Below are 57,671 nucleotides of genomic sequence, written 5' to 3' on the forward strand. Positions count from 1 at the left end.
CGGCGTAGTCGAAGTGCCCCTGTGCGATGGTCCACGGGTCCCGGTAGGTGCTGTAGATCGGTGTGATGCCCGCCGATGCGAGCGCCTCGCAGACCGCGGTGAGCTCGGACCAGGTCGTCGGCGGCGTGAGCCCCTGCTGCGCGAAGATCTCGCGGTTGTAGAGCACCGCCGCGGCCATCAGCGAGTAGGGGATGACGCTCGTGCGGCCGGGGTAGCTTGCGGTGACGTCGATGAGGGGGAGCAGGTCCTTCGTGACCCGTGCCGCCTCGGGCAGGTCGCCGAGGTCGCTGAGGACGCCGCGCTCGACGTACCGGGAGATCTCGAAGTTGTAGTTGAGCAGCCCGATGTCCGGCGGCTGCTCGCGCACGAACGAGCCGGCGAGGTTCGACGTCGCGTCATGGCGGACCCGCACGCGGGACTGGGCCTCGTGGAACTGCTCGATGAGCTCGTCGAAGTAGCCGATGACCTCGGGCTTCGACTGGAAGAACGTGATCTCGGTGACGCCGGAGCCGGCGCCCGAGCCGCGCGCGCAGCCGGTCAGCGCGAGGCCGGTGGCCGCCGCGCCGAGCCCGCGCAGGAAGTTCCGCCGGGACAGGTCCCGGGGGCGACCGCCAGTGTCTCCGGGCGGCGGTGCAGGCAGGGAAGGCACGTCGTCGTCTCCTCGTCGGTAGCCCGGCGGTGCCGGGTGCGCGCGTGGCCCTTGGTTGATCCAGACACTAAATCTAAGTACTGGATATAACGAGGATGGGGCCACTCCGCCCGTAAGGTCAAGGCGTGTCCGTGATCTCGGGGTCGCCCCAGCAGCTGCGCCGCGCCAACCTCGGCGCCGTGCTCGACGTCGCCTGGGGAGCAGGACCGTTCACCGCGACCGACGCGATCGGCGCCACCGGTCTCACGCGCACCACCGTCCTGGGGCTGTGCGACGACCTCGTCGGCCTCGGCTGGCTGCGCGAGCTGGGCCCCGAGCGCCTGCCGGGCGACCGCGCCAAGGGCCGGCCCGCGCGCCGCTACGCGTTCGACCCGCGCGCCGGGCACGTCGTCGGCGTCGACGCCGGGCAGCACCGCGTGACGGCGTCCGTCGCCGACCTCGCCGGCGCGGTCCTCGCGCGGGAGACCCGGGTGCTCGGGGCCGGCGGCGAGGACCGCGCCGCGCGGGTGGGCGGCGTCCGAGGCGCCGTCGACGACGCGCTCCACGGGGCCGGCACGCACGCGGGCTCCGTGCTCGTGACCGTCGTCGGCGTGCCCGCCCCGACCGACGTCCTCGGCCGCCCGCCGGCGTCCGAGGACGGGTTCTGGGCGCGGATGAACCCCGACCTCGTCGCCGCGCTCGCCCGGCCCGGGCAGCACGTCGTCGTCGACAACGACGCCAACCTCGCCGCGATCGCCGAGGGCGCCGTCGGCGCCGGGGTCGGCGCCCGCTCGTTCGTGACCCTGCTCTCCGGCGAGCGCTTCGGGGCCGGGCTCATGGTCGACGGGGTGCTGCTGCGCGGTCGGCACGGCGGCGCGGGCGAGATGCACGTCCTCGACCTCGTCGACGGCGTCGGCTCCGCGTCCGGGCTCGCAGCGACCGTGCGGCAGTGGCTCGCCGAGGACGCCGGGCTCGCGCGGCTGCGGCGCCGGCTGCCCGCCGAGCCGGAGTTCGCCGACGTGGCCGCCGCCGCGCTCGCGGGCGACCGCGACGCCCAGGGGGTCGTCGACCGGCTCGGCGACCGGCTCGCGCGGGTCTGCGCGGTGCTCGGCGGGCTGCTCGACGTCGAGCGCGTGATCGTCGGCGGCGCGGTCGCCACCAGCGTCGGGCCGGTGCTCGAGCGTACGACGGCGAGCCTCGCGGCCTACATGCATCTGCCCGTGCCCGAGGTCGTGGCCTCCGCGCTCGGGGCGGACGGCGTGCACCTCGGCGCCGTGCGCCGGGCGCTCGCTCTCGTCCGCGAGGACCCGCTCGCCCTCACGCTCCCTGCGGTGCCCGCGTCGGACGGGGCCGAGCCGGAGCCGTCCCGCGCGGACGCCGTCGCGCGGGCCGACCGGAGGGCGGCGGGCGCCGCGGCGACGGCGCCGGCCTGAGGCTCAGCCCAGCAGCCCCGCCATCCACGCCTCGACGTCCTCGGGGCGCCGGGGGAGGGCGGCCGAGAGGTTCTCGTTCCCGTCGGCCGTGACGAGCACGTCGTCCTCGATGCGGACGCCGATGCCGCGGTACTCCTCGGGCACGAGCAGGTCGTCCGTCTTGAAGTACAGGCCGGGCTCGATCGTGAACACCATGCCGGGCTCGATCACCGCGTCCAGGTACAGCTCCCGCCGCGCGAGCGCGCAGTCGTGCACGTCGAGGCCCAGGTGGTGACTCGTCCCGTGCACCATCCAGCGGCGGTGCTGCTGGCCCTCGGGGCTGAGCGCCTCCTCGACGGAGACGGGCAGCAGCCCCCACTCGCCGAGCCGCGCCGCGACGACCTCCATCGCGGCCGCGTGCACGTCGCGGAACCGGTTCCCGGGCACCGCGACGGCGAACGCGGCGTCGGCCGCGTCGAGCACCGCCTGGTAGACGCGCCGCTGCACCTCGGTGAACGTCCCGTCGACCGGGAGGGTGCGCGTCACGTCGGCGGTGTAGAGCGAGTCGACCTCGACGCCCGCGTCGACGAGCACGAGCTCGCCCGCGCGGACCCGGCCGTCGTTGTCCGTCCAGTGCAGCGTGGTCGCGTGCTCGCCCGAGGCCGCGATCGTCTCGTAGCCGACGGCGTTGCCCTCCTCGCGGGCGTGCGCGCCGAACGTGCTCTCGATGACCCGCTCGCCGCGCCGGTGCGCCGTCGCGCGGGGGAGCGCGCGGACCACCTCGGCGAACCCGGCGATCGTCGCGTCGACGGCCTCGCGCATCTGGGCGACCTCGTGCTCGTCCTTGAGCAGGCGCAGCTCGGAGAGCGCCTCCGCGAGCCGGGCGTCGGTCAGACCCGCGTCCTCCGTCGCGCGGATCTCCTCGACGACGGCCTCGACCGCCTCGTCGGCGTCGGGCACCACGACCAGCTGCACGCCGCCCTCGCCGACGTCCTTCGCGAGCGCGTCGCGCAGGTCGTCGAGGTGCGCGGTCTCGATGCCGGTGACCGTCGCGAGGTCGTCGAGCGTCGGGCGGGCGCCGACCCAGAACTCGCCGTAGCGCGAGTCGGAGAAGAACTCCTCCGTGTCCCGGCCCGCGAGGGGGCGCACGTAGAGGACCGCGCGGTGCGTCGCGGACGTGACCGCCGCGCCCTCCGTGCCGTCGGGCCCCGTGCCGTCGGGGGCCGTGCCGTGCGCGTCGTCCACGGGGTGCAGGACGAGGACGGCGTCGGGCTCCTGCTCCGTGCCGAGACCCGTGAGGTGAGCGAACGCGGAGTGCGGCCGGAAGCGGTAGTCGGTGTCGTTCGAGCGGACCTTGAACGAGCCCGCGGGCACGACGAGGCGCGCACCGGGGAACTGCGCGCCGAGCCGGGCGCGGCGCACCGCGGTGTACGGCGCGGCCGGCGACGGGGTCGCGGTCGTGGTCGGGCGGGGGCCCCAGCCGGAGGTGATGAACTCCGTGAAGGCGCGCGAGTCCGGGCGCTGCGAGCGGTTCGAGCCGCGCGCCTCGAGGGGCTGGTCGCCGGGCTGCGGGGTGGGCTGCGCGGGCGCGGACGTCTCGGGGGTCTGGCCGTCGGTCATGACGCCCATCCTCCCACCGCGCGCCCGGCGGGTGCCCGCGGGGGCAGGAGGTGAACCCGCCGCCGCACCGCCCCCGCGGTCTCAGCACGTGGACGAGCGCCCCTAGGGTTGAGCCCGTGCGCATCGACCTCCACACCCACTCGACCGCCTCGGACGGCACCGAGCCGCCCGCCGAGGTCGTCGCGTCCGCCGCACGCGCGGGCCTCGACGTCGTCGCGCTCACGGACCACGACACGACCGCGGGCTGGGCCGAGGCCGAGCGGGCGGCACACGAGCACGGGGTCGCGCTCGTCCGCGGGACCGAGGTCTCGGCCCGGGCCCGCGGCGTCAGCGTCCACCTGCTCGCCTACCTGCAGGACCCGGCGCACCCCGCGCTGGTCGACGAGCTCGAGCGCACGCGCGTCGCGCGCGACGGCCGGGCCCGCGCGATGGTCGACCTCATCGCCGCCGACCACCCGCTCACGTGGGAGGACGTCCTCGCGCACACGAGCCCCGGCACGGTCGTCGGGCGCCCGCACATCGCCGACGCGCTCGTGCGCCTCGGCGTCGTCACGAGCCGGGACGCCGCGTTCGCCGAGCTCCTGCGCAGCGACGGGCCGTACCACGTGCCGCACTACGCGCCCTCGGCGGTCGACGCGGTGCGGGCCGTGCGGGCCGCCGGGGGAGTGCCGGTGTTCGCCCACCCCGGGGCGGACGGCCGCGGCCGCATCGTGCCGGACGCGGTGTTCGACGAGCTCGCCGCGGTCGGGCTCGCGGGCCTCGAGGTCCACCACCGCGACCACGGACCGGCCCAGCGCGAGCGGCTCACGCGGATCGCCGAGCGCCTGGGGCTGCTCGTGACCGGGTCGAGCGACTACCACGGCGCCGGCAAGGCCAACCGCCTCGGCGAGAACCTCACCCAGCCGTCCGTCCTGGCGGACATCGAGAAGGAAGGGGCCGTGCCGGTGGTGCGCCCGTGAACGACGTCGTCGACCTGCGCCTCCTCAGCGAGGTCTTCATCACCCTGTTCGTCATCATGGACCCGCCCGGGACCGTGCCGATCTTCCTCGGCCTGACCAGCACGATGACCCGGCAGCAGCGCAACCGCGCGGCCCGCCAGGCGATCCTCGTCGCGTTCGGCGTCATCGTGTCGTTCGCGGTGTTCGGCCAGCAGCTGCTCGCGTACATGCACATCTCCCTGCCGGCGCTCCAGGCGTCGGGCGGGCTCCTGCTGCTGCTCGTGGCCATGGAGCTGCTGACCGGGAAGATGGAGGAGCCCGAGCCGTCGGGCAACGGGAACGTCAACGTGGCGCTCGTGCCGCTCGGCACGCCGCTGCTCGCCGGGCCGGGCGCGATCGTCGCGACCATGGTCTTCGTGCAGGCGACCGACGGCTCGACGGCCGACTGGGTCGCGATCGGCCTCGGCGTGCTGGCCGTGCACCTGTGCCTCTACCTCGCGATGCGGTTCGCCAACGTGATCCACCGCGTGCTCGGGGACTCGGGCGTCATCCTCGTCACGCGCATCGCGGGGCTCCTGCTCGCGGCGATCGCCGTGCAGCTCGTCGCGGACGCGGTCCGGGCGTTCGTGCAGCAGGGCTGACCGGCTCGCCGTCCGAGGGCTCGGACGTCCGCGCCGCCTGACGGCTCGACCGGCGCTGCGGACCGGCTCGATGCTCCGCGGGTCCGCCCGCTCAGCGGCGCGGCGCCGATGCCGGTGCCCGCAGGCCGAGCGACCGCAGCTCGAGCGCGGCGAGCGCGTGCAGCACGTCGGGGTCGCGCCGGCGCCACGCGTCGGCCGGGTCGTCGCTCACCGCGGCGAGCGCGCGGACGGGCTGGGTCGCGAGCGCACGCAGCGCGAACAGGTCGAGGTCGGCGGCGGAGTCGAGGATGCGCGACGCAGCCCGGGACCGGCTGACGAACCGCACGCGGGCGCGCAGCCACGCACCCAGGACGAGCAGCACCGGGACCGCCACGACGACGATCCCGAGCAGCAGCGCGAGCTGCGCCGCACCGTCCTGGACCTGGACCCCCGCCTGGGCGATCGAGTCGGCAGCGCCGCCCGCCGCGTCGAACGGGGCGCGGGCGTCGTCACCCACGAGCGGGACTTGGGCGACGGTGTCGCCCGCCGAGCCGAGGCTGTCGGAGAGCGAGGACCCCGCGTCCTCGAGCGTGCGCCCCGGTGCGGCGAGCCGGCTGACCGACTCGTGCACCCACAGCCCGGCGCGCACCCACGCTACGACCCACACGACCACGAGCAGGTCACCGACGAGCTGGCGCGTGAGACGCCACGGGGTCTGCGCGTAGAGGGCCACGCGGGACATCCTGGCGTGCGCGCCCCCGCGTCGCTCGCCGGCGGTGCAGCACGACGGGCCGGCCGCTCGTGAGCGGACGGCCCGTCGACGTGCGGGTGGGTCAGCCCTGGGCGGGCGACTCCTGCGCGGGGGCCGACGTCGCGTCGCCGGGCGCGCCGGGAGCGCCCGCGCCGCCGCCGCGCGTGCGGCGACGGTTGCGGTTGCGACGCGGGCGGTCGCCCGCCGGGGCGTCGCCGGCCTCCGGCGCCGTCACCGGCTCCTGCGGGTTCGACGGCGCGGTCGTCGCACCCTCGACCGCCTCGACGGCGTCCCGACCGCCACGGCCCCGGCTGCGCGAGCGGCCGCCCTCGCGGGGAGCACCCTCGCGCGCGTCGGCGTCACGTGCGCCGCCCTCGCGCGGAGCGCCGTCGCGCGCACCGCGTCCGCGGCCGGCGTCGCGGCTGCCGCCGTCTCGCCCGCCACCGTCACGCCCGCCACCGTCACGGCCGCCGTCCCGTCCGCCCGAGCGCCCGCCCGCGGGCGTGTGGCGCTTGCCGGTCTCACCCAGGTCCTCGAGCTTCTCGGCGTCGAGCCCCGCGCGGGTCTGCGCCGACTTCGGCAGCCGGCCCTTGGTCCCGGCCGGGATGTTCAGGTCCGTGAACAGGTGCGGCGAGCTCGAGTACGTCTCGACGGGCTCCGGGATACCGAGCTCGAGCGCCTTGTTGATCAGGCCCCAGCGCGGGACGTCGTCCCAGTCGACGAACGTGACCGCGGTGCCCTTGTTGCCCGCGCGCCCGGTGCGGCCCGTGCGGTGCAGGTAGGTCTTCTCGTCCTCGGGGCACTGGTAGTTCACGACGTGCGTCACGTCGTCCACGTCGATCCCGCGCGCGGCGACGTCCGTGGCGACCAGCACGTCGACCTTGCCGTTGCGGAACGCGCGCAGCGCCTGCTCGCGCGCCCCCTGGCCGAGGTCGCCGTGGATCGCGCCCGCGGCGAACCCGCGCTCGATGAGGTCGTCGGCGACCTTGGCGGCGGTGCGCTTGGTGCGCGCGAAGACGATCGTCAGGCCGCGGCCCTCCGACTGCAGCAGGCGGGCCAGCACCTCGACCTTGTCGAGCGCGTGCGCGCGGTAGACGACCTGCTTGATGTTCTTGACGGTCTGGCCGCCGTCGTCGGGGTCGTTCGCGCGGATGTGCGTCGGCTGCGTCATGTACCGGCGCGCCATCGCGACGACCGCGCCCGGCATCGTCGCGGAGAACAGCATCGTGTGGCGCGACGCCGGGGTGCGCGAGAGGAGCTTCTCGACGTCGGGCAGGAAGCCCAGGTCGAGCATCTCGTCGGCCTCGTCGAGCACGACGCAGCGCACGCGGGACAGGTCCAGGTAGCCCTGGTTGAGCAGGTCGATCATGCGGCCGGGGGTCCCGACGACGACCTCGACGCCGGTCTTGAGCGCGTCGACCTGCGGCTCGTAGGCGCGGCCGCCGTAGAGCTGCACGATGCGGACCGAGCGCTTGGCCGACGCGGTCATCAGGTCGCCCGCGACCTGCACCGCGAGCTCGCGGGTCGGGACGACGACGAGCGCCTGCGGCTTGCCGGGCGCCGGCAGCTCGTCGAACCCGGGCTCGCCCGGCGCGACGACGCGGTGCAGCAGCGGGACGCCGAAGCCGAGGGTCTTGCCGGTCCCGGTCTTGGCCTGGCCGATGATGTCGTGGCCCGAGAGCGCGACCGGCAGGGTCATCGCCTGGATCGGGAAGGGGTGCGTGATGCCGGCCGCGGCGAGGGCCGCGACGATCTCCGGGCGGACGTCGAAGTCCGCGAACGACGGGTTGCTCGCCTGCACGCTGCTGGAGGTGGCGGTGGCCTCGTCCAGCAGGGGCAGGCCCTCGACGGTGGTGGCGTCGGCGGGGAGAGCGGGATCGATGGTGGTCACAGGCGACTCTTCACTCGTGTGGTGGCGAGCCGCACGAGTCCCTCCGGCGCTCGGGCCGGGTCAGGAGACGGGCATCGCCACGTGGTTGGCCGGCAGCCGATCGTGAATGTCAGTTCGTGACGACGCGGCGCTCGCGAGCGGCGAGGGCGGTGGAGGCACGAGGCGGTCGAGACGACCGGGCAACCGATGTACGCGCTCGATGCTACCGGACGCCCGTCCGGGCGGCTGTGAGGCCGGTCACCCGGGAGCGTCGCGGCGCTAAGATCTCCGGATGACCGAGACGCTTCCGACCGGCACGCACGCCGCCCAGAGCGCCGACACCCTCGAGCTCCTGGGCCTCGTCGCGCAGCTCGAGCTGGTCGCGTTCGCGCGCCTCGCGGCCGACGCCGCGCTCGCCCCGACGCTCGCGCAGCGCCTCCAGCTCACGCGCTTCGCGGCCACGAGCGTCGAGCGCCGGGACCGGGTCCTCGCGCGCGTCGCGGAGCTCGGCGGCGACCCGGAGGCGGTCCTCGGCTCGTTCGCGCACGTGCTCGACGACTTCGACGCCCGCACCGCCCCGAGCACGTGGTGGGAGCGGCTGCTCACCGCGTACGTCGGCTACGGCGTCGCGGACGACTTCTGCCGGCACGCCGCGGCGTCGCTCGACGAGGAGTCGCGCGCGCTCGTGCTCGACGTGCTGGGCGACGTCGGGCACACCGACCTCGCGGTCGCCGAGCTCGACGTGGCCCGCGCCGACGACGAGGTGCTGGTCTCGCGGCTCGCGCTGTGGGGCCGCCGGCTCGTGGGGGAGGCCCTCGGGGTCGTGCAGAACCTCCTCGCCACGCGTCCCGGGCTCGCCCGGCTCGCCTCCGCCGCCGACGGCGCGCAGGGCGGCGACGGCTCGGCCCGCCTCTTCGGCGAGCTCACCGCCCAGCACACGCGCCGGATGGGGCGCCTGGGCCTCACCGCCTGACGCTGCCTCGCCGCCTGACGCGCCGCACGGCCCCCGGACAGCACGGGACCCGGCGCGGTCCGCTGCCGCGCCGGGTCGTCGTCCGTGCCGGGTCAGAGGTTGCCGAAGCCCACGCGACCCTTCGTCTCCGCGCCGATCTCGACGTAGCCGAGCGTCGCGACCGGGACGATGACGCGCCGGCCGCGGGTGTCGACGAGCTCGAGCACCGTCTTGCTCTCGAGCGCGGCAGCGACGGCTGCGGCGACCTGCTCCGCCGTCTGGTCGGACTCGACCACCAGCTCGCGCGGGAGGTTCTGCACGCCGATCGTGATGTCCACTGAAACCGTCTCCTCGCAGCTCTCCTCGTCCCGCACCGACGAGCGCGGGACGTACGGCGCGCGCTCGTCGCGCGGACCGCTCCGTCATCCTAGGCAGATCAGTCGTACTCGAAGTCCGGCCGGATGAGCCCGGCGACGCCGCCCCAGGCGAGCCGTCCGACCAGCTCCGCAGTCTCGTCGGCGGACGGCGCCCCCGCGACCCGGAGCCGGTGCGTCGCGGCGACCTGCGCCATCGCGGTGAGGGAGGTCGCGAGCATCGCGGTGCTCCCCGACGGCAGGCCGGTCACGTCCTCCAGGACGACGGCGATGCGCCGCGCGGCCTCCGTGGTGGCGTGCTCGACGCGCGTGCGGACGTCGGCGTCGTGCGTCACGTCGGACTCGAACAGCAGCGTCGAGGACTCCCCGGCGCCGTCGACGAACTCGACGTAGGCGCGCACGATCGCCATGACGACGTCGCGCCCGTCGCCGGGCTGCACCGGACCGCGCTCGATCGGCTCGACGGCCGTCTCGATCGCGTCCACGAGGGCCTGGCCGCGCTGGTCGATCACGGCGAGGTAGAGGTCGAGCTTCGAGGGGAAGTGGCGGTACAGGACGGGCTTGCTGACCTCGGCGCGGTCCGCGATGTCGTCCATCGAGACGTGGTGGAAGCCGTCGCCCGCGAACAGCTCCTGGGCGACGCGGAGCACCTGCGCGCGCCGCGCCTGCTTCGCCATGCGCGGGCTCCTCGCGCGTCCCGCCCCCACCTCGCTCACCCGGCGATGGTAGCCACGGCACGTGTCCGGGATGCGACGATATTCGGATGTCGGCCCCCCTCCCGTCCCCCGGACGGTCCAGCGCGGGGCCCGACGCGTCCTCGATCGGGCGGCCGGGGAGGCGCAGACGGGCACGCCTCGTGGCGCTCGCCGTCGTGGTCGCGTCGTTCTGCGCAGGCGGTGCGACGGCGGTCGGGGCGCTGCCCGGCTCGGCCGCGCGGGGCGCCGTCGTGCAGGCGTGGGGCTCCGTCACCGGGACGCGCGGCGACGACCGGGCGACGCGCGACGAGGTCCGGCCGACCGCGACGCCGACCCCGGAGCTCGTCGGCGAGCTCGACTCGCTCCCCGAGGAGCCCGTCGGCACCGACGCGACCGAGGTGTCCGACCAGGTGCTCGTCCCGCAGCTCGGCGGCGGGTCCACGAGCCTCGAGCGCGGGGGCGGGCCGACCGCGTCCGACCTCGCCGCCGGGCTGCTCTCGCTCGACGTCCCGCGCTCGGCGTCGGGCGACCTCGCGGTGGTCCCGGGGTCCCAGGCGGCCCCGTCGCCCGCGGCCGGCACGGCACCTGCGGTGCGGACCGTGCGCGTCGAGGTCGAGGAGGGTCTCGACGTCGACGCCGGGCTCTTCGCGTACACGGTCATGGCGACGCTCAACGACCCGCGCGGCTGGGGCGCCGACGGGTCGATGGTGTTCGCGCGCACCGACGGCGACGCCGAGCTCCGCGTCGTCCTCGCGTCCCCGGCGCTCGTCGACCGGATGTGCGCGCCGCTCGAGACCGTCGGCAAGGTGTCCTGCGGGATCAAGGGCAGCGCGGTGCTCAACTACCTCCGCTGGGTGGACGGCTCGAGCTCGTGGGACGGGGACAAGGTCGCGTACCGGCACTACCTCGTGAACCACGAGGTGGGGCACATCCTCGGCCACCGGCACGAGTACTGCGGCGGTCCCGGGCAGGTCGCCCCGCTCATGCAGCAGCAGACCGGCCCCATGGCGCCGTGCACCCCCAACCCCTGGCCGTTCCCGGGTTCCTGAGGGTGCGCGGACGCCTCGCGTGGGCGCCGCGGGACTGTCGGTGGCGTGTGGTGTGATCTGCCCGTGAACCCCCGACCGTCGCGCGCCACGCCCCTGCGGCTCGTGCGTCCGGCGATCGTCGAGCAGCACGGCGCGGTGCTCACGCGCGGCGCTGCCGGCGGCCCCGGTGCGGCCGGGGTGCTCGCGCCCGGCGGCGGGCTCGCGCTCGACCCGCAGCAGCGCGAGGTCGTCGAGCGCGTCGCCGCCGGCACCGACCGGGCGCTGCTGGTGCTCGGCGCGCCCGGGAGCGGCAAGACGAGCGTCGTGGTCGAGGCGGTGGTCGCCGCGCTCGCGGACGGCGAGCTCGCACCCGAGGACGTGCTGGTCGTGGCGGCGAGCAGGCGCGCCGCCGCCGAGCTCCGCGACCGCCTCTCCGCCCGGCTGCAGCGGACGTCCGGGCAGGCCATGGTCCGCACGGCCGCCTCGGCGGCGTTCGCGGTGCTCCGGGCGCGCGCCTCGCTGCTCGGCGCGCCGCCGCCGACCCTGATCTCCGGCCCCGAGCAGGACATGCTGCTCAGCGAGCTGCTCGCCGGGCACGCGGAGGGTGACGGCGTCCCGCTCGACTGGCCGGCGTCGGTCCCGCCCGAGGCGCTCGGCCTGCGCGCGTTCCGCGACGAGCTGCGCGACCTCCTGATGCGGGCCGCGGAGCGCGGGCTCGCGCCGGTCGACCTCGCCGAGCTCGGGGAGCGCCACGCACGCCCCGCGTGGGTCGCAGCCGCCGCCGTCTACCAGGAGTACCTCGACGTCACGCTGCTGCGGACTGCGACGCCGGACCTCGGCTCGCGCTACGACCCCGCGGTCGTCGTCGAGGAGGCCGCCGAGGCGCTGCTCGCGTGGGACGACGAGGTCGCCGCGGCACCGCGTCCGGGCTGGCGCCTCGTCGTCGTCGACGACCACCACGAGAGCACGGCCGCGACGGCCCGGCTGCTGCGCGTGCTCGCGGACGGCGGCGCGCGGCTCGCGCTGTTCGCCGACCCCGACAGCGCGGTGCAGACGTTCCGCGGCGCGAGCCCCGCGCTCGTCGCGCGCGCGACGGTCGAGGGCGACGGCCCCGGGGAGCTCGGCGCGCAGCGGCTCGTGCTCCGGACGGTGTGGCGGCACGGCGCGCGCCTGCGCGAGGTGGCGTCCGGTGTCGCGGCCCGGGTCGGGGCGCAGGGGGCCGTCGTGCACCGCAGGGCCGCGGCGCGCGACGGCACACCGGGGAACGTGCGCGTCGCGATCCTGCCCAGCACCGCGCAGGAGGCCGCGTACGTCGCGCACGCGCTGCGGTTCGCGCACCTCGAGCACGGCACGCCGTGGGAGCGCATGGCGGTCGTGGCCCGTTCGGGTGCGCAGGTCACGGCGCTGCGCCGGGCCCTCGCGAGCGCGAGCGTGCCGGTCGCGGTGCTGGGCAGCGACGTCCCCCTGCGCGAGGAGCCCGCGGTCCGCCCGCTGCTCGACGCCGTGCGCTGCGTGCTCCCCGACGGGACGGTCGGGGCCGCGGAGCTCGACGCGGAGACCGCCGCGCGGCTGCTGTGCTCCCCGCTCGGCGGGCTCGACACCGTGGGGCTGCGCCGCGTGCGCCGCGCGCTGCGCGCCGAGGAGCTCGCGGGCGGGGGAGGCCGGGGCAGCGACGCCCTGCTCGTCGAGGCGCTCACCGAGCCGGGCCGCACCGCGGGGCTGCCGCCCGGCGTGCGCCGGCACGTCGAGCGGCTCGCGCGGGTCCTCGCGACGGGCCGCACGGCCGCGCTCGCCCCGACCGCCGACCCGCAGACCGTGCTGTGGGCGCTGTGGGACGCCGCCGGGCTCGCCGAGCCGTGGCGGCGCGCGTCGCTCGCGGGCGGGGCCGCCGGTGCGCGCGCCGACCGGGACCTCGACGCGGTGCTCGCGCTCTTCCGCGCTGCGGAGACGTTCGTCGACCGGATGCCGCAGGCGCCCGCGGGCGCGTTCGTGGACTGGGTGCTCGGCCAGGACCTGCCCGCCGACACGATCGCGGCCCGTGCCGACCGGGACGCCGTCGCCGTGCTCACGCCCGCCGGTGCGGCCGGGCGCGAGTGGGACGTCGTCGTGGTCGCGGGCGTCCAGGAGGGCGTGTGGCCCGACCTGCGGCTGCGGGACTCGCTGCTCGGCGCCCAGACGCTCGTCGAGCTGCTCGCGGGGCGCGAGCCCGACGCCGGGCAGCTCGGCGCCGGAGCCCGGGCAGCCGTGCTCTCCGACGAGCTCCGGTCCTTCCAGGTGGCTGTGTCCCGGGCGCGCGAGCGGCTGCTGGTGACCGCGGTCGCGGACACCGACGCCCAGCCCTCGCCGTTCCTCGAGCTCGTCGACCCGTGCGACGACGACGTCGACCCCCGCAAGGTCACCACGCCGTCGCCGCTCGACCTGCGCGGCCTCGTCGCCCAGGTGCGCTCGCGGCTCGAGTCCAGCGTGCTGCGCGGGCGGCCCGACCCGGCGGCCGCCGCGATGCTCGCCCGGCTCGCCCGGGCGGGCGTCGAGGGGGCGGACCCCGACGAGTGGCACGGCCTCGCGGAGCCGTCGAGCGACGGGCCGCTCTGGCCCGAGGGCGAGAAGGTCACGGTCTCGCCCTCCAAGATCGAGACCGCCGCGACGTGCGCGCTGCGGTGGGCGCTCGAGGCGGCGGGCGGCACGGCGGCCGAGAGCTCGGGGCAGTCGCTCGGCACGCTCGTGCACGCGATCGCCCAGACGTACCCGACCGGCACGCACGACGAGCTGCTCGCCGAGCTCGACCGGCGCTGGCCCGAGCTCGGCCTGCCCGACGGGTGGCCGACGACGGTGCAGCGCCGCCGCGCCGAGTCGATGGTGCGCCGCCTCGCGCAGTACGTGCGCAGCGCCGGGGAGCCGCTGCTCGTCGAGGCGCCGTTCACGCTCGAGCTCGACCGTGCCGTGGTGCGCGGGTCGATCGACCGGATCGAGCGCGCGCGGCCGACGGGCGAGCCGGACGAGGGTGCCGAGCGCGTGACCGTGAGCGACCTCAAGACCGGGCGCACCGCCCCGACCGCCGCGCAGGCGCTCGAGAACCCGCAGCTCGGCGCCTACCAGCTCGCGGTCGACGCGGGTGCCGTCGAGGGGCTCCCGCCCGGGACCCGCAGCGCCGGCGCGCAGCTCGTCTTCGTCTCGGACGTCAACAGGAGCGCCGCCGCGCTGCGGAGCCAGGCGCCGCTCGAGGACGACGGGGACGGCACGAGCTGGGCGCGGCGCCGGATCGAGGAGGTCGCGGGCCACATGTCGGCGGCGACGTTCGCGGCGACCGAGAACGACCTGTGCTCGCGCTGCCCGGTGCGGCGCAGCTGCCCGGCCCGCGACGAGGGCGCGCAGGTGGTCGAGTGAACCCGTACGACGACGCGGCGCCCGCCGCCCGGCGGCCCGTGCTCTCGGCCCCCCGGATCGCGGAGCTGCTCGAGCGTCCCTCGCCGACGCCCGAGCAGGTCGAGGTCATCGAGTCGCCGCTGCGACCGTCCCTCGTCGTCGCCGGCGCCGGGTCCGGCAAGACCGAGACGATGGCGGCGCGGGTCGTGTGGCTGCTCGCGAACGGGCTCGCCGCGCCCGAGCAGGTGCTCGGGCTGACGTTCACGCGCAAGGCCGCGGGCGAGCTCGGCGACCGCGTGCGCCAGCGGCTGCGGCACCTCGCCCGCGCGGCGACCGCCCAGGGGCTCGTGCTGCCCGGCCTCCCGCTCGCCGCGGCGGGCCTCGACCCGGGGCTGCTCGACCTCGCACGCCCGACGATCGCGACCTACAACGCCTACGCGGCGTCGCTCGTGACCGACCACGCGATGCGCCTCGGGGTCGAGCCGACCTCCCGGCTGCTCGGCGAGGCCGCGCAGTGGCAGCTCGCGAGCCAGGTCGTCGAGTCCTGGACCGGGGACCTCGACACCGAGGCCGCCGTCTCGACGGTCGTCGAGGCTCTGCTCGAGCTCTCGGGCGCGCTCGACGAGCACCTCCTGACGCCCGACGAGGCACGCGCCGGCATCGAGGGGATTATCGAGGCGATCGAGGCGACGCCTCCGGGCACCCCGCCGCGCGCGCCGTACGCGCCGATCACGAAGCTGCTCGGGCTGCTCGGCGAGCGCACGCGCCTGCTCGAGCTCGTCGCCGACTACCGCGCCCGCAAGCGCGCCGCCGACGCGCTCGACTTCGGCGACCAGGTCGCGCTCGCGGCGCGGCTCGCACGCGAGGTTCCCGAGGTGGGGTCGGGGGAGCGCGCCCGGTACCGCGTCGTGCTGCTCGACGAGTACCAGGACACGTCCTACGCGCAGCTCGCGCTGCTCGGGGCGCTGTTCGGCGACGGGCACCCGGTCACCGCCGTCGGCGACCCGCACCAGTCGATCTACGGCTGGCGCGGGGCCAGCGCGGGCGGCCTCGAGCGCTTCCCGTCGACGTTCCCCGTCGTCGAGCTCGACGAGGACGGCGCGACGCGACGCCCGGCGGACGTGCACCTGCTCTCGACGTCGTGGCGCAACGACGAGGCGATCCTCGAGGCCGCGAACCACGTGGCGCTGCCGCTGCGGCGGGCGAGCACCCGCGTCGAGGTCCCCGAGCTCGCCGCCCGGCCCGGCGCAGGGCCGGGGCTCGTCCAGGCCCACGTCGCCGCGACCCTCGAGGAGGAGGCCGCGGCCGTCGCCCGGTTCGTCGCCGAGCGCTGGCGCCCCGCCGGGCCGGGGATCGCGCGGGTCACCGCCGCGGTGCTGTGCCGCAAGCGCGCGCAGTTCACGGTGCTGCGGCGGGCGCTGCGCGACGCGGGGCTGCCCGTCGAGGTCGTGGGGCTCGGGGGCCTGCTCGCGACCCCCGAGGTCGTCGACCTCGTGGCGATGCTCCAGGCGGCGCACGACCCGTCCCGCGGCGACGCGCTGATGCGCCTCCTCACGGGCGCACGGACGCGGCTCGGGGCGGCCGACCTGCACGCCCTCGCGGCCTGGTCGGCGGAGCTCGCCGCGGGGCTCGGGCACGCGCGCCGGGCCGCGGAGCGGCGGGCCGACGAGCGCGACGGGACCGAGACGGACCCCGCGGGTGCCGCACCGCCGGTCCTCGCCGGCGCGGCGTCGGGCGTCGCCGGCTCGGGGGCGGCCGGTCCGACGTCGGACGTCGTCGGCGGGGCGTCCGACGCAGCGGGCGCCCCGTCGGGCGCGCCCGGCGCAGGGTCGGACGCCGCCGGCCGGGAGCCGGTCGCGGCCGACGTCGTCGACGAGCGCAGCATCGTGGACGCGATCGACGAGCTGCCGCCCCCCGGCTGGCGCAGCCGCACCGGGCGCACGCTGAGCGACACCGCCCGCGCGCGCCTGACCGACCTCGCGCAGCTCCTGCGCGTGCTGCGCTCGCACACGTACCTCTCCCTCCCGGAGCTCGTGGGCGAGGCGGAGCGTCTGCTCGGCCTCGACATCGAGGTCGCCGCCCGCGCCGGGGTCTCGGCGGGCCGGGCCCGCGCGCACCTCGACGCGTTCCGGGACGTCGCGGTGCAGTTCTCCGACGGAGCGGACAGCCCCACGCTGGGCGCGTTCCTCGCCTGGCTCGCGGCGGCCGACACGCGCGAGCGCGGGCTCGACATGCCCGTCGCCGAGCCGGACCCGGACGCCGTGCAGATCGTCACGATCCACGCCGCCAAGGGCCTCGAGTGGGACGTCGTCGCGGTCGCCGGGATGGTCGACGGCGGGCTACCCGCGATCCGCACGTCCGGCAAGGACGGCCCGACGGACAAGGCGTGGCTCAGCGGGCTCGGCACGCTGCCGTACCCGCTGCGCGGCGACCGGCACGACCTGCCGCAGTTCGCCTACGCCGGTGCGGCCGACCCCAAGGACCTCGAGGAGCGCCGCCGTCGGTTCGTCGAGGACGCCGGTCAGCACGCGGTCGCCGAGGAGCGTCGCCTCGCGTACGTCGCGCTCACGCGGGCCCGGTCGGCCCTGCTGCTCACGGGCGCCTGGTGGGGCGAGGCGTCGCAGCCCCGGCCGCCGTCGCTGTTCCTCACCGAGCTCGCCGAGGCGGGCCTCGTCGACCCCGAGGCGTGGGCCGAGGAGCCGGAGGACGGTGCGACGAGCCCGCGCGGCGGGGACGACGTGGCCCCGGTCTGGCCGGCCGACCCGTTCACCGGTCCGGGCGGGCGGTCGTCGGGCACACGTCGGGCCGCGGTCGAGGGCTCGGCCCGGGCGGTGCGCGAGGCGATGGCGGCGGCCTCGTCGGGCGCCGGGACCACCGGTGCGCGCTCCGGCGACGCGGTCCACGCCGGCGCCGGCTCCACCGCCTCCGCCCTCACGGCGGACGGCTTCCCCGAGGGGGACGGCCCGGCGCGCGACGCCGCCGTGCCCACGCCGTGGGACCGCACCGCCGACCTCCTGCTCGCCGAGCGCGCCCTCGCCGCGTCCCCGTCGACCGACGTCGAGCTCCCGCCGCACCTGTCCGCGTCGGCGGTCGTCCGGCTCGCCTCCGACCCGCAGGAGTTCGCCCGCGCGCTGCGCCGGCCGGTGCCGCTCGAGCCGTCGCCGCAGGCCCGGCGCGGCACGGCGTTCCACGCGTGGGTCGAGGGCTGGTTCGGCTCGGCCTCGCTCGTCGACGTCGACGACCTCCCCGGCGCCGACGACGACTCCGTGCGCGTCGACGCCGACCTCGTCGCGCTGCGCGAGGCGTTCCTCGCGACCCCGTGGGCGCACCGCGTGCCGCTCGCGGTCGAGGTCGACATCGAGACGCCGGTCGCCGGGTACGTGCTGCGCTCACGCATCGACGCGGTGTTCGCCGACCCCGACCGCCCCGACGTGCCCGGCGCGGTCGTCGTGGTCGACTGGAAGACGGGTGCGCCGCCGACCGACCCGGCAGCGGTGCAGGCGCGCGAGCTGCAGCTCGCCGTGTACCGGCTCGCGTGGTCGCGGTGGAAGGGCACGCCGCTCGAGCACGTCAGCGCAGCGTTCTGCTACGTGGGCGGAGGCCGCACGGTGCGCCCGGAGCGGCTGCTCGACGAGGCGGAGATCACCGCGCTGCTGCACGCCGCCGCGGCGCAGCCGTCGCGCACGAGGGGGTGAGACCGGCGCGGCCGGTCGAGCGGGTCAGCCGCTCGACCCGGTCAGCCGGTCGAGCGACCTGCGACCGCGTCGGCCTCGCGCGTGCTCTCGTCGAGCTCGTGCAGCATCTGCACCGCGTCGTCGACCACGTCGGCGCTGCCGGTCCGCACGCCGTAGAGCAGCCAGCGCGCGAGCGCGAGCTCCCCGGCGAGCAGCGCGCGCTCCGTGAGGTGGCTGTCGGTCAGTTCCGTCCGGCGCAGCTGGTACGCCTCCATGATCGAGTCGACGGCGTCCTGCGGCGCGGCGACGAGCAGCCACGACAGGTCGTCGGCCGGGTCGGCGACCATCGCGTCGCCCCAGTCGAGGACCCCGGTCACGGTCCGGTCGTCGACGAGGACGTGCTCGGTCGTGAGCCCGCCGTGCACGACGGTCGGCTGGAACCGCCACAGCGCGACGTCCTCGAGGCGCTCCTCCCAGCGTCGCAGCAGCGTCGTCGGGACCTTGCCGGTCCGGGCGGCCTCGTCGACCTCGGCCTGCCGCCGGTCGCGGTACGTCGTCGCGTCGTAGACGGGCAGCCCGGCGTTCTCGACGAGCGCCGTCGGCAGCTCGTGCAGCGCGCCCAGCGCACGACCGAGCGACGCCGCGAGTCCCGGCCCGGGGCGCAGGGACTCCAGCCGCAGCGGCCGGCCCGGGACCTGCGGGTAGACGACGGCCCGGCCGCCCTCGGGCAGGTGCGCGAACCCCGCGGTGCGCGGGACGTCGAACGGGAGGTGCCCTGCGTCGACCTGCCCGGCGAGGGCCTCGACGAGCTCGACCTCCGCCTCGAGCAGCGCACCGGAGCGGGCGCTCGTGGGGGACCGGACCACCCACCGCCGTCGGGCGGCGTCGATCACGACCGCAATGTCGAAGTCGCCGCCCGAGACCTCGGGGCGGCGGACGTCGTACGCGTCGAGCCCGGGCACGGCGACGGTCGCCAGGGCAGCGAGCGCGAGAGGTGAACGTGACACCCGCTCAGCCTAAGCGCGTCGCCCACCCGGTCGTGGGTGCGTCCGCGCGTGTCTGCGATGTCGGGTTTCCCCGCGTACGGTGGCGGGCGTGATCGCCGAGCCGCCGCTGTCCCGCACGCGGACCGACCGTGCCGCCGACGCCCGTGTGCGCCCGGACCTGGTCCCGTCCCTGCTGACCGACCCCGCCACGCGGGTCCTGCTCGTGCACGCGGGCGCGGTGGTGACCCGCGACGACGGGCAGGCCGCCCAGCAGCTTGCGCTGCTCGACCCGGGCGAGGCCGCGCTGCTGTCGCCGGGCGGGAAGCTCCCCGAGGGGTGGGCCTTCCTCGGGTACGACGACGCGCCGGGCGGGGGCCGGGGGACCGCCTTCCTGGCGCGGCTCGTGCCCGACGTCGGTTCCGCCGTCCTGGTCCCGGGCGACCGGTGGTCGCCGCTGCGCGAGGTCGGCGGCGAGCTCTCGGCGCGCGACGCGGGGCTGGCGACGGCCGCGGTGGCCCTCGAGGCGTGGCACGTGCGCCACCCGCGGTGCCCGCGCTGCGGCGAGGTCACGGTCTCGCACAGCGCCGGCTGGGTGCGCCGCTGCACCGCCGACGGCTCCGACCACTACCCGCGCACGGACCCCGCGGTGATCATGGCCGTGGTCGACGGCCGCGACCGCCTGCTGCTCGGGCACTCGGCGCACTGGCCCGAGAACCGCTTCTCCACGCTGGCCGGCTTCGTCGAGCCGGGGGAGTCGGTCGAGGCGGCGATCCGCCGGGAGGTCCTCGAGGAGGTCGGTGTCACGGTCGGCGCGGTCGAGTACCGCGGGAGCCAGCCGTGGCCGTTCCCGGCGTCGCTCATGCTGGGCTTCCGGGCCCGCGCGCTGAGCGAGGTCATCACGGTCGACGGCGAGGAGGTCACGGAGGCGCGCTGGTTCGAGCGCACCGAGCTGCGCGCCGCGGTGCGCTCGGGCTCGGTGCTGCTGCCCAGCAGCACGTCGATCGCGCGGATGCTCATCGAGGAGTGGTACGGCTCGGAGCTGCCGAACGCGATCTGACGACGGCCCGACGGCGTCGCGGCCCGGGCGCGTCGCCGGGGCCGCGGACGCCCGTGACGGTCAGGACTCCAGGCGGGCCTTGACGTCCGCGAGCGACGGGTTCGTCGCTGCCGAGCCGTCGGGGAACACGACGGTGGGGACGGTCTGGTTGCCGCCGTTGACCTGCTCGACGAACGCCGCCGCGTCGGGGTGCTCCTCGATGTTGACCTCGGTGTAGCCGATGCCCGCGGAGTCCAGCTGCGTCTTGAGCCGGCGGCAGTAGCCGCACCACGTCGTCGAGTACATCGTGATCGAACCGGCGTCGGGCAGCGTCTGGGTGCTCATGCGTCCTTCTCTCGTGCGGTGTCGCCGTGGCCCGGGGGCGTGGCGAGGTCGGGAGTGCGTCGTCGCCCGGTCCAACGCCGGGGACACCGGAACTCTTCCTGGCGCCGGTGCCGCGTCGCAAACGCCCGCCGGCCGCGCACAGCCGGCGACCCGCTGTCGGCGCGGGCTGAGACAATCGACCACGATGTCCGCCGACGCCCTCCTCGATGCCCTCGACCCCGACCAGCGCGCGGTCGCGCTCGCGCTCACCGGACCGGTGTGCGTGCTCGCGGGAGCCGGCACGGGCAAGACGCGCGCGATCACGCACCGCATCGCGTACGGCGTCCGGACCGGCGTCTACCGCCCGACGACCGTCCTCGCCGTCACGTTCACCGCGCGTGCGGCCGGCGAGATGCGCACGCGGCTGCGCGAGCTCGGCGTCGCGGGGGTGCAGGCCCGCACGTTCCACGCGGCGGCCCTGCGCCAGCTCGGGTACTTCTGGCCCAAGGTCGTCGGGGGAGCGCCCCCGCGGATCCTCGAGCACAAGGCGCCGGCCGTCGCGGACGCGGCGCACCGGCTGGGCCTGTCGGTCGACCGCGTGGCGATCCGCGACCTGTCCTCGGAGGTCGAGTGGGCCAAGGTCTCGCTCGTGACCGCGGACGACTACGTGCGTGCCACCACGGCGATCGACCGCCCGGCGCCCGCGGGGTACGACCGGCAGGCCGTGGCCCGGCTCATCGCCGCCTACGAGGACGCGAAGACCGAGCGCGGGGTCATCGACTTCGAGGACGTCCTGCTGATGCTCGCCGACATGCTCGCGGGCCGCGACGACGTCGCCGAGCAGGTGCGGATGCAGTACCGGCACTTCGTGGTGGACGAGTACCAGGACGTGTCGCCGCTGCAGCAGTTCCTGCTCGACCAGTGGCTCGGGGGACGTCAGGAGCTGTGCGTCGTCGGGGACCCGAGCCAGACCATCTACTCGTTCACGGGCGCGACCCCGCACCACCTGCTCACGTTCACCGCGGCGCACCCCAAGGCGCAGGTGGTCCGGCTCGTGCGCGACTACCGCTCGACCCCCCAGGTCGTGAGCCTCGCGAACCGTCTCCTGGCGCCCAAGCACGCGCCCGGCTCGGCGGCCCGTCGCCGGGGACCGGCTGCGCCGCTCGAGCTCGTGGCGCAGCGCCCGTCCGGCCCGCCGGTCACCTACACCGCGTACGACGACGACGAGGCGGAGGCCGCGGGCATCGCCGAGCGCGCCGCGCGCCTCATCGCCGCGGGGACGCGTCCGAGCGAGATCGCGGTCCTGTACCGGACGAACGCGCAGTCCGAGGCGTTCGAGCAGGCGTTCGCCGCGGCGGACATCGGCTACCTCGTGCGCGGCGGCGAGCGGTTCTTCGCCCGCCGTGAGGTGCGGGACGCGCTCGTCCTGCTGCGCGGTGCGGGCCGCGCGGTGGACGCCGACGCGGCGATGCCCGACGTCGTGCGCGACGTGCTGCTCTCCGCGGGCTGGGCGCCGGCGCCGCCCGCGACGCGCGGCGCCGCCCGCGAGCGCTGGGAGTCGATGCAGGCGCTCGTCGCGCTCGCGGACGACCTCGAAGCGGCGGCGCAGGAGACCGGCGGCCACGCGAGCCTCGCGGACCTCGTCGCCGAGCTCGACGAGCGCGCCGCCGCCCAGCACGCCCCGACCGTCGAGGGCGTCACGCTCGCGTCGCTGCACGCGGCCAAGGGCCTCGAGTGGGACGCCGTCTTCCTCGCGGGGCTCAGCGAGGGCCTCATGCCGATCTCGCTCGCGGAGACCGACGCGTCGATCGCCGAGGAGCGCCGGCTCCTCTACGTCGGCATCACGCGTGCGCGCGAGCACCTCGCGCTGTCCTACGCCCGGGCGCGCAACCCCGGTGGCCGGGCATCCCGGCGCCGGACGCGGTTCCTCGACGGCCTCTGGCCGCAGGAGGAGCGGCGCGGCGGCAGCGGCCGGACGCCCGAGAGGTACCGCGCACCCGAGCCCGGGCCGCGCCGGGCGCTCTCGGGGGACGTCGACGGCGAGATCTACGCCCGCCTGCGCGAGTGGCGCGCGTCGGTCGCCCTCGAGACGTCCCGCCCCGCGTACACCGTGCTCGTCGACACGACGCTCGAGTCCATCGCAGAGCTGCGCCCGGCGTCGATCGCGGAGCTCGCCCGGATCAACGGGATCGGCCCGGCCAAGATCGACCGGTACGGCGCGACGCTCCTGTCGATCGTCGCGTCGGGCTCGTCGCGCGCGACGAGCGCCTAGAGCGCCCAGCGCCCAGCGCCGAGCGCCCTGCGACGAGCGCGAGGCAGCCGCCCGCTCAGCCGACCCGCTCCGGCGCCGCCTCGTCCCACCACGCCAGGACCCGGGTCCCGTAGAAGGTGAGCCACCGCGACGGCTCACCCGGGGGCACGTCGACCTCGAACCACACACGCCCGGGCTGACCCGCCTCCTGGAGCCACGTCCCGTCGGCCTGCCGGGCGCCGCGCACGACGTCGACGGCGTCGGCGAGCCGGGGGTCCGGCGGGAGCCCGTCGTGCAGCGCGGCGGCCCGCAGGTGGTCGAGCGCCCGCAGCGCGCTGTACGCCCACCGGAACGGGTACGCGAGCCGCGTCGCCCACGGCCCCACGAGCTCACCGGTCGACGCGGTGTACAGGAGCCGGCGCGCCAGCAGGTACTCCTCCCCGGCCCGCCGCGCGGCGCGCAGCTCGTCGGTCCCGCCGGTCGCGACCTCGTGCGCCAGCAGTCCGCGCAGCGCGTTGAGCGTCGAGTGGAACGAGGACCGCGTCGAGCCCTCGACCCACGCGCAGTTCCAGCCGCCGTCGGGCAGACGGTGCTCCAGAAACCACGCCGCGAGGCGGGACACGTCGACGCCCAGCCAGGCACCGTTGGCGAGCGTGCAGCCGTTGATGCAGCAGTCGACCTCGCCGTCCCAGTACGGCAGGTCGTCGTACTCCCACCGGCAGTGGCGCGCGAGCAGCTCCGCGGTGCCGTCGAGCGCCGCGGCGTCGACCCCCCACTCGCGCAGCGCGGTGAGCGACCACGTCGTCGCGACCCACGGCTGGCCCTCCTCGCCGGAGGGCTCCGCGCCCTCGACCGGTGCGGGGAAGTAGGCGCCGCCCGCCCACTGCCCGTCGGGGTCCTGCCGCGCGAGCAGGCGGGCCCCGAACCCCTCGGTCGCGACGCGCGCGCGTGTCGCCTCCCAGACCTCGGGCGGCGCACCCGCGAGGTCGCGCTCGACCTGCCACCGCAACGCCGGGTCGGCGTCGCGCAGCCAGTCCAGGAGCGCGCGGTCGAGCGCCATGCGGGCACGCTACCCCGCGCCTCCCGCGAGGGGAACGCCGGGCGCGGGACGGTGCGTCGGGCGGTCCTGCCCGGGGTGTCGAACGGCTCGCCGACGCCGCTTCGTGGGGCCGTGCCCCGGTTCCCGGGCGGGTCGCCGAGGGGTCGGAAAAACTTCTCGAAGTCAGGTCGTTAATTCGGTTGTGTGCCTCTGACGGCCACCCTTAGGGTGAGTCACGTCCTTGTAGGAGGGCTGCGCCGAAGAGGCCCGGCCGGTGATGAGAGGTGGTGGGAGAGCTGATGGAGAACACAACCGTCGTGAAGCGGCAGTCGACGTTCGCGATCACGTTCGTCCCGCGCTCCCTCGCGCCCATCTCCGCATGGCTCGAGGGGACAGCTGTGCCCATGGCCAGCACCCAGGGAATCGGCGGCGATCACAAGCGCACGTACCGCCGTCGCCCGATGAACCACCCCGACTTCGCACCAGGAACTTGATGGTCTGACGACCGTCTTCCAGGCCGCGGAGTCCACTCGGATCCGCGGCCTTCGTCTTTTCTCCCGATGTCGGGGGAGCGGCGCAGGTACCGGTGATCCGGAAAACCAGCAGACGCTCACCAGCAAGGACATCAGGAGGACATCGTGCGGCTCACGACGCTGCTCGACACGGTGAACCAGGGCGGATCCGGCCCGTGGCCCCCGAGCCCGGTCATCACGACGGACGAGAACAACCAGCAGTTCGACCAGATGGTCGCGGGTCTCATCCCGTGCCGCTCGAACGACCCCGAGCTCTGGTTCGCGGAGCAGACCGCCCAGGTCGAGCTCGCCAAGGCCCTGTGCCGGGAGTGCCCCCTCGTCGAGGGGTGCCTCGCGGGCGCGGTCGAGCGTGCCGAGCCGTGGGGGGTCTGGGGCGGAGAGGTCTTCGTCGGCGGCGTGGTCGTCGCCACGAAGAGGGGCCGGGGACGGCCCCGGAAGTCCGCCGCTCCGGCGGCATGACGGCCCGCGGGGCTCGTGACGGTCAGCGCCCCGGGCGGGCGAGGGCCGGGACGGGCGTCCGGGGCAGGGCGGTGCACCCGCAGTCGGGGTGCACCGCCCAGGCCCGCAGGGCCGGCAGCAGATCGGGCATCGCGAGCTCGTAGGTCGCGCCCCGCGTGCGCGGCACGCCCCCGTCGAGGTAGGTGAGCGCCTCGGCGGCAGCCAGTGCGGAGCCCAGCCCCGCGAGCGCGACCGGTTCCCCCGCGGGACCGCTCGACGTCGGCGGTCGGCACACGAGCTGTGCCACCACGAGCGGCCACGCCGGGTCGACGTCGCCACGGTGCAGGTCCAGGCAGCGCAGGCACGCGGAGCCGCGCCCGAGCGGACGCGCCGGAGCTGCGGAGGGACCCCCGCCCGCGACGGCGTCGCCGGCGCGCCGACCTCCCGCGCCGACCGGCACCACGAGCGGGCCGACGAGCGCGTCGCCCTCCCGCACGACGACCGACAGGTGCGCCAGACCCGCGGTCACGAGCCGCAGCGCCGTCTCCGGGCTCGCCGCCCCGTGCTCGACGAGCACCACCAGGTCCGGCGCTGTCCCCGGCGCGGCGTCGCAACGGACCTCCGGCGCGACGTCCCGCAGCACGCGCGCCGCCGTGGCGAGCCGTGCGGAGCCGACGTCCCCCATGCGGTACCCGCCCGGTCCGATGTCGGACGAGCGCACGACCCCGTCGTCGTCGAGCAGGACCGTCCCGACCCCCGCGACGGCGAGCGTGGTCGCGACGGCGAGCCCCAGGCGCCCCAGCCCGCAGACCCCGACCACCGCGGACCGCCGGGCGTCGACCTGCGCGGCACCGTCGCCGTCGGGCCGCAGGAGCGTCCAGGCGGAGACGTCGGCACCCGCGCCGGCACGCACCGTCGGGCTCCGGCGGCCCCCGGCACTCGTGACCTGCGCGTCGACGAGGAGCCCGACGAGATGTTCGGCGCGCGCGCGGTCGAGGCCCTGGCCGAGGGCCCACGGGAGCCAGCGGTCGAGCTCCGGCAGCGTCTCGAGCTCCTGCAGCAGCTCGGCCTCGCCGGGCGCCAGGCCGGTCAGGCGCACGGCCCACCGGGGGTCGGTCCCGACCTGCAGCTCGTCCGGCCCTCGCCGCAGGACGCGCAGGTGTGGGCGCAACCGCATGAGCGACCCCTCTCGGCCGTGCCGTGCGCCGACCCGACGCCGGCGACCCGAGGCCTCAGCGTGGCACCGGCCGACGCCGTGCCACCGCTGTCCACAGGGTCCCGGACGCGCGCGAGGCGCCGTCCGACCGGACGGCGCCTCGAGGCGTGCGGTGCCTGGGGGGCTCAGGCCTTGCCGAGGATGCGGTTGAGCTTGGTGCCGCACACGGGGCAGACGCCCTTGGCCATCTTGCGGCCGGACTCCGAGACGACGACATCGCCCTCGGCCTCGCGCTTCTCCTTGCACTTCACGCAGTAGAACTCGCCCTTGTAGGTCTCGGCCATGACAGGTCTCCTCGCGTCTGCGGACATCGGGCGCGTCCGTCGGCCCGGCGGCCCGGTCGAGATGAGGGGAGCCGCCCCGACCTGAGCGAGCCCCACAGTAATCGCGGCGGCCCTGCCGGGGGCCCGGACGGGCTCGACGCGCCGTAACGCACGCCCGGAAGGGAACCGCGTTCCCCGGTTCGGGGGACACGCCGGAGGGCCGGTGGGACGAGGCTCGCGGCGGGCCGAGCGGACGCGCTCCGCCGGTCTGGGGAGGCGCGCTACCGGCCGACGTGCGGAGCCCGGGCGCCGCTCCGGCGAGGTGGCGCGGCGCGTGGCCCCGAGCCGATAGCGTGCACGGCGTGGAGCGGCGCCGCGGGCACCCGGCCGAGGGCACCTCCGCCATGCCCTCGGGGCCGACGCCGCGCACGTCCGCCGAGCCGGGGTCACGGGCGAGCCGGACGCCGACGTCGCGCGCACGCCCCGTCCCGCCGCGTACCGGGGAGGTGCCGCGCAGCGTGGACGCGCCGCCCGAGCACCCCCCTGTGGCCGCCGTCGAGGTGCGCCGCTCGCGCAACCGCACGCGCACGGTCACCGCCTACCGCGACGGCGACCGCACGATCATCGCGATCCCCGCGCGGTTCACGCGCGCGCAGGAGCGCGAGTGGGTCCAGCGCATGGTCGCGCGGCTCGAGCGCCAGGAGCGTCGGCGGCGCCCGTCGGACGTCCAGCTCGCCGAGCGGGCCTCGGGGCTCTCGACGCGCTACCTCGCCGGGCGGGCCCGGCCGGCGAGCGTCACGTGGTCCAGCAACCAGGGCCGCCGGTGGGGGTCGTGCACCCCGCTCGACGGGACGATCCGGATCTCCGACCGGCTGCAGGGCATGCCCGGGTGGGTCCTCGACTACGTGCTGCTGCACGAGCTCGCGCACCTGCTGCACGCCGGTCATGGACCGGACTTCTGGGCCGAGCTCGACGCCTACCCCCGCACGGACCGCGCGCGCGGCTTCCTCGAGGGCGTCGCGTACGGGCACGAGCGCGCGCGCACGGGCCAGCAGCCGGCGCTCGGCGGGGACGTGGACGACGAGTCGGACGACGACGCGGGCAGCGAGGTCGACAACGCCGGGCTCGACGTGGTCGACGAGCTCGGAGCCGACCCGGACGAGCGGTGAGGCCGGTCCAGCAGGACGGACCGGGGCGCTGACGCGACCCGCCGACCGGTGGACCCGCCGACGCGGACCCGACCCGGTCGCCGGCTCCGCCTCACCGACGTGAGGGCACGACGTCGGGCGGGACGGGTCGGCCGCTCCGGCTCGCCCCCCGACGGCCGGACGCGTCAGCCCTGCGGGGTCTCCGGCTCCTCGCCGAGGATCTCGGCGAGCGCCCGGTCGACGTCCGCGGCCTCGTCGCTCGCCGTCTGGCGGCGCGCGGCGTACCCGTCCGGGTCGTCGAGGTCCTCGTCGGTGGGCAGCAGGTCCGGGTGGTCCCACACGGCATCGCGCGCCTCGGGGCCGCCGTCGGCCGTGATCCGGGCCCACAGCGCCGCGGCGTCGCGCGACCGGCGGGGCCGCAGCTCGAGGCCGACGAGCGTCGCGAACGTCTGCTCGGCGGGCCCGCCCGCGGCGCGGCGGCGGCGGATCATCTCGCGGAGCGCGACCGCGTGCGGCAGGTGGGGGAGGGCCGCGACGGACGTGACCTCGTCGACCCAGCCCTCGACGAGCGCGAGCGCCGTCTCGAGCCGACCGAGCACGGCCTTCTGCTCGTCGGTGGTGTGCGGGTTGAAGACGCCGCCCGAGAGCGCGGACTGCAGCGCGGACATGTCGGTCGGGTCGATCGACGCGACGGCCTCCTCGAGCTGGTCGAGGTCGACCGTGATGCCGCGCGCGTACGCCTCGACGGCGCCGAGCAGGTGAGCGCGCAGCCAGGCGACGTGCGTGAAGAGCCGGGCGTGCGCCGCCTCGCGGAGCGCCAGGTAGAGGCGGACCTCCTCGAGCGGGGCGTCGAGCCCCGCGGCGAAGGCCTCGACGTTGGAGGGGACGAGCGCGGTCGAGGGCTCGCGGACCAGCGGCAGACCGATGTCGGTGATGCCGAAGGCCTCGCGCGAGAGGGTCCCGGCGGCCTGGCCGACCTGCATGCCGAACACCGCCGCGCCGAGGCTGCGCACGAGCTGCGCGGGGTCGCTCGGCGTGCCGGGCACGAGCATCCCGGGGGGCAGCCCCTCCGCGGCGAGGTCCTCGGGCAGCTGCTCCGCCAGGGCTCCGGCGAGCGCGGTCGTGAGCGACGACGCGACCGGCTCCGTGAGCGTGCGCCACGTCGGCAGCGTCTGCTCGACCCACTCGGAGCGGCTCCACGCACGGACGGGGCCGCCTGCGGGGGGCAGGTCGGTCGCGGCGTCGAGCCAGAGCTCGGCGACCGAGAGGGCCTCGCTCACCTGCTTGGCCTGGAGCGCGGTCAGCGACGGGTCGCCCTCGGCCACGGCGGCCTGGCGGGCCACGTCGTGCGCGATGTCCCAGTTGACCGGGCCCTCGCCCGAGGACGCGAGCAGGCGGCGCACCTGGTCGAGCACCTGGCCGAGCAGGCGCGGGTCGTCGGGGAGCCCCGAGGCCGCCGCCATCGCCGCCGGGTCCATGCCCTGCGCGCGGAGCTGGGCGAGCGCCTCCTCGGCGTCCGGTCCGAACATCTGGCGCAGGATCTCGTCCCACGGCGCAGGGGTGTCCTCGCCGTCGGGGGACGATCCGGCGGGGCGGTCGGTGCTCATCGGCGTGCTCCTGGGACGATGTGCCGGCGGGGGGGCAGGCGGTGTCCCACGGTAACCACAGACCAGAGGCGACGAGATGGTGCAGCGCGAGGTTCGCTCAGGGCGCAGTCGTGCGCGCGGCGGGGACGCGGTGCCCGGCGAGCTCGTCGTCGTCGGCGTCGGGCCGGTTGCGACGGCGCTCGCCGGCTGGCTGTCCGCGAACGGCCCGCGCGCGGTGCGCCGGGTCGACGCGGTGCCCGAGGAGGAGCCGCACACGGCGCTCGCGGGCGCCGAGGTGGTCGTGCTCGTCGCGCACGGCGGGGACCTCCACGCGGCCTGGGCCGTGCCCGCCGAGGAGCGCCGCACCGAGGCGGTGGCGCACGCGGCACGGACGGTCTCGGCCGCGCGCGAGGCGGGCGTCCGGCACCTCGTCGGGATCACGTCGGCGATGGTGCACGGGGCCGCGCCGGACCGCCCGATTATCCACGACGGCGACCCGGTCCTGGGTCACGGCAGCGGGCCCGGGCGCTCGCTGCGACGCACCGGCGAGGCGCCGGACGACGGCCTGCGCGACGGCGTCGTCGGCGACCTGCTCGCGGTCGAGGCGGTGCTCGCGCGCGCGTCGAGGCGCAGGGCGCCGCTCGTGACCGTGCTGCGCCCGGCCGGGCTCGTCGGGCCCGGGCTCGACACGCTCCTGACCCGGCACTTCGAGGCGCCGCGCCTGCTCGCGGTGCGGGGCGCCGAGCGGCGCTGGCAGCTCGTGCACGTCGACGACCTCGCGTCGGCGGTCGCGACCGTGGTGGACGAGCGGCTCACGGGGCCGCTCACGGTGGGCGCCGCCGACGAGCTCACCGCGCGCGAGGTCGAGGCCGCCGCCGGGATGCGCCGCGTCGAGCTCGCGGCGACCACCGCGTTCGGCACCGCCGAGCGCCTGCACCGGGTCGGCGTGCTGCCCGCCCCCGGCGCCGAGCTCGCGTACGCGGTGTACCCGTGGTCGGTCGCGAGCGACGGGCTGCGGGCGGCCGGCTGGGAGGCGCGCTGGTCGACCGCGGAGTGCCTCGACGTGCTGCTCGTGGCCGTGCAGGGACGCATCGCGCTCGCCGGCCGGCGGTTCGGTGCGCGCGACGCGGCGGCGCTCGGGGCGGCGGGCGCGGCGGTCGCGCTGATCGGCACCGCCGCCGTCCTGAAGCAGGCGCGCGGCCGGCGTAGGGGATGATCGGGGGGTGCCCGACGAGAACCTCCCCGCCCCCGCCCGGACCTCCGGGGTCCCGAGCCGCAGCGCCTCGAGCGACGGCTCCGTGCCCCGCGGCGCGAGCGCCGGCGACGACCTGACGCCCCCGGCCGGCGGGACGGCGGCGCCGTACGGGCCGTCCGACGACGGCGGGTCGGGCGTCCCGGACGGGTCCGGCGCCCCCGCCGAGGACGCCCCGGCGCCCGCCTCGCCGCGGAACGTCACGCTGTCCGTCGCGATGCTCGCGACCGCGGTGCTGCTCGGCGGCCTGGTCGTGCTGCCGGCGCCGTACGCGGTGAGCTCGCCCGGGCCGACGCGGGACACGCTCGGCGAGCAGTCCGGCACGCCCCTCATCTCGATCGAGGGCGCCGAGACGTTCCCGGCGACGGGCGAGCTGCTGCTCACGACCGTCTCGACGACGGGCGGCCCCGGCTACCCGTCGAACGTCGTGGACGTGCTGCGCGGCTGGTGGGACCCGCTGACCGCGGTCCGCCCGGTCGAGGAGGTCTTCCCGCCCGACATCTCGCAGGACAGCCTCGACGAGCAGAACCAGGCCGCGATGGTCTCCTCGCAGGAGAACGCGACGGTCGCGGCGCTCGAGGAGCTGGGGCACGAGGTCCCCGCGACGATGGTCGTGGCCGGCGCCGAGGAGGGCAGCGGCTCCGACGGCGTCGTCGAGGAGGGCGACGTGCTGGCCTCGCTCGACGGGACGGAGCTGACGTCCTTCACGCAGCTCACGGACCTGCTCCGGGAGATCGAGCCGGGCACGACCGTGCAGCTCGGCGTCGTGCGCTCCGACGAGGACCTCGAGCTCGAGGTCGTGACCGGCGAGCGGGAGGGCGGCGGGAGCCGGCTCGGTGTGCTGGTCGACCCGCAGTTCGAGCTCCCCGTGATCGATCCCGAGATCGGCGAGCCCGTCGAGGTGACGATCCAGATCGAGGACATCGGCGGGCCCAGCGCCGGCACGATGTTCGCGCTCGGGATCATCGACCGGCTGACCCCCGAGGACGAGGCGCAGGGCGCCGTCATCGCGGGGACCGGGACGATGGACGCGTCGGGCGAGGTCGGGCCGATCGGCGGCATCCAGCAGAAGCTCGGCGGCGCGGTGCGCGACGGCGCGACATGGTTCCTGGCCCCCGCCGGCAACTGCGACGAGGTCGTCGGGCACGTGCCGGACGGGCTCCGCGTGGTCTCGGTGGCGACGCTGCACGACGCGCGCGAGGCCGTCGTCGCGATCGGTGCCGGCGAGACGGACGACCTCCGGGCCTGCTCCTGACGGCGCTGTCCCGGGGGCGGGCGCCGCTCCGGGGCGGCGCCGCGACGGCTCAGTGCAGCGTCGCGACCACGGCCTCGACGAGCCCGGGGACGAGGTCCGGTCCCTGACCGACCGAGTCGTCGCTGTCGTTGCTGCGGCTGCGCACCGCGCACCAGCTCGTCCCGTCGCGCAGCGCGCCGACGGCGATCCGCACGTCCTGCCGGTCGGGGTGCGCCATGAGGTAGGCCAGCGCCTCGTCGGGGTCGGCCGGCACGCCCTCCTCGGCGGCGGGCGGCAGCACGACGCGCTCGACGGTGACCGCCGCGCCGTCGACCCCCGCGGGCCACTCGATGCCGGCGAGGAGGTGCTCGAGGTCCGTCGCGGCCGGCAGGTCCTCCTGCTCGACGGACGTCAGGTGGTGCTCGTCGTGCCGCGCGAGGGACACGACCGCGGGCGGCAGCTGTGCGGCCAGGCCGGGCTCGGCCTCCAGCGCGGCGGCGGTGCGCACGAGCGCGAAGACCCGCACCGGCCCGTCCCAGCCGCCCGTCGCGACGTGCCGCTCGATCTCACGGACGGCCTCGGCCAGGCTCGCGCGCGCCGACGGGGGAGACAGGGGCAGGATGGGTTCGTCCACGTCCGACATCGTCCCATCCGTACCCGCTCCCCCGGGAACCGCGGGCTGCGGCGAGACGTTCACGGACTGTGCCCCAGCTGTCACCGATGACGAGGACCCTGACCCCGTGACCTTCGCGAACCCCACCGCCCGCCGACCCAGCCCACGGCCACCGGGTCGACGTCGCGGCCCGCTCGGCCCGACCCTCGTCGTGCTCGGCGTGATCGTCGTGCTCGTCCTGATCCTCGCGCAGGTGTGGACCGAGGTGCTCTGGTTCGACCAGCTCGGCTACGTCGAGGTGCTGCGCACCGAGTGGGGCACGCGCGCCGTGCTCTTCGTGCTCGGCTTCCTGCTGATGGCGGGGGGCGTCGCCGCGAGCCTGAGCTTCGCGTACCGCTCGCGGCCGATCTACGCGCCCTCGACGCAGGAGCAGGCGAGCCTCGACCAGTACCGCGAGGCCATCGAGCCGCTGCGCCGCCTCGTCATGGTCGCCGGTCCGGCCGTCCTCGGCCTGTTCGCGGGCGGTGCGGCGTCGCAGCAGTGGAGCACCGTCCAGCTGTGGATGAACTCCGTCGCGTTCGGCGAGAACGACCCGGAGTACGGGCTCGACATCGGGTTCTACGTGTTCACGCTGCCCGGCCTGCGGTTCGTCGTGTCGTTCCTCATGGCGGTCGTCGTGCTCGCGGCGATCGGCGGCGTCGCGACCCAGTACCTGTACGGCGGCGTCCGCGTCGGCGGGCCTGCCGGGGCGCCCCGCACGACGCCCTCCGCGCGGATCCACCTGTCGGTCATGGGCGCGGCGCTCATGCTCCTCATCGGTGCGAACTACTGGCTCGACCGCTACTCGGTGCTGACCCGGGAGGGCAGCCGGTTCGAGGGCGCGAGCTACACCGACGTCAACGCGGTGATCCCGTCGAAGGCGATCCTCGCGGGGGTCGCGGTGTTCGTCGCGATCCTGTTCGTCATCACCGCGGTGCGCGGCAACTGGCGGCTGCCCGCGATCGGCCTCGGTCTCATGGTCGTCGCCGCGGTCGCCGTCGGCGGGATCTACCCGGCGGTCGTCCAGCGCTTCCAGGTGACCCCGAACCAGCAGGACGCCGAGGCGCCGTACATCCAGCGCAACATCGACGCGACCCTCAAGGCGTTCGACCTCGAGGACGTCGCCGTCCAGCCGTACGAGGCGAACGTCACCGCCGAGGCGGGCCAGCTCCGCGCGGACACCGACACGACCGCGTCGATCCGCCTGCTGGACCCGCAGATCGTCAGCCCGTCGTTCCGGCAGCTCCAGCAGAACAAGGGCTACTACAGCTTCGCGGACACCCTGGCCGTCGACCGCTACGAGATCGAGGGCCAGAGCCAGGACACCGTGATCGCCGTCCGCGAGCTCGCGCTCGACGGGCTCAGCGAGGGCCAGCGGAACTGGACCAACGACCACACCGTGTACACGCACGGCTTCGGGGTCGTCGCGGCGTACGGCAACACGACGGCGGCCGGTGGTCGGCCCGAGTTCTGGGAGGCGGGCATCCCGTCGTCCGGTCAGATGGGCGAGTACGAGGAGCGCATCTACTTCAGCCCGCGCTCGCCGCTCTACTCGATCGTCGGCGCCCCCGAGGGCGCCCGCGACTGGGAGCTCGACTACCCGGACGACGAGTCCGGCGGTCAGGTCAACACCTCGTTCCCCACGGACGAGGTCTCCGCGGGCCCGGACATCGGCGACCCGGTCACGAAGCTGCTCTACGCGCTGAAGTTCGGCTCGCAGGAGATCCTGTTCTCCGAGCGCGTGACGTCCGAGTCGCAGATCCTCTACGACCGCGACCCGCGCACGCGCGTCGAGAAGGTCGCGCCGTACCTGACGATCGACGGCCGGCAGTACCCCGCGGTCGTCGACGGCCGCGTGGTCTGGGTCATCGACGGGTACACGACGAGCGACGGCTACCCGTACGCGGCGTCGCGTGCGCTCGACGACGCGACGATCGACTCGGTCACGCAGCGCTCCGAGAGCATCGACGCGCTGCTGCCGCAGACGGTCAACTACATCCGCAACTCGGTCAAGGCGACCGTGGACGCCTACGACGGCACCGTGACGCTGTACGCGTGGGACACCGAGGACCCGGTGCTGCAGGCGTGGCAGAAGGTGTTCCCGACGAGCCTCGAGCCGATCTCCGAGATCAGCGGCTCCCTCATGAGCCACCTGCGCTACCCGGAGGACCTGTTCAAGGTCCAGCGGAACCTGCTCACGCGGTACCACGTGACGGAGGCCGAGGAGTTCTTCTCGGGCGGTGACTTCTGGGCGAACCCCAACGACCCGACGCTGGGCGACACCCAGGTGCCGCAGCCGCCGTACTACCTGACGCTCAAGATGCCGGACCAGGAGCGCGCGACGTTCTCGCTCATGTCGACGTTCATCCCGGCGTCGGGCGGGACGACGAACCAGCGCAACGTGCTGAGCGGGTTCCTCGCCGTCGACGCGGAGGCGGGTGACCAGGAGGGCGAGCCCGCGGAGGGCTACGGCCAGCTGCGGCTGCTCGAGCTGCCGCGTGACTCGACGGTCCCCGGACCGGGTCAGGTGAACAACAACTTCGACTCGAACCCGACGGTCTCGACGGAGCTCAACCTGCTCGCGCAGCAGAACTCGACGGTGGTGCGCGGCAACCTGCTCACGCTCCCCGTCGGCGGGGGCCTGCTGTACGTGCAGCCGGTCTACGTCCAGTCGTCCGCGGGCACGAGGTTCCCGCTGCTGCAGAAGGTGCTCGTGGCCTTCGGCGACGAGATCGGCTTCGCGAACACGCTCGACGAGGCGCTCGACCAGGTCTTCGACGGGGACGCGGGAGCCGAGGGTGGGGACGCCGGGACGGACCCGGGCGCCGACACCGGGACGGACCCGGGGACCGACACCGGGACGGATCCGGGCACCGACACCGGGACGGACCCGGGGGCGGACACCGGGACCGAGCCGGACACCGGCGGTGCAGCGGCCGACGCCCGGACGCGGCTCGACGCCGCGCTGACCGAGGCGCGCGAGGCGATCGAACGCGGCGAGGCGGCCCTGGCGGCCGGTGACTTCGCGGCGTACGGCGAGGCGCAGGAGGCGCTCGACGCCGCTCTCGCGGATGCCATCGCGGCGGAGGCGGAGCTCGACTGACGCCCTGAGCGACGCGACGAGGGGCCCGGACCGGTGCGGTCCGGGCCCCTCGTCGTCGGTGGTGCGCCGGGGGAGGCGGACGAGGCCGACCGATGACTTCGGCGACCCGTCGGGGTCTTCACGGGGGAGGCCGCGCACCGACCTGCACCGATCCGCACCGACGAGGAGGTACCTGAGATGGGCGCCGTTCGACCGCACCTGTGGTTCCACGACCGCGCCGAGGAGGCCGCGGAGTTCTACGCGAAGACGATCCCGAACACGACGGTCACGAGCGTCGTCACGGCCCCGGCGGGGATCCCCGACGTCCCCGAGGGCGCACCGTTCATCGTCGAGCTGGTGATCGACGGGATGCCGGCCACGTTCCTCAACGCCGGCGACGCGTTCACGCTCGACGAGGCGTTCTCGTTCTACCTGACGTGCGAGGACCAGGCCGAGGTCGACCGCTACTGGGACGAGCTGTCCGCGGACGGCGGCCGGACCGGCCAGTGCGGCTGGCTGCGCGACCGGTTCGGCGTCTCGTGGCAGGTGGTCCCGCGCCAGCTCGACGACGTCATGCAGCGGCCCGACGCCGCGGGCGTGCAGCGTGCGACGGCGGCGCTCATGGGCATGACCAAGATCGACGTCGCGGCGCTCGAGGCGGCCTACTCGGGCACGTGACCAGGACGGATTTGGTCCCTCCGCGCCGGTGACGTACTGTAGAGACACCGACGCGGGGTGGAGCAGCTCGGTAGCTCGCTGGGCTCATAACCCAGAGGTCGCAGGTTCAAATCCTGCCCCCGCTACTTGTGAAGTGGCAGTTCAGAGGCCCTCTCGATCTCCGGATCGAGAGGGCCTCTGGCGTTGATGTGGGCGGGTGTCGAGCACCGGTCGGAGCGGAGCAGGCGGCATGGCTCGACCGGCCCGAGATGGCGCCGCTAGAGCTCGACCGGTCCGACCGGCTTCGGCGGGAACGCCTCGTCGAGATAGATCCCTCGGACTCCTCGACGAACGACGTGCGGTCCGATCACCGGTCGCAGGCGCACGACGAGATCCTGCGCGACGGAGCTGCCGAGCACCGACCCCTGCAGCCTCACGCCGATGACGAGGTCGACGTGGATGGGATCGGCGAGGAACAGCGGCACGAGCTTCCCGGTGAGCCGGTGGTTCTCCACCTGGCGCATCATCCTCACCGCCAGGTCGTCCGTGCGCTGGACGAGGTCGAGCGTGACCCTTCCTTTCGACACGCCCTTGCCGACGCTCCAGCTGTCGAGCGTGAACCGGATGTCGCGCATGCACGGGACGACCGTGAGGATCTCGGTCATCCACCGGTCGCTGGGCACGACGGCGCTGGCGTCCAGGTAGGAGTTCGTCCAGCGGATGCTGACGGCGCCGCTCAGACCGTCCCCGATCATGCCGCCCCCGACGTCGTCGAACTCCAGCACGACATGGTCCGGCCACACGCCCACGTAGACCGTCGGGTCGCGGTACCGGGCCATGAGCGCGTGGCTCACCCCGGGCACGTCGAGGTCCACGTCGGACGTGCCGGTGACGAGCTGGGTGATCTGGCTCTTGACCAGGCCCCACCCGAACGTCATGAGCTCGCCCTTGAGGGCGACACCGGGTGCCGCAACCTGCTGGACCCCGTTCGACCCGGCCGAGGGGTAGACCACCTGCTCCGTCACGGCAGCCTTCGTCTCCCGGTCCCAGGCCATGCTGTCTGCCGCGCGAGCGATCTCCTCGGCCACCTGGAGGTTGGCGAGCCGCTCCGTCGGTGACTGCTGCGGCGTGGCTTCCTTGGGCGCACCCGGCGCACCCCCTCCGGCCGCCGGGGTGCTCGCGCTCGACCTCACCTTCTCGATCTCCTTCTGCGCGCCGGCTGCGCGCATCGCGGCCTCGGCGCCGCTCACGGCTCCGCTGACCAGGTCGTCGAGCAGGCTCGACACCTGGTTCAGGCCCGACATGTCGCGGAACACGTCCGGCTTCCCGAGCAGCTGGAGCGCGGCCGAGAGCCCGGAGGGGTCCGGCACCGCGGGCGCCTGGGTGATGGCCACCACCGGTGGTGGGAGCTGCGCCGGCGTCGGTGTGGAGGGCGCTTGTCCTTGAGGCCCCGGCTCGATCCCCGAGATCTGTGGGGGAGCGGGCAACGGCCAGTCCATGGCACGAGTGACGTCCCGCTTCTCGCAGACGTTGCAGTGCCCCAGCTCCGCCTCGGCGACCAGCCCACGGCTCGGCAGCGCGAGCAGCTGGGTCCGTCGGTCCGGGTCCACCTCGATCTCGGCGTCACCTGCGACGGCGAAGGCCACCCAGCTCCCCAGCACGGCCAACGGGGTGTCGCCGATCCGACCCAGCAGGTCGGGTGAGTGCTGCAGGAAGGACTCCAGGCGTTGCCGGCGCTCGCCGCGGTCCATGAGCAGCCAGATGGCACGGCTGTAGTAGCCGGCGTTGGACTGCAGGTGACGCAGGAGCAACGCCGCCGCCGCCTTGTCCAGCTTCTTGGCTGCGGGGCCCCCGGCACGTGCGGGCGCCGTGGGGTCGGGCTCGGGCTGCACCGCGGTCGCCGGGGGTGTGATGACGACGGTCACGTCCCAGCCGGCGCCGTGGTTGTCATCCATCTTCCAGTCGTTGGGGCGAAGGAGGAGGTTCCCCTCGTCCCGGGCGACGAACTGTGCCTGAGTCCCGCCCTGGTACCACACGTTCCCGACCCGGCACACGAGCGAGAGCTCTCGCTTGCCGGGAGCGGGGTAGCCGTCGTCGGCCCTGGATCCGGTCTTGCCGTCCGGGCCGTACCCGGATCCGAGGTCCGCGCCGAACTTGGCGTTGCCTGTGGCGCTGATCCGGAGGGTGCTCCCGTCCTGGACGAGGAGCTGGCTGTCGAGCACCTCCGTCGGGTCCACGTGGAAGGCGTGGCGCCCCGTCGCGTAGCTCGTCGTCGGCACGGTGGGCGTCATGGGCTCGGTCTCGTAGATCTCCGGGGCGTCCAGGAGCCGTGTGACGGCGTCGAACCCGGCGCGCATCCGTTGGTCGAGGAGGACGGCCTCGAGAGCGGACCGGAACCGGAGCACGTTCTCCTCGATCCCGAACGGGATCGCGGCGAACGGCAGGAGGACGACCTCCTCGACGCGGTCGACCCACGTCTCGACCCGGAACGTCCGCAGGAGCTCGTAGTACTGGATCGTGAGGGTGTGGCAGCGGTTGTTGTTGCTCACCGCCCGGGTCTGCAGGGTGCTGGTCTCGCTCTGCTCACCCTGCACGACGACGGTGCTGTTCAGGGTCCGCAGTGCCGAGGCCGCCTGCGCGACGGACTCCGAGAGCTGCTGCATCGAGTCCGCCTGGACGTCACGTCGGCCTCCGCTCACCGCGACCGCGCCGGCCATGCCCATGACGTCGCCCGTGCCGCCGGCGACCTTGAGCGGGAAGCCGATGATCGACGACAGGTCGACCGCACCGCCGCCGTTGCTCGCGTGCGATGCTCCGCCCATCAGCGAGAAGCCGCCCTGGAGCTCGTCGAGGGACGCGGTGACGGTCTCGTCGAGGGTCCTGTCGTGGGTCAGGCCGTGGCTGAGCCGCTCGAAGGCGCGCAGGTCGTCCCCGCGCTGCACCCGGTCGGCGCGGTTCCAGTCGATCGTGGCCAGCAGCGCGCTCTCACCGGGGGCCAGCGGGAGGCTGTAGAGGATGTCTCCCAGGGAGTTGCCGAGATAGGACCACGTCTGGCGCAGGTGCAGCACCGATCCTCGGGGGGCGAGCTGGCCGGCGGGGAAGGAGCCGGCGTCCGACGTGACGTCGAGCGCGTGGTGCCGACCGGCGAGGAGCTGCGGACCTTCGTCGGCTCCCAGCACGACGCGGGCGTACTCGAGGTCGCGTTCCGGCGCCTGGCTCTGCACGGCCGTGATGCAGCCGTCGTGCGTCGTGGCGGAGCTCGGGCTCACCGCGAAGGATCGGGGCGACAACCGCAGGTCCAGGAGGTCGGGCTCCTGGATGCTGGGCAGTCGGGCAGCTCGGCGAGCGTCGGGAGCCGAGAGCGACGTGATGAAGGCGAGGCCCGACAGGTCGGTGCCCTCCCCGAGCAGCGTCTCGATCCCCGTCTCGTGGAAGCGGACGACGAAGCCCAGCTGCGCCCGTACGTGCGCGGGGGCGCAGAAGGACAGGTAGCCGGCGGCGTCCGAGGTGAGGGTCGCCACCGGTGCCTCGACGCCCTCGTCCGCCATCGCCCACAGCGAGGCCGTGACGCCCTGCAACGGCCCCCCGGTCGTGGCGTCGAGCACGAACCCACGCACCTTGACGCCGGCTGCGGCGCTGCTGCTCGAGGACGCCGGCGCCTCGGTCGCGTGCGTACGCGCGTGCCCCGCATAGGCGTTCCGACGGAAGCCCTGTCCGGCTCGGCTGAGCGCTCGGAACCGCATGTCCGCTCCTCCCGTGCCCGGTGCGCGCCGGGCCGCGTCCTCGACGCACGCACCGCCACGACCGCACGCACGCACTCAGGCGCAGATGCCAGGTTCCTCCCACGGCGTGGGTCGTCGTCGGCGGCCCGGTGCAGATCGCACCAACGTGCAGCCGTCTCGGCGCACGAGGCCGCTCGGCATGACGGCGTGCGGGTCTCGTCCTCGCACGAGGACCACCCGGCCGTCAGCCCTTGACGGCGCCCCCGAGCCCGGCGCCGCGCAGGAACAGGCGCTGGAACACCAGGAACATGACGACCGGGATGATCGTGGAGATCGCCAGCGCGGCCATCATCGCGCCGAGGTCGGTGGTGCCGAACAGCGTCGGGAGCCGGACCGACAGCGGCTGCAGGTCCGGGTCACGCAGGACGAGGAACGGCCACAGGAAGTCCTTCCACGAGGCGATGACGGCGAAGACGGAGACGACGCCCAGGATGGGCCGGCTCATCGGCAGCACGACGGACCAGAACAGACGGAAGGCGCCGGCTCCGTCGACCCGTGCCGCCTCGAAGACCTCGCGCGGAAGCGAGTCGAAGAAGCGCTGCACGAGCACGACGTTGAAGGCGCTGGCCCCGGCCGGCAGCCAGACGGCCCAGAAGCTGTTGAGCAGCGAGCCGCCGACCGGCGGGTGCAGGATCGTCAGGTACAGCGGGACGAGCAGCACGACCGCCGGCACGAACAGCGTCGCCAGCACCGCCCACTGCAGCACGCCCGCGTACCGGGGCCGGAGCACCGACAGGACGTACCCGCCCGTCGTCGCCACGACCACCTGGCTCGCCCACGACCCGGCGGCGACGACGAGGGTGTTGACGAAGTACCGGCTGATGCCGATCTCGTTCCACGCCTCGTCGAGGTTCTGCAGCTCGAGGCCGTGGGGGAACACGGCGAGCGGGGTGCGCAGGATGTCCTGGGTCGGGGTCACCGCGAACTTCGCCAGGAGCAGGACCGGCCCGACCCCCCAGACGACGAGCAGCACGAGCAGCGCGACGTGGCCGGTGGTCAGGCTCCGCCGGACGCGCGGCCGGCGCCAGTCCGCGGTCGAGACGTAGCCGCGCTCCTCCTCGTCGGCCGGGGTGCCGCGGCGCCGGGTGCGGAGAAGCCTGCGCGACGTCGCGGCGACGTCGGACCGGTGGCGCACCGGGGCCGGTGGGAGCGGGCCGCCCGCGGTGGCTCCGGAGACGGGGGTCGGCGTGGTCGTCGTCATGTCGTGCTCCAGCTGCGGGTCAGGCGGAAGTAGAGCAGGGACATCAGGGCGAGGAAGACCGCCAGGAGCAGGCTCAGCGCGGTGGCCTCGCCGTAGTCCGCCCCGAGGTTCTGGCCGAACGCCTTCTTGTAGATGAGCAGCAGGATCGTCAGCGTGGAGTTCGCCGGCCCGCCGCCGGTGAAGAGGAACGGCTCGAGGAAGACCTGGGCCGTCCCGATGACCTGCAGGATCAGGGTGAGGAGGAGGACGCCGCGCAGGTGCGGCAGGGTGACGTGCAGGACCTTGCGCCAGATCGACGCGCCGTCGACCTCCGCCGCGTCGTAGAGCTCGGCGGGGACGCTCGCCAGGGCGGCGAGGTAGATGATCACGGTGCCGCCGGCGGCGGCCCAGGTCGCCTCGAGGACGAGCGACGGCATGGCCCACGTGCTGCTCTGCAGCCACGGGTACGGGCCGAGGCCCACGGTCGAGAGGAGCGCGTTGAACACGCCCTCCGGCCGCGGGTCGTAGAAGAAGCGCCACAGCAGGACGGCGACCACCGGGGGGACGACCACGGGCAGGTAGGCGAGCGCGGAGTACAGGCCCTTGGCCCGGCGGACGCTGCTCATCAGGACCGCGGCGACGATCGGCACCGGGTAGCCGAGGACGAGCGCGAGCAGCGCGAACCACGCGGTGTTCCTGATCGCGAGCGGCAGGGCCGGGTCGGCGAAGACGGCGCGGAAGTTGTCCAGGCCCACCCAGGTGGAGACGAGCAGGTTCGTCTCCTGGAAGCTCATCACCACCGCGCGGCCGATCGGCAGCCAGGAGAAGACGCCGAAGATCAGCAGCACGGGCAGGGCGAAGACGAGCGTGCTCAGGCCGCCGCTGCGCAGCCAGGTGGTCGGTGTGGCGCGGGCTCGCCGGCGGCGGACGAGATCGGGGGTCGTCATGGTGGTCCCTCTCCTGGTGGACGCGGTGCCTGCCGGGGCCGGTGGTCTCCGGCAGGCACCGCCGCTGGTCAGCGCTCGTCGATCAGGGCCTGGACCTCCCGGTCCGCGGTGGCCAGGAGGGCCTCGACGTCGGCGTCCGCGTCGGTCAGCACGGACTGGATCGGGACCTCCAGCGCGGCGTAGGTGTCCTGGCCCTGGACGGACGGCTCCCCGACGACGGGCTGGTCGAACATCACCGACGTGTAGCCCTCCATCTGCTCGAGCGGGACGTTCACGTACTCGGCGACCCACGCGTTCGCCGTCTCGTACTGCTCGCGGCTGAAGATCGGGAGGACCGGCGTGCCGACCGTCTGGTCGTTCTCCGCGCGGACCCGGGCGTTCTCGACCGCCTGCTCCTCGTCCCGCAGGTTCGCGAGGTAGAAGAAGTCGATCCACTTCACGGCGGCGGCCTGGGTCTCCTCGTCGACCTGGGCCCCGACGGCGGCCATGGTCCCGCCGGCGAGCACGCCCGCGTCCTCGCCCTCGAGGGGGATGGCGGTGAGCCCGTAGTCCTCGCCGGTCGTGGCGTAGTTCTCGACCAGGGTGTTGTAGATGTCGGAGCCGGACGTGTACATCGCGAACTGCCCGGCGGCGAACGCCTGGTTGGCCGTCTCCCAGCTCAGCGTCGTGTCGGCCAGGACCCAGTCGTCCTCCCAGCGCATGGCCTGGAGGAACTCGAGGTGCTCGCGGGTGGCGTCGTTGTCGAGCGTGGCGGTCACGGCGTCGCCGTCGACCTCCTGCAGGCGCCCGCCGCGCGCGTACGTTGCGGCGGCCAGCTGCCACCCGGCGGCGTTGCTCGCCGTGATCGTGGCGTAGCCGGGGACGCCGGTGGCGTCCTTGATCTGCTCCGCGTGCTCGCGGACCTCGTCCCACGAGGTCGGCGGGCTGTCCGGGTCGAGCCCGGCCTGCTCGAACAGCGCGCGGTTGTAGTGCAGGGCCACGCCGTAGATCGACTTGGCGGGGATGGCGTACACCTCGCCGTCCTCGCCCTTGCCGGCCTCGAGGAGCTCCTCGTTGAACTGGTCGGCGTAGGGCAGCGTCGCGAACTCGTCCTGGAGGTTGGCCAGCTGCCCGTTCGCGACGAGGGTCTTGGCGTCCGTGAGCGGGATCTCGAAGACGTCGGGCAGCGTGCCGCCGGCGAGCTGGGAGGCGAAGGTGGCGGCCTCCCACTCGTACTCCTCCGCCTCGATGTCGATGTCGGGGTTCGCCGCCTCGAAGGCAGCGACCCGCTCGTCGAACGCCGCGAACGCCTCGGGCTCGGAGCCGGGGACGAGGCTGACCACCGAGAGGCTGAGCTTCTCGCCCTCGGCCCGAGCACCGTCGCCGTCCGCGGGGGCGCAGGCCGCGAGCAGCCCGAGCGTCAGCACGCTCGTCAGCGCCTTCGTCGTGGTGGATCGGGAGAACTTCATCGTTGACTCCTTCTGGGGGATCGGCCGGGCTGCTGGGGCGGAGGTGGTCTAGGGCTGGGGCAGGCGCAGCCACGCCGCTGCGTCGCACGTCAGCAGCCGGTCGCGCGCGACGGCGGCGTCGCTCGCGAGCAGCACGGTGCTCCCCCGCGGGAGGGGGACGGGCTCCTGCCCGAGGTTGGCGAGGCAGGCGACGCCCTCACCGCGGAGGAAGGCGAGCACGTGCGGACCGAGCCCCGCGTCGTCCAGCCACCGCAGGTCACCGTCGGCGAAGGCGCGCTCCTGGCGTCGCAGGGCCAGCGCCGCCCGGTACAGCGAGAGCATCGAGGACGGGTCGGCGGTCTGCCGCTCCACCGTGAGCCCGGCCCAGCCGGCCGGCTGCGGCAGCCACGAGGTCCCCGCCGTCGTGAAGCCGAACGGCGGCGCGTCACCGCTCCACGGCAGCGGGACCCGACAGCCGTCCCGGCCCGGGTCGACGCCGCCGGACCGGGCGTGCATGGGGTCCTCGAGGAGCTCGCCGGGCAGGTCCTCGACCTCGGGCAGCCCGAGCTCGTCCCCCTGGTAGAGGTAGAGCGAGCCCGGCAGGGCGGCGGTGACCAGGGCGGCCGCTCGGGCCCGGCGCCGACCCAGGGCGAGGTCGGTGGGGGTGCCGAACCGCTTCGTCGCGAAGGCGAAGGACGTGTCGGCCCGCCCGTACCGGGTCACGGGCCGGGTCACGTCGTGGTTGGACAGGACCCAGGTCGCGGGTGCTCCGACCAGGCGGTGCGCCGCGAGCGTCGCCTCGATCGACTCGCGCAGCCGGGCGGCGTCCCAGGGCCGGGCCATGAAGTCGAAGTTGAAGGCGGTGTGCATCTCGTCGGGCCGCAGGTAGCGCGCGAACCGCTCGCGGTCCGGCAGCCAGACCTCGCCGACCAGGACGCGCGGCGGGTCGTAGCCGTCGGCGACCGCGCGCCACGAGCGGTAGATGTCGTGCAGCTCGTCGCGGTCCGTGTGCGGGTGCTCACCGGGGCCGGGGTCGTCCGGCACCTCCGGCAGGGCCGGGTCCTTGACGAGCAGCGCCGCCGAGTCGATCCGGATGCCGGCGACGCCGCGGTCGAACCAGAAGCGCAGCACGTCCTCGTGCTCGGCGCGGACGTCGGGGTGGTCCCAGTTCAGGTCCGGCTGCTCGGGGGAGAACAGGTGGAGGTACCACTCGCCGGGGGTGCCGTCCGGGTCGGTGGTCCGGGTCCAGGTGGTCCCGCCGAAGCTGGAGACCCAGTCGGTCGGCCTCTGCTCGCCGTCCTGCCCGCGACCGGGACGGAACCAGAACCGGCTGCGCTCGGGCGAGCCCGGACCGGCCGCGAGCGCCGCCGTGAACCACGGGTGCTCGTGGGAGACGTGGTTCGGCACGATGTCGACGATCGTGCGGATCCCGAGGTCGAGCGCCTCCGCCACGAGCTGCTCCGCCTCGGCGAGGGTCCCGAACCGCGGGTCGATCGCCCGGTAGTCGGCGACGTCGTACCCGCCGTCGGCGAGCGGCGAGCGGTACCAGGGCGTGCACCAGATCGCGTCGACGCCGAGGTCCCGGAGGTAGGGGAGCCGGGAGCGGACACCGGCGAGGTCGCCGGTCCCGTCGCCGTCGCCGTCGGCGAAGCTCCGCGGGTACACCTGGTAGATCACGGCGTCGCGCCACCACCGGGGGTCGGGCGTCGCCCGACCGGACGGGCGGTGTGCCGCCGGGGCCGCGCCCGGAGCGTCGATCCGGTCGGCGGGTGCGCCGTCGTCGGTGGCGCGCTCGACGCTCGCCGGCGGCGCCTGCTCCGGGTGGGTGGTCGTGCCGAGCTCTGCCACGGGTCCGGGCCCTTCGCCTCGTCGCGATCGGCGCGTGCGTGCCGCCGGCAACGGCACGGGGGCGGCGTCGCGACACCGACACTAAAGAGAACGACAGACAGCACGCAAGATGTTGACAACACGGTTACGGAAACGTGATGGAACACCGCCTGCATCCGGCTCACGGCTCCGGCGCCTCGGTCGGCGTCGTGGAGACCTGCGTGTGGAGCGTGGGCGCGGCGTGCAGGACCGCGCGAGCGAGAGCAAGCGGCTTGCGTGGCTGCGTATGCTCGGCGCATGTCGAGACGTCTGGCCGAGGTCGCCACGAAGGTCGGGGTCAGCGAGGCCACCGTGAGCCGGGTCCTCAACGGGAAGCCCGGCGTCTCCCGTGCGACGCGCGACGCCGTGCTGACGGCGCTCGACGTCCTCGGGTACGAACGGCCGACGAAGCTCCGCGGCGAGCGCGGCAGGCTGGTCGGCCTCGTGCTGCCCGAGCTCGGCAACCCCATCTTCCCGGCGTTCGCCGAGGTGATCGGCGGTGCGCTCGCCCAGCAGGGCTTCACGCCGGTGCTGTGCACCCGCACCGCGGGCGGCGTCACGGAGGCGGAGTACATCGACCTGCTCCTCGGGCAGCACGTCTCGGGCGTGATCTTCGCGGGTGGCTTCCACGCCGAACGGCGCGCCGACCACTCCCACCTCCACCGCCTGTCGTCGCTCGGGCTGCCCGTCGTGCTCATGAACGCGTCGATCGAGGAGCTGGACTTCCCGCGCGTGTCGTGCGACGACCTCGTCGCGATGAACCAGGCGCTCGGCCACGTCCACTCGCTCGGGCACGAGCGCGTCGGGCTGCTCCTCGGCCCGGCCGACCACGTGCCGTCCGAGCGCAAGCTCGCGGCCGCGCAGGCGTTCGCGGCCCGGAACTCGTCGTCGTTCGACCCGGAGCTCGTCGTGCACAGCCAGTACTCGCTCGAGAGCGGGCAGGCCGCCACGACGAGGCTGCTGGCCGCCGGCGCGACGGCGGTCGTCTGCGCGAGCGACCCGTTGGCCCTCGGCGCGGTCCGTGCGGTGCGGCGCGCGGGCCTCGACGTGCCGGGCGACGTCTCCGTGGTCGGCTACGACGACTCGAACCTGATGAACTCCACGGACCCCGCGCTCACGACGGTCCGGCAGCCCATCGAGCCCATGGGGCGCGCCGCCGTCGAGCTCCTGGCGAGCATGATCGCGGGAGCCGACGTCGCGCGCGACGAGCTGCTGTTCGAGCCCGAGCTCGTGGTCCGCCGGTCCACGTCCGCTGCCCGGTCCACCGGCCGCAGCCCGGTCGTCGCGTAGGACCTCCGGGACCGGGTCGGGTCGCGGCGCCACCCGACGCCCTCGGGGGCTGTCGCACGCGTGCGCGGACCCCTAAAGTGAAGGAGTCCGAACAAATCCCGACATCGTCGTCGGGCGAAGAGCAACGAGGCCTTCATGAGACCCCCGCCCCCACCCCGCCAGGCGCCGCGGCGCGCCACCGCCCGCACCGCAGCCGTGGCCGCACTCGCGCTCACCGTCCTCGCGACGCCGGCAGCCGCCGGCTCCGCGCCGTCGGGCAGGACCTCCGCTCCCGCGGCCGGGCCCGACGACATCAACGGCTACCGGAGCGTCGGCTACTACATGGCGGACGCCCCCGTCACGCGCGACTTCCACCTCGCCGACCTCGTGACGTCGGGTGCGATCGAGGACGTGACGCACCTGAACTACGCGTTCGGCAACGTCACGACCGACCTCGTGTGCGACATCGCCGACGTCCCGGGGGAGGGCGACCCCGAGAACGACTTCCTCCGCACCGTTCCGGCGGAGCACTCGGTCGACGGGGTCGCGGACTCGCCCGACCAGGTGCTCGCGGGCAACTTCAACCAGCTCCGGAAGCTCAAGGAGGTCAGCCCGCAGACCAAGGTCCTCGTCTCCCTCGGCGGGTGGACGTGGTCGGACAACTTCTCGGAGGCCGCCTCGACCCCGGAGCGCCGGTCGGCGCTCGTGGACTCGTGCCTCGACCTGTACATCGACGGGGACCTGCCCGAGATCGGCGGGAAGGGCGGCCCGGGAGCCGCGGCCGGGATCTTCGACGGCATCGACATCGACTGGGAGTGGCCCGTCACCGGCGGCGAGACGGCCAACGCGCGGCCGGAGGACAGGGAGAACTTCCTCCTGCTCATGGAGGAGCTCCGCGCCGAGCTGGACGCCCGCGGTGCGACGAACGGCCAGGACTACCTGCTGACCGCCTTCGCGCCGGCCGGCGGGTGGAACGCAGGGCAGGGCGGGTGGCTGGACCCGCGCCTGTTCGCGGCCGTCGACTTCCTCAACGTCCAGGGGTACGACTTCCACGGCGGGTGGGTGCCGAACCAGACAGGGCACCAGGGCAACCTGCACCCGGACGGCGACAACAACTGGGGTCTCGGGCTCGACGGCGCGATGGGCATGTACGTGCAGGCGGGGGCGTCGCCGGACCAGCTCAACGCCGGTCTCGCCGCCTACGGGCACGGGTGGTACGGCGTCACCGACGGGTCGGCCGCGTGGCAGCCGGCCGCGGGCTACGTCGGCACCCGGACCTATGCCGAGCTGCGCAACCTCGGGCAGGCCTACTTCGACGCCGGGCTCGGGGCGTCGTGGCGGTACGACGGCGACCAGTGGTGGAGCTACGACGACCCGGCCTCCGTGACGGCCAAGGCGGAGTGGCTCGCCGTCAACGGCTACGGCGGTGCGATGTGGTGGGACCTCTCGGGGGACCACCGCAACGAGCTCGGCGACGCGCTCGGCAGCACCTTGCGGGCGGCGACGCCCGGGCCGTCCGTGGACCCCGCCTGTGCGGCTCCCTGGTACGCGTCCGGCGTCTACACGAGCGGTGACGTCGTCGCGCACGACGGCGTGGAGTACCGGGCGGCGTGGTGGACCCGCGCACAGGCGCCCGGCAGGAGCTCGTCCGGTCCCTGGACGCCGGTCGGGCCGTGCGGCACGACGCCTCCGGTCGACGTGCCCTCGTGCGCGCCCGCATGGTCCGGCGCGACGACCTACACCCGCGGGCAGGTGGTGTCACGCGCGGGCGTGAACCACACCGCGCAGTGGTGGAGCCGCGGGGAGCTGCCCGGCTCGGCTCCGTACGGCGCCTGGGACGCGGGCACGCCGTGCGCCTGACCTCCGGGCAGGCGTAGCGCTCGCCCCGCCACCGTGCCGCCGTGCTCGGCGCACCCCGCCGCGGGTGCGCCGAGCCCGGCGAGCAGGGCACCTCCGGATGCGCGCCCGGACGCGGTGCTGAACAGTGGACGCGGACGTCGAGCGCACGCTCGAACCGCAGAGCCGACCAGGAGGTACCCATGGCACGCACCGTCTCGAGCCTCATGACCCCCCACCCGACCGTCGTCGAGGTGACCGACACGCTGCACGCCGTCGCGCAGACGATGGCCACGCAGGACGTCGGGGCGCTCATCGTGGCGGAGAACGGCGCGGTCGTCGGCATCGTCACGGACCGCGACCTCGTCGTCCGCGGCCTGGCCGCCGGGATCGGGCTCGACGCGCCGGTGGGCCAGCTCGCGACCGAGGAGCTCGTCACCGTCGGACCGGAGGACGACGTCGCCGAGGTCGTGCACCTCATGCGCGAGCGCGCCCTGCGCCGTGTCCCGGTGGTCGAGGGCGACCAGGCCGTCGGCATCGTGACGATCGGCGACCTCGCCGTCGCGCTCGACTCCGACTCCGCGCTCGCGGACATCTCGGCGGCGCCGCCGCAGGACTGACCGGTCCGCACGCTCGACCACGGAGGCGCGGGGACGAGGGTCCTCGCGCCTCCGTCGTGCCCGGGGGGCGGCGACACGGCGACCTGGCCGACCGGGCGACCCGGTGACGCGGGCGGGCGAGCACGTCGCCTACGCGACCAGCGCGACCACGAGCACCATGGGCAGCGAGACCACCGACGCGATCGACGTGCCGAGCGTGAGGGTCTTGAGGCTGCCCTTGGTCGACAGGCCGAGCAGCGCCTTGAACATCCAGAAGAAGTTGCTGTTCACCTGGAGCGCGAACATGGCGCCGGACGCGATCGCGAGCCCGATGACGATGGGTGCGACGTCGAGCGACGTGAGCACCGGGGCGATGATGCCCGCCGCAGTGATCGCCGCGACGGACACCGACCCGATCGCGAGGTGCAGGAGCGCCGCGATGAACCAGGCGAGCAGGACGCTGAGCAGGACGGGCGCCCCGGCCTCGGCCTGGAACAGCCCCGCGAGGACCTGGTCGAGGTCGGTCTGCGTGATGACCGCGCCGAGCGAGCCGCCGACCCCCGTGATGAGCAGGATCTCGCCGGTCGTGTGGAAGCCGTCGTCGAGCGCGTCCTCGGTGCGCCCCTGGCCCGCCGTCCGGCGGGACAGCAGGTACGCGCCCAGCAGGCCGACGAAGAGCGCGACGTTCGCGTCGCCGACGAACTCGACGAACGGCGTGGCGAACCCGAGCAGGTCGGCGAACGCACCGAACCCGATGAGCAGGAGCGGGACGAGGATCGGCAGCAGCATGACCCCGAGCGGCAGCGGCCGGCGCGCGGCGGTGTCCTCGGCGCCCTCCGCGCCCTCCGCGCCCTCCGCACCCGCGGCGCCCGCGGCGTCGTGCGCCTCCTGCTCCGCCAGCGCCTCGTCGACCTCCTCGTCCGACTCGGGCTTCCAGAAGTCCCCGCGCAGGACGACGCGCATGACGAGGCTCGTCAGGACGGCGGTCAGCGGGCCGATCACGATGCCGAACAGCAGCCACCGGCCGAGCGGGATGTCGAGCAGGCCCGCGATGGAGATCGCGGCCAGCCCCGGGATCACGAACACGTACCCGGCGAAGATGCCGGCCCCGAGCGCCGAGGCCATGAGCGGGAGCCCGTTGCGCCCGACGTGCGGGGACGCCGAGCGGGCGACGGGCGACGCGAGGACCACCTGCACGTCGACGTAGATCGAGGGCAGGACCGTCGAGAGCAGCATCGCCATCGCGTACGGCAGCCGCGTCGTGCCCACCGCGCGGACCAGGACGCGCACCATCCGCTGGAACGCGCCGGTCGAGTGCAGCAGCGCCCCGATCAGCACCCCGAAGCCGATGAGCAGGCCGACCTCGGTCATGATCTCCCCGAAGCCCACCGTGATGGCCTCCACGGTGCCGGCGAAGCCGACGCCCGAGGCCAGGCCGAGGTAGAGCGACGCGAGGATCAGCGAGATCACCGGGTTGACCTTGAGCCGGATGATCAGGCCGATGGCCAGGACGATCGCGATGGCGGTGTGCAGAGCGACCACGCTGGGCTCCTCGCGTCCGTGTGCCCCCTGTCCGGCAGGAGCCGGCACGGTGCTCACGAGCATGTCGTGGGGGAGGTCCGGCGTCCATCGCTGCGGCGCAGGCAGGGGCGCAGGTGTGGGCGCCCGCGAGCGGCTCGTGCGCGCCCGTGCGTCGGTCGCTCAGTCGGTGACGGTCACGACGATGGTCGGCTCGGGGTCCTCGACGCGGCCGTGCGGGTCGCCGTCCTCGCCGCGGTAGGAGTAGGTGAAGCCGATCGTCGTGGTGCCGGGCGCGACGGCGTCGAACGCGTAGCTCAGCCGGGTCGGGGTGCCGGTCGCGCCGTCGTCGCCCACGGTCTCGGCGCGCACCTCGCCCTCGGCGAGGACGGCGGGATCGGGGGCCGTCGTGAGCCGCCAGTCGTCGCCCACGGAGGTGGTGATCTCGCCGAGGTCGATCACGATGGTCTGCCCCGCGGGGACCATGACCTCGTCGACGGTCGCGGAGACGCTCGTCGAGGGCGGGCTGCACGCGGTCAGCGCGACCGCGAGCGCCACGACCGCCGCGCAGCCGAGCACGCGGTCGGCGCCGGGTCGGGTGGTGCGGGCGGGGCGCATCGGGGTCCTCCGGTGGGTCGGCGTCGGGCCGACAGTCTGACGTGCGGAGGCCGTGCGGAGGCGCAGGTCCGTGCTCGGCGCCGTCCCAGGGTGTCGGCGCGGCGACACCCCGGGACGTGCCCCCGGCGGCTCGCTCAGGCGAAGCCGAACACCGGAGGGAACGCCACGACGACCACGGCCGCCCACGCGCCGTACACCGGCAGGTACCGCGTCTGCCAGCGCTCGAGCGTCGCGAAACCGGCCCGGCGGCGCAGGAAGCGCGCGGTGAGCCACGCCGAACCCGCGAGGTGGACCAGCAGCAGGACGTTGAGGCCCAGCGCTGCGACGCGGTTGGGGCTGGACCCGAGCTCGGCGATGCGGGTCAGCATCGCGGTGAGCATGACGGCGTCCACGGCGAGCGCCGCGACGACGAGCACGAGCTGGAGCGCGTCGAACAGGCCGGGGGGCGCGAGCGGGTCGCGCGCCGAGATCGAGTACAGCAGCAGGCACAGCACCAGCACGAGGATCGCGTCCATGAGGATGAGCAGGTCGCGGTCGACGTCCGCGAGGCCGCCCGAGGACAGCAGCACGACCAGCACGGCGAGCAGCATGACGATCGTGAGCGGCGTGAACACCCGCGTGAGGACCGGGGCGATGTTCTCCACGACGTTCTTCTTCGCCTCGACGAGCCACGCGGCGACGACGAGGGCGCCCGGCACCGCGAACGGCAGGATCCAGTCCTCCATGACGGGTTCGAGGTCGACGCCGACCGCCGCGAGGACCGCGAACGTCAGCCCGATCAGCACGCCCCCGCCGAGCGCGAGGAGCGTGAGGTAGATCGCGAGCTCGCCGGTGAACCGCGCGAAGTCCATCCGGCCGCGGTCGGACCGCCACCTGCCGCCGACGTACGCGAGCCCGAGCAGGAGCCACAGGACGACCGGGGTGTGCACGACGGTGAGCACCTCGGTCGAGCCGCCGGGCTCGAACGGGTAGACGTTGACGACGACGGCCAGCGCGGCGAACGCCGCGACGAGCGTCGCTGCCACGGGGACGGTGAGCCGGCGCTTCCACGCGAAGTACGCGGCGAGGAACGGGACGACGAGGACGCCGACGTTCCGGGCGAGCGCGTTCTCGTCGGCGATCCACGTCGCGCCCGCCTTGACCGCCAGCCCCGCACCGACGGCGAGGGCCAGCACGACCGCGAGCTCGCGCCGCGACGGTGCCCCGGTCCCGTCCTCGCCGTCGGGCACGAGCGCGAGCTGCTTCCACAGCCGCTCGGAGTGCTCGCGCGCGTACTCGCGCGACACGGCGTCGAGGTTGCCGAGGCGCTTGATCGCGATGAGGAACGACTCCTCGTCGTCGAGCCCGGTGGCCTGCAGGTCGGCGACCTGGCCGCGCAGGTGGTCCTCGAGCTCCTCGACGTCCGCGGTGGAGATCGCCCCGCGCCGCTGCACGTACCCGCGCCACCGGTCGATCTGCGCCTCGAGCTCCGCGTGCTGCCCCATCACGCCCACCCCTCCACGAGCCCGGCGGGTCGCTGCGTCTGCTGCCAGACCTGCCGCAGCGCGTCGGCCACGACCGTCCACTGCTCCTGGCGCTCGGCGAGCGCCGCACGGCCCGCGGCGGTGAGCGCGTAGTGCTTGCGGCGTCGCCCCGCCTCGGACGTGCTCCACGACGACGACACGTAGCCGACCCGCTCGAGCCGGTGCAGGAGCGGGTAGAGCATCCCGTCGGTCCACTGCATGCGTCCGCCCGAGAGCTCGCCGACGCGCTTGAGGATCGCGTAGCCGTACTGCTCGCCGTCGGAGAGGATCCCCAGCACGAGCGGTGTGGCCGAGGCGGCCACGAGGTCCTTGTCGATGCGCACATCGCCTCCATACCTAGATCTGCAGGGTATCGACCCTAGCGGTGCTAGGTACGCGTCGTGCCTGGTCCGTGCGGAGATCTCGTGCGCGCGGCGTGCACGTCGGTGCCGCGCGGACGGCTCACACCGGCGCCGGGAGCAGGCTCGCCGCACCCGCGCGGGGGGCGCTCGAGTCAGGCGCGGCGGAGCGGGCGGCGCGCCGGTCCGGGCGCCCCCGCCCGGGCGGGGTCCAGCGGCACAGAGCTGACGAGCGTGGCGGGGCCCCGCCGCAGGGTCCCCGTCGTCAGCGGGCGGCAGCGCAGACCGCCCCGGCCGCGCATCGCGGTCAGCGCGCCGGGTGCGAGCACGTGGTCCATCCACGAGCACGGGGCCGCCGCCGTCGCGGCGCGGAGGCGGACGGCCCCGCCGGGCTGCTCCAGGACGAGCTCCTCGCCGAGCAGCGGGCCCAGCTCGGCGCCGCGCAGGACGACGTTGCGCCGCGCGCGCAGCGGGTCGAACGGGGGAGCGCCGAGCTCGGCCGCCATCGCCTCGAGCGCCTCGACCGCCAGGAGCGTCACGGCGGCGTCGGCGTGCGCGGCGCGCCCGAAGAAGCGGTCGCCGACGACCCCCTTGTCCGCGACCACCTCGACGAGCGCGGCGTCGGTCGTCGGGACGTCGGCGGCACCGTCGCGCGGGCGGCCCGCGTAGGCGTGCCGCGGCGAGACGAGCAGGTGCACGATCTCGACGTCGTACCGGTGCGCCTCGCTCACCGGACGAGTCCGCCCTCAGGCCCGCCAGCCCGCCGACACCCGCCGGAGCTCCACGACGTCGTACGTGTGCCCCGCGGCGCGCAGGCGGTCGACGAGGACGTCACCGAGGCCGGTCGCCGGCGTGAGCGAGCCCGCACGGTCGGGGAGCCGGTCGGTGTCGAGCGCCAGCGCAAGGCCCGCCTCGCCGATCATGACCGCCGTCGCGGCGTACCCCGGGTCGCCCTGCGCCGCCGCGACGGCGCGGTAGCGGCGGCCCGACGTCGTGATCGCGTCGGTCTGCATCCGGAACCAGCCCCGGGCACGCGTCTCCTCGGACGGTCCCGCACCCGGCGCCGGGAGCGCGCGGTCGAGGAGCGCGCGCGTCGGCGGGAACGCCATCGCCGCCGGGAGCAGCCCGCGCGCCGCGGTCACCCCGGCCGCCGCCACCGCCCCGCGCACCCCGCGGCCCACCCCCATGACCTCGCCGTAGCGCAGCGAGCGACCGTAGGCCCAGCCCTGCAGCGCGTTGCTGCGCCGCACGACGCGGCTGTTGAACGACGCCATGAGGAACGGCGCGGTCCAGCGCCCGTCCGGACCCCGGTGCGGCGCGGGGGCGTCCGACGGCTGCGGCACCGACGTCTCGGCGGCCCGGTCGGGACTGAGGGAGAACGGGTCCGCGAGGACGCGGCGGGCGTCGGGCGAGCGCAGCGCCTCCTCGACGACCCCGCGCATCGACTCGACGGTGCCGCCGCTCAACCCGCCCCGCGCCGTCGCCACGAGGCGGACCTCGCTCAGGGCCCCGGCGTCGTCGGCGGCGCAGCGGCGGTGCAGCAGCAGGACGCTCAGGTCCGAGGGCACGGAGTCGTACCCGCACGCGTGCACGAGGCGCGCGCCCGTCCGGCGGGCGACGGCGTCGAACCGGTCGGCCGCCTCGCGGACGAACAGGACCTCGCCGGTCAGGTCGGCGTAGTGCGTGCCCGCGCGGGCGCACGCCTCGACGAGCGGCAGCCCGTGCCGTGCGTACGGGCCGACCGTCGTCACGACGGCGCGGGTGGCACCGGCGAGAGCGGCGAGCGACGCGTCGTCGTGCGCGTCGGCGACGAGCAGCGGCCAGTCGTGCGCCCGCGCGGGGAGCCCCGCGCGGACCTCGGCCAGGCGTGCCCGCGACCGCCCCGCGAGCGCGATGCGGGCCGCCGGTGGCGCGTGCTCCGCGAGGTGCGCGGCGACGAGCCGGCCCACGAAGCCGGTCGCGCCGTGCAGGACCAGGTCGTGCTCACGCTCGGGGCTCGTCATCGCGCGATGCTCGCGTGCCGTGCGGGGCCGCGCAACCGCTCCCGGCGGGCGTGCTCGACCGCTCCAGGCGGGGCCCGCCCGCCGGGGAGCAGGAAGGGGCAAAGGGGCAGCCCGCCGCGCCGGTGCGGGGGTGTCGCGGTGCTGCCGTCGGCGGGACGATGGGGGACCGCCGCCGGCGTCGGGCCGGTGGCCCGGTCGGTGGAGGCCCCGGTGGACTTCAGGCTCGAGCTCGTGATCGTCCCGGTCAGCGACGTGGACCGGGCCAAGGCGTTCTACGCGGACCGGCTGGGGTTCGGCGTCGACCAGGACAACGTGGTCGCGGAGGGCCTGCGGTTCGTTCAGGTGACGCCGCCCGGCTCGGCGTGCTCGATCGCCTTCGGGCTCGGCCTCTCGGATGCGGCGCCCGGGTCGGTGCGCGGGCTCCAGGTGGTCGTCGACGACGCGGACGCGACCCGCGACTACCTGCTCGCGCGCGGGATCCCGGCACCGCCCGTCGAGGACTTCCCGTGGGGCCGCTTCACCGGGTTCGAGGACCCGGACGGCAACGCGTGGTCGGTCCAGCAGCTGCCCGACCGGTCGGGCGGGGGCTGACGCGCGGTGCCCGGTGCGGACGCGCCGGTACGGTCGCGCGCGCCCGCTCGCCCCGCCCGGTCGGGCGGCTGCGCACGCTCCGGCCCGCACCCGCGTGCGACCCGGCAGGCTCCGCCCTAGCGTGGAGGGGTCATCGGCGGTGCGCGTCCCCACCGGCACGACGGGCGTCCTCCGCCTCCGGAGCCACGTCCGCAGGAGGACGCCATGCAGACCGCCACGATGATGAGGAGCCACCCCGCCCCGACCGCCCTGGACCGCGGGCTGCTCGCGCGCGTGATCGACGTCGCGATCGAGTGCGCCCAGGCGTGCTCGGCGTGCGCCGACGCCTGTCTCGCCGAGGAGACGGTCGCGGACCTGCGGAAGTGCATCCGCAGCGACCTCGACTGCGCGGACGTGTGCGAGACGACGGGCCGGGTGCTGTCCCGGCACACGGGCTTCGACGCGAACGTGACGCGCGCGCTGCTCGCCGCGTGCATCGCCGCGTGCGTCGCGTGCGGCGACGAGTGCGAGCAGCACGCCGGGATGCACGAGCACTGCCGGGTCTGCGCCGAGGCGTGCCGGGCGTGCGAGGCGGCGTGCGGCGAGCTGCTCGCGGCGATCGGCTGAGCGGGGGGCGAGCGCCCGAGAGGGCTCGCTGGGGCCGTCAGACCACGAGCTGGAGCCGGCGGCCGGCCAGACCCACGCGCACGGTCTGGCCCCACGTGGCGGTCAGCCGGTCCGCCTCCAGGCCGTCGCCGAAGACGACCAGCGACTCCGAGCCGACGACGAGGCCGAGCTCGGCGCCCGCGGCCAGCGTCCCCGCGGTGAGCGTCGTCCCGGTGCTCGGCGAGGGCCACGCCTCGCGCACGAACCACGCCAGCGCGGAGTCCCCGGGGCCCGGGAGCGGGGGAGCGTCGGCCCGTCCCCGGGCGAGCGACACGGCCCACCCGGTGGCGCCCGTCCCGGTCGTCACCACGACGCCCGAGGAGGACTGCGCCTCGCTCGCGCCGCCCGGGACGTGCAGCGCGTACCGGGCGGACTGGTGACCCGCGTGGCCGACGTAGACGTCGTTGAGCGCCTCGAGGGACGTGCCGTCGTCGAGCGACGCGCGCACGAGGGCCCGGGGCTCGACGCGTGCCGTGCCGCGCACGACCGCGTCGAGCACCCGCGCGACCGTCGTGGGGCGGTGGCGCACGAGGGCGCCGGGGTTGCGCCCGGGCTCGGGGTCGACGCCCACGACCGGCTGGGAGCCGACGTACTTGGCGGTGTTCGCGACGAGGCCGTCGGGCCCCACGACGACGCAGACGTCCTGCGGCTCGAACGCGAAGCGGTGCAGGTCGTCGCGGTCGACGTCCCCGCGCCGCCAGTGTGCCGGGACGGCGGCCCGGGTCCGGGCGAGCGCGTCGGCGAGGGCGTCGTGGCTCGCCTGCACCTCGGCGAGGCCGCGGCCGCGCGTGCGCAGGAAGAACTCGGCCTGGCCGCGGGTGCCGTGGCGGTCGACGAGCTCGTCGAGCGCGCTGCGGCGGTGCACGACGACCGCGCGCGGGGCGAGCGTCACGTCACTCACCCCGCCCGGCCGTCAGCGCGGTGAGCGCCCCGGTGAGCGCGTCCGGGGTGAGCGTGAGCTGCCCGATCGCGGGCAGGTTCCCGGCGAGCTCGCGCAGCGCCACCGCGAGCAGGACCTCGCGCGGCACGTCGGCGTAGGCGGCCATGCGGGCGCTCTCGGCGGCGCCCTCGGCCTCGCCCTGCAGCCGCGCCGCCTCGGCCGCGGCGGCGGCCAGCACGCGCTGCCGGTCCGCGTGCGCACGGGCCTCGATGAGCGCGGCGGCGGCGGCCTCGTCCGCCCGGGCCCGCGCGTTGGTGCCCTCCTGGGCGACGAGCTGCTGCTCGCGGCCTGCGAGCTCGATGCGGTTGGTCATCTCGTTCTCGGCGATCGCACGCTCGCGCTCGACGGCCAGCGCGCGCCGCTCGAACGTCGACCGCTCGGCCTCCGACTGCGCCTGCTCGCGGGCGGGGGTCTGCAGCGCGCGCTCGAGGTCGGCGTCCGCCCGGACGGAGCCGATCCGGGCGCCGAGGACGCGCAGCCCGGTCGCGGCGACCCGGTCGTCGGCGAGCAGCGCCGCGGTGACCCGCGCGCGCAGCGGCCCGGTGCCCGAGGAGATCGCCTCGCGCAGCGTGCTGCCCGCGAGGGCGTCCATGACGTGCCTCGACGCGAGCTCGCCGAGCAGGTGCGCGACCTGGTCGAGCGGGCTCGCGGTCCACGCGCCGGTGCCGGGGTCGATGCCGAAGTCGAGCCGCCGCGCGACGAGCTCGGGGTCCTCGAAGCGGTAGCTGACGGTGACCTGGGCGGTGACCTCCTGGAGGTCGGCGGTCCGGGCACGGGCCACGAGGGGCAGCTCATGGTCGTCGACGGGGACCTCCGACAGCACCGCGGTGAGGGGGCGGAACCAGAACGAGAGCCCGGTGCCGGACCGTCGGACGGCTCCGCCGCGCAGCTGCACCACGTGCGAGGTGGGGGCCGTCCGGAGGTGCCGGACGAAGGGGTAGCGGGTGATCGTGGCCACGGGGTCTCC

The 57,671-nt window shown here is 75.2% G+C and carries 47 protein-coding genes and 1 tRNA gene (1 of these 48 running past the window's edge); 22 read left to right on the forward strand and 26 right to left on the reverse strand.

Going from position 1 to position 57,671, the window contains the following annotated elements:
• Positions 1-649, reverse strand: the 5' end (the start) of a protein-coding gene (locus NXY84_RS06095) for an ABC transporter substrate-binding protein (protein WP_258726232.1). Its footprint begins 662 nt before the window's first position; 649 of the gene's 1,311 nt are visible here — the first part of the coding sequence; its start codon is at positions 647-649; its stop codon lies off the left edge, out of view.
• Between the two features lie 125 nt (positions 650-774).
• Between NXY84_RS06095 and NXY84_RS06100 the strand changes: the two genes are divergently transcribed.
• Positions 775-2,061, forward strand: a complete 1,287-nt coding sequence (locus NXY84_RS06100) for an ROK family protein (RefSeq protein ID WP_258726233.1) — start codon at positions 775-777, stop codon at positions 2,059-2,061.
• A 3-nt stretch (positions 2,062-2,064) separates the two neighbouring features.
• Here NXY84_RS06100 and NXY84_RS06105 read toward each other — a convergent pair whose 3' ends face one another.
• The gene (locus NXY84_RS06105; RefSeq protein WP_258726234.1) at positions 2,065-3,660 is read right to left on the reverse strand and encodes an aminopeptidase P family protein; all 1,596 of its coding nucleotides are present in this window, start codon (positions 3,658-3,660) and stop codon (positions 2,065-2,067) included.
• Between the two features lie 116 nt (positions 3,661-3,776).
• Here NXY84_RS06105 and NXY84_RS06110 point away from each other — a divergent pair, with 116 nt between their 5' ends.
• A complete protein-coding gene (locus tag NXY84_RS06110; RefSeq protein ID WP_258726235.1) occupies positions 3,777-4,619 on the forward strand; it encodes a PHP domain-containing protein in 843 nt (280 codons plus the stop codon).
• Positions 4,616-5,239: a MarC family protein gene (locus NXY84_RS06115; RefSeq protein WP_258726236.1), complete on the forward strand. Its 624-nt coding sequence runs from the start codon at positions 4,616-4,618 to the stop codon at positions 5,237-5,239. The genes NXY84_RS06110 and NXY84_RS06115 overlap by 4 nt, the downstream gene beginning before the upstream one ends.
• Before the next feature lie 91 nt (positions 5,240-5,330).
• Here the strand turns inward: NXY84_RS06115 and NXY84_RS06120 are convergent, their stop codons facing one another.
• Positions 5,331-5,951 carry a hypothetical protein gene (locus NXY84_RS06120; protein ID WP_258726237.1) on the reverse strand — a complete coding sequence of 207 codons (621 nt, stop codon included), beginning with the start codon at positions 5,949-5,951 and terminating at the stop codon, positions 5,331-5,333.
• 100 nt (positions 5,952-6,051) lie between these two features.
• The gene (locus tag NXY84_RS06125) at positions 6,052-7,860 is read right to left on the reverse strand and encodes a DEAD/DEAH box helicase (RefSeq protein ID WP_396126374.1); all 1,809 of its coding nucleotides are present in this window, start codon (positions 7,858-7,860) and stop codon (positions 6,052-6,054) included.
• Positions 7,861-8,131: 271 nt separating this feature from the next.
• On the opposite strand from NXY84_RS06125, the gene NXY84_RS06130 reads away from it, so the two are divergent.
• On the forward strand, positions 8,132-8,812 hold the full coding sequence (locus NXY84_RS06130; protein ID WP_258726238.1) for a ferritin-like domain-containing protein: 681 nt from the start codon (positions 8,132-8,134) through the stop codon (positions 8,810-8,812).
• Positions 8,813-8,904: 92 nt separating this feature from the next.
• Here NXY84_RS06130 and NXY84_RS06135 read toward each other — a convergent pair whose 3' ends face one another.
• Positions 8,905-9,129 carry a DUF3107 domain-containing protein gene (locus NXY84_RS06135; RefSeq protein ID WP_258726239.1) on the reverse strand — a complete coding sequence of 75 codons (225 nt, stop codon included), beginning with the start codon at positions 9,127-9,129 and terminating at the stop codon, positions 8,905-8,907.
• Positions 9,130-9,227: 98 nt separating this feature from the next.
• Positions 9,228-9,842 (reverse strand): TetR/AcrR family transcriptional regulator, encoded by a 615-nt coding sequence (locus NXY84_RS06140; protein ID WP_258726240.1) that lies wholly within the window; start codon positions 9,840-9,842, stop codon positions 9,228-9,230.
• A gap of 179 nt (positions 9,843-10,021) precedes the next feature.
• On the opposite strand from NXY84_RS06140, the gene NXY84_RS06145 reads away from it, so the two are divergent.
• From NXY84_RS06145 to NXY84_RS06155, 3 genes are all read left to right on the forward strand, one after another.
• Positions 10,022-10,909, forward strand: a complete 888-nt coding sequence (locus tag NXY84_RS06145) for a DUF3152 domain-containing protein (RefSeq protein ID WP_258726241.1) — start codon at positions 10,022-10,024, stop codon at positions 10,907-10,909.
• Between the two features lie 63 nt (positions 10,910-10,972).
• Complete coding sequence (locus tag NXY84_RS06150; RefSeq protein ID WP_258726242.1) at positions 10,973-14,272, forward strand: ATP-dependent helicase; 3,300 nt, start codon at positions 10,973-10,975, stop codon at positions 14,270-14,272.
• Positions 14,269-17,946 carry an ATP-dependent helicase gene (locus NXY84_RS06155; RefSeq protein ID WP_258726243.1) on the forward strand — a complete coding sequence of 1,226 codons (3,678 nt, stop codon included), beginning with the start codon at positions 14,269-14,271 and terminating at the stop codon, positions 17,944-17,946. Before NXY84_RS06150 ends, NXY84_RS06155 begins: the two co-directional genes overlap by 4 nt.
• Before the next feature lie 41 nt (positions 17,947-17,987).
• Here the strand turns inward: NXY84_RS06155 and NXY84_RS06160 are convergent, their stop codons facing one another.
• The gene (locus NXY84_RS06160) at positions 17,988-18,932 is read right to left on the reverse strand and encodes a phosphotransferase (protein WP_258726244.1); all 945 of its coding nucleotides are present in this window, start codon (positions 18,930-18,932) and stop codon (positions 17,988-17,990) included.
• Positions 18,933-19,020: 88 nt separating this feature from the next.
• Between NXY84_RS06160 and nudC the strand changes: the two genes are divergently transcribed.
• Positions 19,021-19,968 (forward strand): NAD(+) diphosphatase, encoded by a 948-nt coding sequence (nudC, locus tag NXY84_RS06165; protein ID WP_258726245.1) that lies wholly within the window; start codon positions 19,021-19,023, stop codon positions 19,966-19,968.
• Between the two features lie 60 nt (positions 19,969-20,028).
• On the opposite strand, the gene NXY84_RS06170 is transcribed toward nudC, so the two are convergent.
• Entirely contained in the window at positions 20,029-20,292 is a 264-nt protein-coding gene (locus NXY84_RS06170) for a mycoredoxin (protein ID WP_258726246.1), read from the reverse strand.
• Between the two features lie 184 nt (positions 20,293-20,476).
• Here NXY84_RS06170 and NXY84_RS06175 point away from each other — a divergent pair, with 184 nt between their 5' ends.
• Positions 20,477-22,543, forward strand: a complete 2,067-nt coding sequence (locus NXY84_RS06175) for an ATP-dependent DNA helicase UvrD2 (RefSeq protein WP_258726247.1) — start codon at positions 20,477-20,479, stop codon at positions 22,541-22,543.
• A 55-nt stretch (positions 22,544-22,598) separates the two neighbouring features.
• Here the strand turns inward: NXY84_RS06175 and NXY84_RS06180 are convergent, their stop codons facing one another.
• A complete protein-coding gene (locus NXY84_RS06180) occupies positions 22,599-23,582 on the reverse strand; it encodes a squalene cyclase (RefSeq protein WP_258726248.1) in 984 nt (327 codons plus the stop codon).
• 278 nt (positions 23,583-23,860) lie between these two features.
• Between NXY84_RS06180 and NXY84_RS06185 the strand changes: the two genes are divergently transcribed.
• Both NXY84_RS06185 and NXY84_RS06190 read left to right on the forward strand, forming a co-directional pair.
• Positions 23,861-24,055: a hypothetical protein gene (locus NXY84_RS06185; RefSeq protein ID WP_258726249.1), complete on the forward strand. Its 195-nt coding sequence runs from the start codon at positions 23,861-23,863 to the stop codon at positions 24,053-24,055.
• Between the two features lie 144 nt (positions 24,056-24,199).
• Positions 24,200-24,553, forward strand: coding sequence for a WhiB family transcriptional regulator (locus tag NXY84_RS06190; protein WP_309485057.1), 354 nt, complete (start codon positions 24,200-24,202; stop codon positions 24,551-24,553).
• Between the two features lie 22 nt (positions 24,554-24,575).
• Here NXY84_RS06190 and NXY84_RS06195 read toward each other — a convergent pair whose 3' ends face one another.
• A complete protein-coding gene (locus NXY84_RS06195; RefSeq protein WP_258726250.1) occupies positions 24,576-25,709 on the reverse strand; it encodes a ThiF family adenylyltransferase in 1,134 nt (377 codons plus the stop codon).
• A gap of 164 nt (positions 25,710-25,873) precedes the next feature.
• Positions 25,874-26,032, reverse strand: a complete 159-nt coding sequence (locus tag NXY84_RS06200) for a DUF5679 domain-containing protein (RefSeq protein ID WP_183295582.1) — start codon at positions 26,030-26,032, stop codon at positions 25,874-25,876.
• A gap of 497 nt (positions 26,033-26,529) precedes the next feature.
• Between NXY84_RS06200 and NXY84_RS06205 the strand changes: the two genes are divergently transcribed.
• Positions 26,530-27,180, forward strand: coding sequence for a YgjP-like metallopeptidase domain-containing protein (locus NXY84_RS06205; RefSeq protein WP_396126375.1), 651 nt, complete (start codon positions 26,530-26,532; stop codon positions 27,178-27,180).
• A 164-nt stretch (positions 27,181-27,344) separates the two neighbouring features.
• On the opposite strand, the gene NXY84_RS06210 is transcribed toward NXY84_RS06205, so the two are convergent.
• Positions 27,345-28,766: a zinc-dependent metalloprotease gene (locus NXY84_RS06210; RefSeq protein ID WP_258726251.1), complete on the reverse strand. Its 1,422-nt coding sequence runs from the start codon at positions 28,764-28,766 to the stop codon at positions 27,345-27,347.
• A gap of 130 nt (positions 28,767-28,896) precedes the next feature.
• Between NXY84_RS06210 and NXY84_RS06215 the strand changes: the two genes are divergently transcribed.
• Positions 28,897-29,961, forward strand: a complete 1,065-nt coding sequence (locus NXY84_RS06215; RefSeq protein ID WP_258726252.1) for a nucleoside-diphosphate sugar epimerase — start codon at positions 28,897-28,899, stop codon at positions 29,959-29,961.
• A gap of 7 nt (positions 29,962-29,968) precedes the next feature.
• A complete protein-coding gene (locus NXY84_RS06220) occupies positions 29,969-31,252 on the forward strand; it encodes a YlbL family protein (protein ID WP_258726253.1) in 1,284 nt (427 codons plus the stop codon).
• A gap of 49 nt (positions 31,253-31,301) precedes the next feature.
• Here NXY84_RS06220 and NXY84_RS06225 read toward each other — a convergent pair whose 3' ends face one another.
• Positions 31,302-31,874, reverse strand: coding sequence for a PPA1309 family protein (locus tag NXY84_RS06225; protein WP_258726254.1), 573 nt, complete (start codon positions 31,872-31,874; stop codon positions 31,302-31,304).
• A 97-nt stretch (positions 31,875-31,971) separates the two neighbouring features.
• Between NXY84_RS06225 and NXY84_RS06230 the strand changes: the two genes are divergently transcribed.
• The 3 genes from NXY84_RS06230 to NXY84_RS06240 all read left to right on the forward strand — a co-directional run bounded on the left by NXY84_RS06230 (position 31,972) and on the right by NXY84_RS06240 (position 35,768).
• On the forward strand, positions 31,972-34,986 hold the full coding sequence (locus NXY84_RS06230; protein WP_258726255.1) for a UPF0182 family protein: 3,015 nt from the start codon (positions 31,972-31,974) through the stop codon (positions 34,984-34,986).
• 177 nt (positions 34,987-35,163) lie between these two features.
• Positions 35,164-35,643: a VOC family protein gene (locus NXY84_RS06235; protein WP_258726256.1), complete on the forward strand. Its 480-nt coding sequence runs from the start codon at positions 35,164-35,166 to the stop codon at positions 35,641-35,643.
• A 51-nt stretch (positions 35,644-35,694) separates the two neighbouring features.
• Positions 35,695-35,768 (forward strand) — tRNA-Met (locus NXY84_RS06240).
• Between the two features lie 132 nt (positions 35,769-35,900).
• Here NXY84_RS06240 and NXY84_RS06245 read toward each other — a convergent pair.
• The 5 genes from NXY84_RS06245 to NXY84_RS06265 all read right to left on the reverse strand — a co-directional run bounded on the left by NXY84_RS06245 (position 35,901) and on the right by NXY84_RS06265 (position 44,716).
• Positions 35,901-39,227: a hypothetical protein gene (locus NXY84_RS06245; protein WP_258726257.1), complete on the reverse strand. Its 3,327-nt coding sequence runs from the start codon at positions 39,225-39,227 to the stop codon at positions 35,901-35,903.
• A 361-nt stretch (positions 39,228-39,588) separates the two neighbouring features.
• Entirely contained in the window at positions 39,589-40,605 is a 1,017-nt protein-coding gene (locus tag NXY84_RS06250; protein WP_258726258.1) for a carbohydrate ABC transporter permease, read from the reverse strand.
• Positions 40,602-41,531: a carbohydrate ABC transporter permease gene (locus tag NXY84_RS06255; RefSeq protein ID WP_258726259.1), complete on the reverse strand. Its 930-nt coding sequence runs from the start codon at positions 41,529-41,531 to the stop codon at positions 40,602-40,604. The genes NXY84_RS06250 and NXY84_RS06255 overlap by 4 nt, the downstream gene beginning before the upstream one ends.
• Before the next feature lie 68 nt (positions 41,532-41,599).
• The gene (locus NXY84_RS06260; protein ID WP_258726260.1) at positions 41,600-42,979 is read right to left on the reverse strand and encodes an extracellular solute-binding protein; all 1,380 of its coding nucleotides are present in this window, start codon (positions 42,977-42,979) and stop codon (positions 41,600-41,602) included.
• 48 nt (positions 42,980-43,027) lie between these two features.
• Positions 43,028-44,716, reverse strand: a complete 1,689-nt coding sequence (locus NXY84_RS06265; protein ID WP_396126386.1) for a glycoside hydrolase family 13 protein — start codon at positions 44,714-44,716, stop codon at positions 43,028-43,030.
• A gap of 366 nt (positions 44,717-45,082) precedes the next feature.
• Here NXY84_RS06265 and NXY84_RS06270 point away from each other — a divergent pair, with 366 nt between their 5' ends.
• From NXY84_RS06270 to NXY84_RS06280, 3 genes are all read left to right on the forward strand, one after another.
• On the forward strand, positions 45,083-46,114 hold the full coding sequence (locus NXY84_RS06270) for a LacI family DNA-binding transcriptional regulator (RefSeq protein ID WP_258726261.1): 1,032 nt from the start codon (positions 45,083-45,085) through the stop codon (positions 46,112-46,114).
• 135 nt (positions 46,115-46,249) lie between these two features.
• Positions 46,250-47,953: a glycosyl hydrolase family 18 protein gene (locus NXY84_RS06275; protein WP_258726262.1), complete on the forward strand. Its 1,704-nt coding sequence runs from the start codon at positions 46,250-46,252 to the stop codon at positions 47,951-47,953.
• Positions 47,954-48,132: 179 nt separating this feature from the next.
• Positions 48,133-48,549: a CBS domain-containing protein gene (locus NXY84_RS06280; protein ID WP_258726263.1), complete on the forward strand. Its 417-nt coding sequence runs from the start codon at positions 48,133-48,135 to the stop codon at positions 48,547-48,549.
• A gap of 129 nt (positions 48,550-48,678) precedes the next feature.
• Here NXY84_RS06280 and NXY84_RS06285 read toward each other — a convergent pair whose 3' ends face one another.
• The 6 genes from NXY84_RS06285 to NXY84_RS06310 all read right to left on the reverse strand — a co-directional run bounded on the left by NXY84_RS06285 (position 48,679) and on the right by NXY84_RS06310 (position 54,528).
• The gene (locus NXY84_RS06285) at positions 48,679-50,070 is read right to left on the reverse strand and encodes a GntP family permease (RefSeq protein WP_258726264.1); all 1,392 of its coding nucleotides are present in this window, start codon (positions 50,068-50,070) and stop codon (positions 48,679-48,681) included.
• Between the two features lie 159 nt (positions 50,071-50,229).
• Positions 50,230-50,664, reverse strand: a complete 435-nt coding sequence (locus NXY84_RS06290) for a protease inhibitor I42 family protein (RefSeq protein WP_258726265.1) — start codon at positions 50,662-50,664, stop codon at positions 50,230-50,232.
• Between the two features lie 134 nt (positions 50,665-50,798).
• On the reverse strand, positions 50,799-52,148 hold the full coding sequence (locus NXY84_RS06295; protein ID WP_258726266.1) for a permease prefix domain 1-containing protein: 1,350 nt from the start codon (positions 52,146-52,148) through the stop codon (positions 50,799-50,801).
• Positions 52,148-52,510 carry a PadR family transcriptional regulator gene (locus NXY84_RS06300; RefSeq protein ID WP_258726267.1) on the reverse strand — a complete coding sequence of 121 codons (363 nt, stop codon included), beginning with the start codon at positions 52,508-52,510 and terminating at the stop codon, positions 52,148-52,150. Before NXY84_RS06300 ends, NXY84_RS06295 begins: the two co-directional genes overlap by 1 nt.
• A 170-nt stretch (positions 52,511-52,680) precedes the next feature.
• Positions 52,681-53,256: an MOSC domain-containing protein gene (locus NXY84_RS06305; protein WP_258726268.1), complete on the reverse strand. Its 576-nt coding sequence runs from the start codon at positions 53,254-53,256 to the stop codon at positions 52,681-52,683.
• Positions 53,257-53,271: 15 nt separating this feature from the next.
• Positions 53,272-54,528, reverse strand: coding sequence for a saccharopine dehydrogenase family protein (locus tag NXY84_RS06310; protein ID WP_258726269.1), 1,257 nt, complete (start codon positions 54,526-54,528; stop codon positions 53,272-53,274).
• 210 nt (positions 54,529-54,738) lie between these two features.
• Between NXY84_RS06310 and NXY84_RS06315 the strand changes: the two genes are divergently transcribed.
• Positions 54,739-55,119: a glyoxalase superfamily protein gene (locus NXY84_RS06315; protein ID WP_258726270.1), complete on the forward strand. Its 381-nt coding sequence runs from the start codon at positions 54,739-54,741 to the stop codon at positions 55,117-55,119.
• A gap of 204 nt (positions 55,120-55,323) precedes the next feature.
• The gene (locus NXY84_RS06320; RefSeq protein ID WP_258726271.1) at positions 55,324-55,725 is read left to right on the forward strand and encodes a four-helix bundle copper-binding protein; all 402 of its coding nucleotides are present in this window, start codon (positions 55,324-55,326) and stop codon (positions 55,723-55,725) included.
• A gap of 37 nt (positions 55,726-55,762) precedes the next feature.
• On the opposite strand, the gene NXY84_RS06325 is transcribed toward NXY84_RS06320, so the two are convergent.
• Together NXY84_RS06325 and NXY84_RS06330 are read right to left on the reverse strand one after the other, a co-directional pair.
• Positions 55,763-56,656: a hypothetical protein gene (locus NXY84_RS06325; RefSeq protein ID WP_258726272.1), complete on the reverse strand. Its 894-nt coding sequence runs from the start codon at positions 56,654-56,656 to the stop codon at positions 55,763-55,765.
• 1 nt (position 56,657) lies between these two features.
• The gene (locus NXY84_RS06330) at positions 56,658-57,662 is read right to left on the reverse strand and encodes an SPFH domain-containing protein (RefSeq protein WP_258726273.1); all 1,005 of its coding nucleotides are present in this window, start codon (positions 57,660-57,662) and stop codon (positions 56,658-56,660) included.
• Positions 57,663-57,671 lie beyond the last annotated feature (9 nt).

This window comes from Cellulomonas sp. NS3, assembly GCF_024757985.1.
In the GTDB taxonomy this organism is placed as follows: domain Bacteria; phylum Actinomycetota; class Actinomycetes; order Actinomycetales; family Cellulomonadaceae; genus Cellulomonas_A.

Coding starts and splice junctions, on each gene's coding strand:
- NXY84_RS06105 (WP_258726234.1), bottom strand. CDS start 3,660: ATGACCGACGGCCAGACCCCCGAGACGTCCGCGCCCGCGCAGCCCACC.
- NXY84_RS06130 (WP_258726238.1), top strand. CDS start 8,132: ATGACCGAGACGCTTCCGACCGGCACGCACGCCGCCCAGAGCGCCGAC.
- NXY84_RS06140 (WP_258726240.1), bottom strand. CDS start 9,842: ATGGCGAAGCAGGCGCGGCGCGCGCAGGTGCTCCGCGTCGCCCAGGAG.
- NXY84_RS06170 (WP_258726246.1), bottom strand. CDS start 20,292: ATGAGCACCCAGACGCTGCCCGACGCCGGTTCGATCACGATGTACTCG.
- NXY84_RS06175 (WP_258726247.1), top strand. CDS start 20,477: ATGTCCGCCGACGCCCTCCTCGATGCCCTCGACCCCGACCAGCGCGCG.
- NXY84_RS06180 (WP_258726248.1), bottom strand. CDS start 23,582: ATGGCGCTCGACCGCGCGCTCCTGGACTGGCTGCGCGACGCCGACCCG.
- NXY84_RS06185 (WP_258726249.1), top strand. CDS start 23,861: ATGGAGAACACAACCGTCGTGAAGCGGCAGTCGACGTTCGCGATCACG.
- NXY84_RS06195 (WP_258726250.1), bottom strand. CDS start 25,709: ATGCGGTTGCGCCCACACCTGCGCGTCCTGCGGCGAGGGCCGGACGAG.
- NXY84_RS06200 (WP_183295582.1), bottom strand. CDS start 26,032: ATGGCCGAGACCTACAAGGGCGAGTTCTACTGCGTGAAGTGCAAGGAG.
- NXY84_RS06210 (WP_258726251.1), bottom strand. CDS start 28,766: ATGAGCACCGACCGCCCCGCCGGATCGTCCCCCGACGGCGAGGACACC.
- NXY84_RS06225 (WP_258726254.1), bottom strand. CDS start 31,874: ATGTCGGACGTGGACGAACCCATCCTGCCCCTGTCTCCCCCGTCGGCG.
- NXY84_RS06235 (WP_258726256.1), top strand. CDS start 35,164: ATGGGCGCCGTTCGACCGCACCTGTGGTTCCACGACCGCGCCGAGGAG.
- NXY84_RS06250 (WP_258726258.1), bottom strand. CDS start 40,605: ATGACGACGACCACGCCGACCCCCGTCTCCGGAGCCACCGCGGGCGGC.
- NXY84_RS06255 (WP_258726259.1), bottom strand. CDS start 41,531: ATGACGACCCCCGATCTCGTCCGCCGCCGGCGAGCCCGCGCCACACCG.
- NXY84_RS06260 (WP_258726260.1), bottom strand. CDS start 42,979: ATGAAGTTCTCCCGATCCACCACGACGAAGGCGCTGACGAGCGTGCTG.
- NXY84_RS06270 (WP_258726261.1), top strand. CDS start 45,083: ATGTCGAGACGTCTGGCCGAGGTCGCCACGAAGGTCGGGGTCAGCGAG.
- NXY84_RS06275 (WP_258726262.1), top strand. CDS start 46,250: ATGAGACCCCCGCCCCCACCCCGCCAGGCGCCGCGGCGCGCCACCGCC.
- NXY84_RS06280 (WP_258726263.1), top strand. CDS start 48,133: ATGGCACGCACCGTCTCGAGCCTCATGACCCCCCACCCGACCGTCGTC.
- NXY84_RS06290 (WP_258726265.1), bottom strand. CDS start 50,664: ATGCGCCCCGCCCGCACCACCCGACCCGGCGCCGACCGCGTGCTCGGC.
- NXY84_RS06295 (WP_258726266.1), bottom strand. CDS start 52,148: ATGGGGCAGCACGCGGAGCTCGAGGCGCAGATCGACCGGTGGCGCGGG.
- NXY84_RS06310 (WP_258726269.1), bottom strand. CDS start 54,528: ATGACGAGCCCCGAGCGTGAGCACGACCTGGTCCTGCACGGCGCGACC.
- NXY84_RS06320 (WP_258726271.1), top strand. CDS start 55,324: ATGCAGACCGCCACGATGATGAGGAGCCACCCCGCCCCGACCGCCCTG.